Here is a 57,671-nt window from a genome sequence, read left to right as displayed (position 1 = left end):
ATTAATTTCCCTAATTTGTCTCACTTGTTGCTATCAAAACTTACTGTTATGCTGAGCAAAAGTTAAACACTTGTTTAAATGTAAATCACCAATCAACTGAGATCATTATGGATAACTTTCTCGAACAATACCCAATTAACACCCAAATAGTTGTAGCCTGGGGTGAAATGGATGCCCTACAACACGTTAATAATGTGGTTTACTTCCGCTACTTTGAAACAGCACGCATCGACTTTTTCAAGCAAATTAATTTGCTCGAACAGCTAAAAATCACCTCGGTTGGCCCAGTGATCAGCGAAAACCAAGCCCGCTATAAACGCCCAGTAACCTTTCCGGATACCTTAACCGTTGGGGTAAGTATTAGTGATATTAAAGATGACCGATTTATGATGCATTACACTGTTTATAGCCAAAGCCAACAGGCTGTTACGACAGTGGGTAGCTCGCAGGTAGTGATGTTTAACTTCAAAACAGGTCAAAAGGCAACCCTGACACCCGAGCTTATTGATGCCTTAAAAACTTATGAACAAGCTTAGGAGTCCAACATGTCACAGGTAATTCATTTAGCCGATGAAAGTCGCTTTGTTATTAACCTTGATGGCGCGCAAGCAGTGCTCGCCTATGAGCTTTATGATGATAGCTGTAACACCTATGTACCACCAGAACTACGCGGTAAGGGCTTAGCCGAGAAGTTAGTGCGCCACGGCTTACAGTGGGCTAAAGCTGCCGATTATAAAATTGAAGCAAGCTGCTGGTATGTAGAAAAGTTTTTAACTAAAGCCTAGCAGCTAGCATTTAAGTGCTCTTTTGAGTTAGTTACTCGCCAGTAAGCAAGGCAAGCTGAGCTTTGATTGCATCAGTTAAAGCTTGGCTTTTTTCATTGGCGTAATCGTAATGCACCATAGTGGTTTGCGCTTCGGCGGTTTTTTTGCCGTTTTGCCAGCAGCTTTGGGTCAGCTCAAAGCTGCTATTACCAATACGGCTGACCCAAGTTTTCACTTCTACATCACTAGCAAAGTATGTCGGTGCATTGAAGCCAATAGTGAATCCAGCCACAATCAAATTCCATTTAGATAAATCTTGTGCCGGGTTAAATATCTTAAAAATCGGCTCACGAGCGGCCTCAAACCACACAGGGATAACAGTATTATTGATGTGTCCTAGGGCATCGGTTTCACAAAACCTTGGTTGTAGAGTTAGATGAAATGCGGTTTCAGACATAGGTAAATATCCTTATTGTTATTATTTTCAATTTTTCTTGGCTCATTCTACTGATAAATGACATACAGAGAAGCCCTTAACCCTCAATCTATCATTCACTGATTGGTATAACTATTCCACTGCCATAAACCCCAACACATTGCAGCAAATAAAAACGGCATAAAAAAAGGGATGCTAAGCATCCCTTTCTATCAATATCTTCAAGCCAATATTAACGGCTATACATCTTGTCGATTTCACGTGCGTACTTGTTGTAAATCACTTTACGACGAAGCTTCATGGTAGGAGTGATTAAGCCCGCTTCCATCGAAAATGCATCAGGTAGCAAAGTAAACTTCTTAATCTTTTCAAAGCCAGCAAGCTCACTTTGTAGTGTTTTAAGGCGTTGTTCAAAATGCTCAACTACATGAGAGTGGCGCAGCAATTCAATTTGAGATTCATAACTTAAGCCTTTCTCTTTTGCCCACGCTTCTAAAGACTCGAATGCAGGTACAATCAGTGCCGTTACATAGTTACGTGCGTCAGCAACGATGGCGACTTGTTCGATGAATGGACAGCAGCCAACTTTACCTTCTACACGTTGCGGAGCAATATACTTACCGTTTGAGGTTTTCATTAGCTCTTTAATACGGTCGGTAATAAACAAATTACCATTTTCATCAATACGACCCGCATCACCTGTCTTTAACCAGCCATCTTCAAATGCTTCAGCAGTCTCCTGTGGGCGGTTGTAGTAACCACGCATAACGGTATCGCCACGAACTAAGATTTCGTTATCTTTACCAAGCTTAATTTCCACTTCAGGGATAGCTTGACCATTTGAGCCAGGCACGCGGTTAGCTAAGGTATTACATGTTGCGGTAGCTGTGGTTTCAGTCATGCCATAACCACAAAGCACTGGCACGTCGATGCTCTGGAAAAATGCACTTACATTTGGATCCAGTGCTGCACCGCCACATGGCATAAACTTCAGACGACCACCTAATACCTGCTTTAACTTACTGAATACGAGCTTATTTGCTAGTTTCCATTGTAAGCTCAAGCCGATAGAAGCTTTATGTCGACCTTGGCCAACTTCAGATTGTTTATGGCCAACAGACATGGCCCAAGTAAACATCTTCTGGCGCATCTCAGGTGCTTTAATCACTTTATCTTGTACGGCGCTGTACACTTTCTCTAAGAAGCGTGGCACCACACACAATGTATGCGGACGAACTTGAACAATCGCCTCTTTCACAGCCATTGGATTAGATAAGTAAACATTATGGCCACCACGTGATAATACGTAGAAGCTCCAACCACGCTCAAATACATGGCTTAATGGTAAGAAAGCTAACGACACGTCACCCGGTGTAAATGGTAAGAAGTTATCGTGCTGACGAACCATAGACGCAATATTGCGATAATCCAGCATCACACCTTTTGGATCGCCAGTGGTGCCCGAAGTATAAATTAGGGTAAGCAAATCATCTAAATCAAACGCCGCTAAACGCTTTTCAAGTTCAGCGTCAGCCGCTAGATCTGTTTCTTGTTCAAGCAAATCATCTAGATAGAAATGGTTTTGTGGATCTTGTAGCGCTACAGACTTATTGAACACCACAATTTTAGTTAAGCTCGCGCATTGACTCACTAAGTCGCACGCCATTGCGTAGTGCTCGGCATCGCCTACAAAAATAAGCTTAGCCGCCGCATCATCAACAATATAAGAGGCTTGTTCAATAGTACTAGTTGGGTAGATAGGTACTACAACGGCTTTGGCTTTTAACAAACCAATATCCGCACAGGTCCACTGTGGGCAGTTCTGCGACAAGATCACTGCACGATCTTGTGACTCAATGCCAAACTGAATCAACACGCGTGCAATTTTCGAGGTAATAACGTCGAATTGCGACCAGCTCACTTGGTGCCAAGGCGCTAAAGTTTCATATCCTTCGAGCGCAATAGCATCACCAAGTGCTTGGCTTTGTTGTTGTATTAATCGTATTACGTGGTATTGCTCGAGCGACATAAAATAGCTACCTTTTAGCTTACAAGTGTTCCGCTTTGGCGCAAGTTTACTCGAAGAATCTCTAAACACTAAGAGTTTTTGCTCTATTTTTGTTAACTGATACACAAAAAAGGGCCAACCTGAGAACTGGGTAGCCCGCAATTAACACGCAGGTAATTAAGCTAAGTATATTAATTAAAAAAGAATTTTTTAATTAACAACTGTACGCAATAATCACGATTATTTACGCAACAAGTCAGATTAATTTTTAATCATCTTACAGAGTTGCACGCTGATGAACGCAATTAAACTTATCGACTCAGTAGATCCCCGCGCCATAAACACCGCTTTGCTCCCCACAACGACAGCATCGACAAGCTCAAAAACAGCAGATCCCAACCGATAAGCCCCCAAACCTGCTGTGACTGTTCAACCGATGAGATACCAACAGAGCTCCAACCGGATAACAGACCGATGAAAAAGATCAGCCCAGAGATCTGCATTGAGTTACGACACATGGAGCCTAAACCTAAGGTCGCCGCACAACCAAATAACGTGGTTAATACCATGTGCAGCCATAGAGACAAGCTCATGCTCTGATCTAACAGGCTAACAATACTGGCAGTAATCATCATGCTAACGACTAAAATAGCCAATAAACGATATTGCGCCTGCATAAAAACATTAATCATACCTTGCTTGCCATCAAATCCCGGCAGTACAAATAAGCTCTCAACTGCACGCCAACGCTGAATACGGCTCCAGTGCAACATGCCACATAAAATACAGTTAAACTGTACTAAAAAAACTAACACCGGGATCTGTACAGCATAATAATGACCAATAACAGCTAGCAGTAATGTTGTTAACGGCATCAACAGTAGCAGCATACTAAATACAGGACCAATAAAGTAATTAGCCGGATGTAGGCTGTGTTCAATCCGGTTTAGCAGCGCCATTGAACGTGGTGATGGCAGCCAGACCCAGCCCATTTCTAAACCATTTAAGTAAACTGAGCGCGCTTTATTATTCCAAGTTAATCTCTGCAACTTGTTTTTCACTAACAGTAGCAGCATTAGATTTAATAACAGCAGCGCCCAACTCGCCCCTTGCGGCAGCTTTTGTGCCAGATATGGCAGCATCGGCAGTGAAATATACAAAAAGAAAGATAAATGAAAGGCGTTTTTTCTGGCTAAGCTAAAATATAGAAAACTCAAACCTAGTAATAAACTAATCAACGACTCGGTAATTTTATCGAACGCGTCATACGCAATATAAAAGCCACACGCTACACTCAGTATCAGCAATAGCAAAGCTGCTGCTTGTAACATCACATTTTGCCGATATTGCGGGACGATACTGGCCCATTCGGTAGCTGCTAGCCGATTCATTTGCCAGCTAATCGCAATACAAATTGAGCCTATCGCCATATTCATCAGCAAAACTAAAGTGTCGACTTTTTGCTGGGTATCACCAGGCTCAATAAAAGGTAAGCCCAACACCATAATCAAGCCAAGTAACGCTACGCCAAGAAAGCTAACGCAACCAAGATCGAATAACCACAGGCGTATACTGCCTTTTAACCAAGCACCTGAGAGGATATGCGCCCAGTTCATGAGTGCAACTCCATAAATAACTGCTCTAGATTAAGCGACTCAGCCTTGATCAAGCCGGCAAACTCTTGCTGAAAGTTATCCACCAGCACTTTACTTCCTTGACGGTTGAGAAGTTGCAACTCCTCTGGTAACTGCACTCCCTCTTCTATTGTCAGTAGTTTTACTTGTTCGCGCAGCGCGTCAATTTCTTTAAACAGCACTAACTTGCCTTGCTTGATTAACGCTAAATGGCTGGCGACACGCTCGAGATCTGAGGTGATATGAGAAGAAAACAACACGCAGGAACCTGACTCAAGGGCTAAATCAAACAGATCGGCCATAAATTTACGCCGAGCGATTGGATCTAAACTGGCGACTGGCTCATCGAGGATCAACAGCTTGGGGCGATATGACATCGCCATAATCAGTGCCAACGATTGTCGCTGGCCGACAGATAGGCGTTGCACTTGTTGTTTGGGATCTAAATCGAAACGTTGTAACCATTCAGTTTCTAATGCCATATCCCAATCAGGATAAAAGCTACGATGTAAATCAAGCGCCTTTGCTACGCTAAACCCCTCGTAACCAAAAGGTTGTTGTGGCACATAGCCAATTTGCATTTTAAGTGCTGAACTCAGCTCACTGACCGACGAGCCCAATACGCTAACTTCACCGTCCGTCGGCTCAATAATGCCTAATGCGCAGCGCATTAAAGTGGATTTACCCGCACCATTTTGACCCAGTAACCCCACGACCATGCCAGGATATAGCTGTAAACTTAAGCCATCGAGCGCCACTTGCTGGTCAAAGCGTTTACTAACCTGATTAAATATCAGTGTCGCTGCTTGATTCATCTCCATCGAAAATAGTCCTTTGCTGTTGCTAATTACATCATGAGATCCGGCTTACTGCTGCCAGCGTTCGCCTAATAAATGTTGCAACTCATCTAGATCCATACCTAATTGCTGAGCTTGCTTAATGAGTGCATCAACAGGCGCCAACAATAGCTGACTACTGTTATTGGTATCATTTGCTTGCCGTTGTGCCACGCGAGTAGGCTGGCCTCGGCGACGCTCCAGCCAACCTTGCTCAACTAACTGCTGCACCGCACGCGACACTGTCATTGGGTTTACAGCCAAGTGCTCTGCCATCTGCCGTACTGATGGCAAAACCTGCTCACTTTGTAACTGACCACCCACAATCAAACGTACGATCTGCTCGTTCAATTGTCGATAAATTGGTTCGCCACTGCTGGGGTTGACATTTAATAGTTCTAACATTAGCCTTTAGTCACTGTATTAATACATTGATACACCGATACAGTAACAAACTTAACATAGATACGCTAAATTGCAAAAAGGAATCAGTATCATGCTTCATGGAATGTACTCTCAACTACGCGCACAGATTTCACCTGTGCTTTGGCGCCATAAGCGTGCCAGCGCAGCCATATTGCTGGCGATGGGCATGATCCCCCTTGCAGTTCACGCCGACGAAACCAATAACGCCAGCGCACAGCAAGCCTGTTATGTCGACGGGCTTTCGGAGCAGATGCAATGCGGAGCTATCTCTGTACCAGAAAATTATGCTGAGCCAGATGGTAAACAGATCCAAATTCATTATGTGGTGATGCCTGCCACTAAGCCAAGTGACAGAAAAGAAGCGCTACTTGCGATCGCTGGTGGTCCGGGTCAATCTGCGATTGAAAATGCCCAAGGCTTCGATCGCATGCTCACAAAAGTACGCCAAACCGAAGATGTCATTCTTATCGATCAACGCGGCACCGGCCAATCTAATCAACTGCAATGTGTTGGTGATGCCTTTGACAGTGCGCTCGCTGTTGATGAAAGTCTTTTTGATACCCGAGCAGAAACCCAAAAATGTTTAGATGAACTTGATGCGGACGTTACACAATACGGCAGCCTAAATGCACTGAAAGATTTTGAAGCTGTACGCGCCCATTTAGGCTACCAAAAACTGCATTTATATGGCGTGTCTTATGGCACGCGTATGGCGCAACTTTATATGCGTCATTACCCAGATAGCCTAGTCACAGTCACTCTTGATGGTGTTGTACCTATGCAACAAAGTGTACTCGCCATAGGCAACGCTATAGCTCGTGCTTTTGAGTTATTAATTGAAGATTGCAGCAACAACCAACTGTGTCATAAGCAGTTTCCTGACTTAAAGGCCGATCTTGATAAAGTCGATGCAGAGCTGACCCAAGCACCGCAAATTAGCCTAGTGCCCGATCCATTAACCGGCGAAGCAACCAAGCTAACGATGACTCGTAGCAAATTTAAAGGTGCGCTGCGCATGGCCTTGTATTCACCGGCCACACGCTCTCTCATTCCTCACGCAATTCACCAAGCCGCTAACGGTAATTTCCAACCCATCACAGGTCTGTATGCCATGAGCATGGATAACGCCGGCATTGCCATGGGAATGCATGCCTCAGTGGTATGCGGTGAAGATTGGCAACGCCTCACACCTGAGCTACGTGAGCAAACCAATCAAAGCTACTTTGGTCATGAAATGCTAAAAACTTTTGCTCAATCCTGTGAGGTGTGGAACATGCCTGCTGTAGATGCCAGTTTTAGTGAGCCTATCGCTAGCGATATTCCCACCTTATTACTTTCAGGCGAACTAGATCCCGCTACACCACCTAGCTGGGGGGAAATTGCTATGGAAAAGCTCAGTAATGCCAAACACTTTATCGCGCCATACGCCACTCATGGTGTGGCTTATCAGTCTTGCGGAAACGACCTAATCGCACAGTTAATCGAGCAAGGTGCGGTCACTGAGTTAGATGGCGAGTGTTTAACTGAAGATATTCGTCGCAACTTTTACCTCAATGCCAGCACGGTTGAGGCGATTCCAAGTGATGACGCAGCAAAGTCAGACGAACAAACAGCCCTGAATCAGTAAGGAAACCACTATGATCCAAGTATCAAACTTATCAAAACGCATCGGAGATGTGCAGGCGCTGAATGACTTAAGCTTTTCAGCACAAAACGGCCAAATCACGGGTTTGCTTGGCCCAAATGGTGCAGGTAAAACCACCTGTTTACGCACTGTATTTGGCCTATTAAAACCTGATCAAGGTTTTGCAGAAATCGATGGTATCGATATCGCCAAGTCACCCGTTGCTGCTAAGCAGCAACTCGGGTTATTCCCGGATCCATTTGGCTTGTATGAACGCTTAACCCCGCGTGAATACATTAGTTATTTTGCCGAACTCAATGGTCTATCTCGCAAAGAGGCTAAGCTTGCCACCAACAATGTAATAGATAAATTGCACCTTGCTGATATTGCTGACCGTCACTGCAAAGGCTTTTCACAGGGACAACGGATGAAAACAGCACTCGCGCAAGCCATTGTGCACCAGCCAACCAATATCATTCTTGATGAGCCGACTCGCGGCTTGGATGTGATGAGCACTCGAGTGCTACGTGATATTTTGCGTGACTTGAAAAACCAAGGTCATTGTGTGCTGTTTTCAAGCCATGTGATGCAAGAAGTAGCAGCACTTTGCGACCAAGTGATTGTTATGGCTGCAGGCCAAGTTGTCGCCGTCGGCAGCCCAGACGCACTGTGTCAGCAGACAGGAAAGGACTCACTCGAAGATGCCTTTATTCAATTAATTGGTACCGACGAAGGCATAGCGGCCTAGTTAGGCTGACAAAAGGAATTCAATATGAGTAATAAAATAATTGCAATGATCCGCAAAGAGCTGATCGACGCCGCTCGTGACAAACGCTCGGTAATGGCAGGTCTTTACTATGCAGTGGGTACTCCGCTACTCATGTGCGCCATGTTCTTCTTGCTGATAGGGCAACTTACCAGCCCTGAAGATCTCAATATCAAAATTGATAACGCTAAAGGCGCGCCAGATCTGGTTAAGTTTCTGTCTAGCCGTGGTATTAAGCATGGTGAAGCGGAAGACACCAAAGAGATAAAACTCATTATCAGTGATGATTATGCCGCTAACATGGCAAAAGGACTGAGCGCAGAGGTGATATTAATCGCTGATGCGTCTAATGAGAAATTACAAAACTCAATTCGTCGTCTTGAGCGTAGCTTGCAAGAATACAGCGGTGAAATGGGCAGTTTACGTCTTATTGCTCGCGGCATTGATCCACGCATCATGCAGCCAATTAAAGTCAATGTAAAAGATGAAGCCACTCCCGACTCTAAAGCTGGAATGATTTTAGGTTTAGCTACCATGACTATGATTTATGCAGTGTTTATCTCGGGCATGAATCTAGCTATCGATACCAGCGCTGGCGAACGTGAGCGTAACTCCCTCGCACTGTTATTAAGTCACCCGGTATCAACTTGGGAAATTGTGATCGCCAAAATCACTGCGGTAACCATTTTCGCTATGGTCGGCTTAATCCTCACCTTGCTTATCTCTAAAGTGGCCTACAGCTTTGTACCTTGGCAAGAGCTAGGCTTTGCCGTAAGCGTGAATACCAGCTTTATTGTAATGATGCTACTAGTGGGTTTACCTGTAGCGCTGATGGCTGCCTGCTTACAACTATTCGTATCATTTATGGCTAAGAGCTTTAAAGAGGCGCAGTCGTACATCACTATCGTATTAATACTGCCTATGATGCTCGCTATGGCAGCCAGTTATAACATTGCGCCTGAAGCTATCCAATGGTTACCGATTTCAGGACAAATGCAGGCGTTGATAGAGTTTATTAAAGGGCGCGAGTTACCTCTTACTCAAATCGCAGTGTCATCAGCATTCACCTTAGCCATTGCCATAGGTCTTGCTATTGGCATGCAAAAATCACTTAAGAGCGAGAAAATCGTCTTTGGTTTGTAACTAGCAAAACCGGTTTAGCTTAACGACATAGCCATGCCGTTAAGCTAATCAAACCTAATACTAATTGGTATAAACACTTGAAGGATTGAGGAAAATTAATATGGAATTTATTGATAAGATTTTAACCAGTGATAACACAGGCTTTATGCTGCTATTAGGACTCGTTGTTGTAGTTCTGTGGTTTCTTCCGGCTATGCTTGCCTTAGTGTTTAACCGTAAACACTTCAAACTGATTTTACTCGCCTGTATCCCTGCTGGGTTTTCACTCATAGCTTGGGGTGGGGTCATGTTATGGGCGACAACAGGCAAGGTCGTCGATAAATATGCTAATCGCGCTACCCCGCATGGTTAGCCAATTAAACTAAGGAGCAAACTATGGATATTTCGATGATTGTACTTGTTGTGGCGATAGTCGCGATAGCTACTGCCGGAGAGGCGTTTAAGCACTATTTAAAATCACGCAAAATCACCAGCTCAGAGATCACCAACAATGAACTGGAATTACTGCGTAAACAGAACAAACACCTAGAACAACGGGTTCAGGTACTTGAGAAAATCGTTACCGATAATAGCTATGAATTAAAGTCGCAAATTAACGCGCTTTAAACCGACACGGAAAATGATACTCATAGTGCTAATCGGATGTTAGCAGCAGTCATGAGTATTAAATTTCTGTCGATAAGCTCTTGGTGACAAACTGGTTATTTGCACGAATAACTTTCTAAACGAACTCACATCTTCATAACCTACCAACTCAACAACTTGCTCAACGGCTAACTCTGTAGTCTCTAGCAAGCGCTTTGCTTCATCTATCCTGAGGCGCTGCAGATAACTCGCTGGCGTTTCATTAATCGCCTTTTTAAAGCGGCGTATCAGGGTGCGTTTGCCAATCGCGAATCTATCAGCGATATCATCTAGCTGGATCCGCGTTTGCAAATGGTGCTGCATCCAATCTTGAATGCGTTTAACCAATTCGTCCTGATGTTGTGGGTCTGCATCTAATGTGACAAAAGCCTGCTGCGAGGTGCGGTTAGGGTCAATCAATAAAATTTTGGCCATTTGCGTGGCAATTTGCTCGCCGACTAATTTGTGTACCAGTTGCAGTGCCAAACTCAAATTAGCACTGGTTGCTCCTGCGGTATAAAAGCCTGCGTCATTCATGACCAAGTGTTCACTACAGAGTTTTACCTGAGGGAAGCTACGCTTAAATAGTTCTGCCAACCACCAAACACAGGTGGCTTTTTTGTTATCCAGCAAGCCAGATGCCGCAAGCATTAGCGTCCCAGAACAATAGGCAGCTATCGGTTTATCTGTGCTAGCAAACTGGCGCAGGGTATCCAGATGAGGTTTAAAATCCTCCATATAGGCATTAAATTCTTGCCGATTAGTGATCGTTGCTGACGCCACAACCACTGCATCAGCATGGCTAAGATAATGCTCAGCTTCTACATGGGGGATCACTGGCAGCACTAAGTTATGATCACTATTAATTGGCTCACCATTGGGGGAGATAATCGCACACTCGAACAGCACTTCATCCGCATCTGGGTGAGTCACTTTCCAGTAGGTATTACAAAAGCTAAATACATCCATAAAGCTGATGATCCCACCTGCAACAGCATTATTTGCCGCTAACACGACTATCCGTTTCATGCTCACTCCCTATTTGACTCAACCCCAACTGCTATAACTGTCACTAACCACCTCAATTATGTCAATAATGACACTTAAAGCGAGGTTGTCCAGTTTTTATACTTATCAACATTGGCAGCATGAGTAATTTTGCAGACTATCGACATCGCTGAAAAAGGAGTAAAGCAATGAAAATAAACACTAATTCACAAGTAAACAAGAAGGTAACTGGAAGCTATCGACTATTGAGCCTAGGCTATTTAGCCTTGAGCTGGAGCCTGCTGATCTGGCTTAATTTCAACATTGAACCTAATTTATTTGCTCACTTTATCGTGATACCGAGTCTGGGACTGTTAAGCGGATACAGTGCGTATTTAATCGCTATTAAAAATAACAAAACCGCGAGCACTGGCTCGCGGCTTGAGTAATGATTAGCGAACTAGCACCAGATTTTGAGCACCTGACGCACAGTACGTTAGCTGACAGCTAGATTTTAAACTCCTGCACCAGCACCGATAAGCGTTGCGCCATAATCGCTAAGTTTTCACTCTCTTTAGAGCTAATATTTGTTCCCTCTGCTGTTTGTTCAGCAGCATTACTAATATTGACAATATTAGTATTAATCTCCTCTGAAACCGTGCTTTGCTCTTCAGCAGCTGTGGCAATTTGGGTGTTCATATCGGTAATGGTAGCAATTGCTTTGGCGATACTTTCTAACACCTCACCGGCACTGCGGGCATGATTAACGCTATCATCTACATATTGGCGGCTATCAGACATCGCATTGGCAGCCGATTTAGCCCCGCCCTGTAGCTTCTCAATCATACGCTGGATCTCTTCGGTGGACTCTTGGGTTCGGCTCGCCAGGGTTCTCACCTCATCAGCTACCACCGCAAAGCCTCGACCTTGCTCACCAGCCCGAGCCGCTTCAATAGCCGCGTTTAAAGCTAGCAAATTAGTTTGTTCTGCAATCCCTTTAATCACATCGAGAATTGAGCCAATCTGATGACTGTCATCCTCTAGATCTTTTACCACTTGCGACGCGCGCTCAATACCTACCGCTAAGCCTTCAATTGCTTGCACCGTATTGTTTACCACCTCCAATCCGGCTTGAGACTGGCTATCGGTTTGTACTGCTGCATCAGCAGCATCATTGGCGTTTTTAGCGACTTCAACCACAGTTGCGGTCATCTCATTCATGGCGGTAGCGACCATCTCTAACTCATTACGTTGGGTTTGTACCGAAATTGCCGCATCAGCAGTAATAGTCGCCATACCTTGTGATGACTCGGCCAATGAAGAGGAGGTTTCAGCCACACTGTGAAGACTGCTTTGAAATTTATCTAGCATTAAATTAAATGAACGAGAAAGCTGGCCCAACTCATCTTTAGTAGTGATATCAATTCTGCGGGTTAAGTCTGAATCAGCTTCAATCGTTACAATAGACTGCTTCATACTCTCAATTGAACTCAAAATGGCGCGCGACACAAAGAATAGAATCAAACCACCAACTGCAAACGCCAAAAAAGTGATCGCAAATAGCTGCACTCGCATAGAAGCCAGCGCATCAATCGCTTCAGTTTGGATCTGCGAACGCAGCGCCTCTTCTGCATTGGTTAAATCACGGAAAGTGCGTCGAGCCTCATTAGCAAACGGGCTTGCGCCCTTGCGGTATTCTGCCCATGCAAGTTGCAGCACCTCGGGAGTTCGTTCGACAGACTTAAGTGCCAACATACGTTGACGACCATCTTCAAGAAATGCCTCCGTTGCTTGCTGAGATAGATCCGCTAACTGACGGATGCTTTGTCGCTCACTCTGACTATTGATCGCATTAATAGCCTTATCTAATCCTTCAAAATGACCATAAATATCTTGAATACGGGTTTCGAGTAAGCCGTAATTTTTCGCGAAATCATCACCTAACATAATACTGCGCGATAGTCGTGACACGTAATTCATATCGCGGTTAATCGAAAGCAGATACTTTTGGCTACTTACCGCCGCCTGATCATACTCATCAAAGCGCTGCTCTACATCTTGGGTGCTATAAATCACATCCCCCAAGATCGCACTCGCCGCCAAACCAAATACCAGCATTACCGCCATTAGCTTTCGTTTAATACTTAACTGAGCTAGCCAATCCATGTTACCACTCCGAATACTCTATCAATGCATAAGCGCAATTTTGAGCCAGAATAAAACATAACTTGTTAATTTTTTGAGATGTAAATGCAAAAGCGATATAAAAGTTTGTGAATAAATATAAAAACCTGCAAAACCGCGAGTTTTCGATAATAAACACTGTAATTTACGGAAAAACTGGTGAGGTTTTTTATTTCCATTTAGATGTAAAAGACTGAAAAATAACCAGCAATTATTTAATTGTTTGCTCATAAGGTCAAAATAAGCGAGCAACGAAGCCTGTAACAACTGCCGTCAAATACTTAATAGCGTCCAAAACAGCTGTTAACAAAACGTGAACTCAGACAAAGCATCACAGGTATTATTGCCAATTTATTTTTGCCTCAATGACTGCAGCTGATTACGGGAATTTCGGCTACAAAAAAAGCGTGCCGAGGCACGCTTTTTTAATGCAGACTTCTATTGATTACTTAGCTTTTGGTCTAAATGGCTTGATGACTGACTCGTCACACTCTAGAAATGGACCATCCATTAGATCGATACAATATGGGATAGCAGGGAACACTGCATCTAAGCATTCACGGATCGATTTAGGTTTACCTGGCAAGTTTACAATAAGTGAATCACCACGTAGACCTGCTGTTTGGCGTGATAAAATAGCCGTTGGTACAAACTTTAATGACTCAGCACGCATTAACTCACCAAAACCAGGCATCATACGATCACATACGGCTTCTGTCGCTTCAGGGGTAACATCGCGCTTAGCTGGGCCTGTACCACCGGTGGTAACGATAAGGCTGCAGTTTTGCTCATCAGCCATCTTAATCAAAGTAGCTGAAATCACGTCCTGCTCATCAGGGATCACCTCATAAACAGGTTCCCACTCAGATGTCAGGTATTCGTTCAGCACATCGATAATTGCTTTACCAGAAATATCTTCGTAAACACCTGCGCTGGCTCTATCACTTACCGTTACAATGCCGATTTTTGCTTTAGTCATTTCTCTTCCTTCAATCTGATCTTTGATAAACCGCTTCATTGAGCGTCTACCGTCAACGTTAGAGGTCTCTATAGTTTGGCTTTAAAGTAGCATAAAGTTAACTATTTATATTTGATTATTGTGGCGCTAGCACTAAAAACTCAGTCGCTAGGGCTTTATGATTATTTGCTGAGCAACCCAGTCTAGTTGAACAAAATACCAGCTAAGCTGCCGACATTTACTGCAAACGCGATATAGCTCGCATTTTTTTTGATATATACGCCTTTAACAACACTTGTTTTCGACAAATTCTACCGTACTCTTGCGTCTTCTCTAATTGAGCTAAATTTACACCACCCTAGGGGACTATCATTGAACAGTAGATCAGGCTTTTGGCGCATCAGCTTAACGTTTATTAGCGTGCTTTTTAGCAGCGTTAGCGTTGCGGCCATAAATACGCAAAGCTTACCCACTAAAGCCAGCGAACAGCCTTATTTTAACAGTCTTGAGCAAGCCAAAGAGCGCAGTAAAGCATACGATGATGCAATTGCAGCTCTAGAAGCTCAACAAGATAACTGCGCTAGCGAGCAAGCTTGTGATGAGCTTGATAGCGCCATTACCGATCTTGAATATGGTAAGCACAATCATATCGCTAAAAATGGCTTACCAATGTTTGATATTTTAGGTGGGCCAGCGTTTACTCCCGAAAATGGATTAATGATGGCACTTGGCGGCCTATACTCGTTTAAAACCGAGCGCGAGCAAGCAGAGTTACAACGCTCAAGCGTGTCACTGTTTGGTATTGTTAACAAAGGTGACGGCGATGTGGGCTACAGCATTCGCTCAAAACAAAATCTATTTTTTGATAACGATGATATTCGTTACAACGGCCTATTTGTATTAGCTGACCAAAGTGAAAACTTTTGGGGAGTCGGTTACAACGCCGGTAAGCAACAAGCGGCATCTGACGACACGTTGTTAAACAAAACCTCTTTGAGCTATCACGCAAACTTAGACTTTAAGAGTGACTATGGTTTCTACTTTGGCCCAGCGCTGCGCTTAAACTACTTTAAGCCAGATCAAACTAGCCTGCCGCAAAGCGCCATTGATGACGAAAACTTCCAGCAATACAAAGATAAACCTTTGTCTATTGGCTTAGGCTTTTCAGTCAGTTATGACAGTCGTGATGTCGCGGTTAATGCTTGGGAAGGTCAATTCCTTAATTTAGAGTACATCAACTACAACCCAAATTTTGGCAGCGATAACCGCTATCAAAAGGCACTTATCGACCATAGATATTACTTACCGCTAGCATTAGGCAAGGTATTAGCTTTTTACAATGCCTATCAATGGAGCGATGGCGATGTGCCCTACTACGATCTACCGACCTTAGGTGGTCAAACATCGCTACGTGGCCTTTATCAAGGCCGTTATCGCGACAGTGAGGCGATTGAGCACACACTTGAGTATCGCCACACCTTTTTACGCCATAACGGTGAATTATCAGCTCACGGTATGACGCTATGGGCTGGGGTCGGCTCTATTGCCGGCACAGATACCCACCTTTATGAAAAACTTTTATATAGCTACGGCGTTGGTTACCGCTATGAGTTACAACCAAGAATGAACGTACGTGTTGATCTTGGCTTTAGTGACGGCGACAGCGGCTTTTACCTTACTTTCACCGAAGCCTTTTAATTAAATTTTGAGAAAAAACCAAATGAACAAGCACCTTGTGATTGTAATGCTACTTGCTTCTATCAGCCTAAACGCATGGGCAGACGACAGTAGCGACACCACTGATATTGAGCGCAAACAACCTGCGCACTGGAGTCACCTGCCAATTTGGGGCGATAAAGCGCGCGAGTTAGGTTATGAGCTACCTATTCCTGTCGGCTTTAATCTTTACTACAACAAGCAATCTGTCGCGTACGATGCCAAAGATAACTTTAATCTAGGTCTAACCGGCAGCGGTTGGCTACACAATATCAATGCTAACGTCGTTATCCCTGCTGATGATGTGATCATCACAGGTGAAGATGAGAGTATTCAATTAAGAGCTGATGCTTGGGTATTACCGTTTTTAAATATTTACGGTTTGGCGGGTTACACCAAAGGCCATAAAGATATTTTGGCAGATCTAAGTAATGCTGAAGGCTTGGGCCCTAATGGTATCAACATGGTGCTACCAATCCCTATCGAATACACAGCATACAATTTAGGTGTTGGTGCCGTATTGGCTGGCCAAGCAGAAGTCATTCCGGGTATGCACCCATTTATTTTCACTGGTGTGGCTGCATTCACTAACTCATGGACCACCACCACTGACAGCACGATTCAAACCTATATTGGCTCAATCCGTATGGGACAAAGATACGATGTTGGCGGCGATAAGCTGGCGTTTTTGTTAGGTTATAACTACCAAATGATTAACCAAAAAATTAGCGGTAGTTACGATTTTAATGTACCACTATTCAATAAACCTGGCGGCCTAGCCATTGACTATGATGTGCACTTAGTTAGCTCTGAAAGCCACAATATGTCGGTAAGTATGGTGTATGACTTCGGCCCTAAAAATGAGTGGAATATCTTTGTTGAATACGGTTTCTTAAATTGGGATCAGGTATTGCTTTCAGTTGGTCGCCGCTTCTAATACTAATTGATATAAATTATTGGCTATTGCGCTCATATTAATGAGCGCTTTTTCACTATAGCCTTCTCGCTAACCAGTATTTTTGCTTCCAATAACTATTATGCAAACTCGAGATCATCACCCCTTGGCTCGTTGAGGCATGCAAGAACTGCCCGTCAGCGATATAAATGCCCACATGGCGGCTACTCCAGCCCGTTTTAAAGAATACTAAATCCCCCGGGCGTAACTGACCTTTACTTACGCTCTTGCCAATATTTTTCTGCTGGTCGGTGGTTCTTGGTAACTGTCGGCTAAATTGATTTTTAAAGGTCAACTGCACAAAAGCAGAACAATCGATACCAGACTTACTATTGCCTCCTAAGCGATAAGGTACTCCCTTCCACTCTCGATGCATTTGTAATAGCTGGCTTTTTGTTTGTGTCGCATTGGATAAAGAATGCCGACTTACACCTGTGTTCGACTCAGGAGGGGCACTTGAACAAGCGGTTAATAACACACTCAAAAACACTACAATTAAAAACTTCATCTGTATTCCAATATAAAAATTATCAACTAGCGTTCCGAATAAGTTAAAAGTAGCTTAATTAATAAAATAAATAACAAAACTCACTATCAAACTTAGATATTTAAACTATACCTAAGTATACGCGCTAGTTAATGAAAGGATTTGCCCATGGAGAAATTTTTATTTGGTTATCATCACCACAATGAGCTTGCTCTTACTAAGCTCGAGGACGAAGAATCTACAGCAGTAGAAGAACACGCCAGCACCGAAGAGTTAGAGGAAGAAAACAGCAGTTTCATCCTTGGCTATAATTGATAAATCCGCCGCTGCTAATGTGATTATTAGCGCGGCGTTGAGCCTAATATTAATTCCATATAAATAATCTTCACGGATTAATATCCAATAAAATCGCAATCAGCTTAATTAATTCCAGTTATCTAAATCTCGCCGTGACATTCAACAAAAATCATCTTACCAAGCATTGATAAATAATTAAGCCTTATTGCTCAATCGAATACTTATTCACCAAAACAAATAAATAAACCCTAATTAATCATTAAACAGAAATACAAATTCAACTCAAGCAGTTCAACCTAAGTTCTTTTTAAACCGTAACGACGCCACAATGAGACCAATAACTGTGAAAATAGCCAACCAAGTCACATCATAAGTCATATCAATAATTTCTACATCGCGTAATACCACACCACGAATAAGCCGCATAAAATGAGTTGCTGGTAGGGCTTCAGCAATGTATTGCGCCGCTAATGGCATACCTTCGTATGGGAACATAAAGCCAGATAACAAAATTGATGGCAATAAAACAAAAACTGTCATTTGCATCGACTGTAGCTGACTTTTGGCTATGGTAGAGATCACCAACCCTAAGGTTAAACTTGCCATAATAAACAGCAAAGTTGCAGCTGCTAACTGCAACAAGCTGCCATTTATAGGCACATTGAATACGCTATAACCCAAGCCTAAAATAATGGCTACCTGAACGATACCGATTAGCATATAAGGAATAATCTTCCCCAACATCAGCTCAATAGAGCGAATTGGCGTGGTAATTAGCATCTCTAAATTGCCACGCTCTCGTTCACGCACAATCGCTGCCGAGGTGAACATAATCATGGTCATGGTGAGTATGACCCCCACCAGCCCAGGCACAATATTCACTGCAGTGCGTTGCTCCGGATTATAAAACAGCGCCACCTCAAAAGTCGGTGTCATCCGATTGGCTGGTAAACCTAAGAGTTCAGTTAGTGGCATAGCTCTAAGCCCCTTAATTGCCGCAGCAATCATGGTATCGGAACCATCAACAATCCACTGTGCCACCGGACGGCTAGTTTCTTCATCACTAGATGCTGGCGTACCTAAGCCAACGGTTTTATGCCGAACTAAGCGCTGACTAACATCTTGAGGGATCACCAATACCGCGCGCACCTCTCCGCGAGCAATCGCAGCTTGAGCCGCCTCCACATCATAAAACTGTTCAGTAAACTCAACCACTTGAGTGGCTCTTACCGTTTGAATGAGCACTCTGCTCAACGCTGTCTGACTTTGATCGACCACGCCTACAGGGATATCACGAATGTTAGTGTTAATGGCAAAGCCAAACAGCATCAGCTGGATAAGCGGGATCATAATCACCATGCCAAACGTCATTCGATCTCGTTTTAGCTGTGTGAGTTCTTTAGTAACAATCGCTTGTAGCCGGTAAAGTGTTTTCATTGCCGCCCCTTGCCAGTGCAAGTCACAAATACATCTTCAAGGCTTGGACGCACTAAAGTTAAAGCCGATTTATCTAACGCCGTTTGCTGAACAAGAAAGGCGAGTGGATCATCACAGCTATCTTGTACTAGCACTCGTAATCTTGAACCAAGCTGCGCAGCAGAGATGACTTCAGGGAGTGCTATAAGCTGCTGTTTAAGTTGCCGTAGTTGACTCGACTCAATCTCGACCACTTGCGCCCCCATATTTTGCATAAGTTCATCGGGAGAACCATCAGCGCGCTTCACGCCAGCTTCAAGAATTGCCAGCTTATGACAGCGTTCAGCTTCGTCCATATAATGGGTCGACACTAAAATAGTGGTGCCTTGTTCGCACAGGTCGAACAGCTTCTCCCAAAAATTACGCCGGTTCTCAGGATCAACTGCCGAAGTGGGTTCGTCCAAAAACAGTAACTCTGGTTTATGCATAGTGGCCGCCGCTAAACCCAAACGCTGCTTTTGTCCGCCACTCATGCTGCCAGCAAGCTGATGCGCTTTTTGATCTAAGCCATATGTCTCTAGTAACTCATCTATCCGCGACTGTTGTTCGCTGCGAGATAAACCATAGATTTTGGCGATAAACTTGAGGTTTTCTTTTACGGTAAGGTCATCGTACAAGGAGAATTTTTGCGTCATGTAACCGATTTTAAGGCGTAATTTCTCAGCGTCTCGGGGCAAAGTAAGCCCTAAGATCTCTATCTCGCCCGATGTTGGCAGCAGTAAGCCCGTCAGCATACGAATCGCTGTGGTTTTACCGCAACCATTAGGCCCAAGAAAGCCATAAATTTGACCTTTACCGACTTCAAAGTCGAGATTCTCAATCGCCTTTAAGCTACCAAAATGCCGACATAAACCTTTAGTTTTGATGACCGATTGTTGATGCTGATTTGATGACTGGTTCATGGCATTTCAACCTGAGCAGGCACACCACTTGGCAATTGCGCTGCACTATCGGGTAATTGCACTTCAGCTAAATACATCAGGCGGGCACGCTCTTCTTGGTTGAGCGCATAATAAGGTGAAAATGCGGGTTCATTAGCAATCCAACTAACTTTACCCTCGATAGGTTGATCTACGCCATCCACATGCACAAGCAAAGCATCCCCGACGCTCACTTTGACACGATAAGGCTCAGGCACATAAACTCTAGCAAACGGTGCTTTACCGGCTAACACCACAGCTAACGGACTACCTTGTGTAACCCTTTCGCCTAAGTTCCACGGTAAGTTATCTAATATACCGTCACGGGTAGCGCGAATGGTTAAATCCGCTAATTTTTTCTGCTCACCAGCAAGTACCGCTTCGGTTGCATCTAAATTAGCCAGCGCAAATCGGATATCCTCTTCTCGCGAGCCCGCAACTAATTCGCGTAACTGCTCTTGCGCACTATCTAAGTTGGCCACACCAGAGTCTCGCGTCGCTAAAGCACGATCTAAATCCGCTTTGCTGGCCAAGTTATCTTTCGCCATACTAGCAATACGGCGATAGTTTGCCTCACTTTCTTGCAAGGTGGCTTTAGCCCCTGATACTTTGGCTCTTGCGGCGGCAATCTCCTCTTCTCGCGCACCTTTTAGTAGCTTTTCATAATTGGCGGTCGCCTGAGCCACATCAGCTAACGCTTTAGCCACATTAGCTTTTTGCAGCGTATCATCAAGCTGAACTAACACAGTACCTTGAGTTACCTGACTTCCTTGCGCAACTGGCAAAGAAACCACGACCTCATTGGTGGTTGCCGTCAAGGCGATTCGCTGCCGCTCAAGGCTACCTAATGCCATAGATGTTGAGCCGCTATCGCATGCTGTTAATAAAAATAATACAGACACAATCATCAATATGCGCACAATTTCCATCCTTAGGTATCTTGCTTAAACCGTTGATTATTTAATCACAACCGCTCTTTTTATACACTAAAGTATTGATTTTATCGCTATTAGATGGCGTTTTTTTGAAATTTTTTGAAATTACTTGAATCGACTTTATTACCCGAACAATTACCGTATTTTTATAAGTCAGCATCAATCGCTTCTCAATAAATAACCTCTAATGACTTTGGTAAGAAAAGGAGTTTCTATGTCAATTAAGGCCTACCCGCGTGCTCAACGCATTGTATGCTCTTTATTCCTAATAAGCTTTCTCAGCGCTTGCAGTAGTGACGACAATGACAATGCAGAGATTGAACAACCCGTAACCCAGCCAGTAACCACACCTAGTGAATCTGGTGTGTTTCTCGACAGCCCTGTAATCGGCATAGGTTATAAAACAGAAACCCTATCAGGGGTGACAGATGCCGAAGGGCGTTACAACTATGTCGATGGCGAAACTGTCACTTTCTTCATTGGCGATCTTGAGTTCCCAGCAACAACGGCCTCTGGCGTAGTCACGCCACTCGAAATAGCCAACACAGAAGATATTACTGACGATAAGGTCGTCAATATGGCTAGGTTGCTGCAAACCTTAGATCAAGATGGCGACCCCGATAACGGTATAACAATCACACAAACTGCTATTGATACAGCCGAACCGGTAGACTTCAGCCTCTCTACCGCTGATTTTGCTGCCGCCGATGCGGTAAAAAACACAATCGCAAACGGTGGTCAAGATAACGTAACTTCTGAACTTATTAGTGAGGAGTCTGCGCTTGCTCACCTTGCAGAGCAACTCGATGAAAATGCGATCCAACTCGGCATTGTCGGCAGCTGGTCAATCACTAATAGTGAAACTGATCTGCTCAGTATCACCTTCTTTAACAACGGAACTTATGTGTTATTTGAAGTCGAAGATGCTAGCTCTACAGAAGATGCCGGCATGGAGTGGGGAACTTATGAGCGTGATAGCGAAACGAATCGCGTTTATGCCACCCAAGACTTTGATGGCAATGGCGATATCGGTCTTAATGACTTTGACAAAACAGCTGGCAACCCACAACTCTTTGCGACGATTGTCGATGGCCAGCTAAATCTCAATGTTGATGAAGACGCAGACGGCACAATTGATGAAACACTCATCTTTGCTCCATTAGCAAACACTGTAGAACTTGGGCCTTGGTTAGTAAGGGATATTGACGGCGAGCCAGATGAAAACGACCTGCTTATGTTTGTATTCTATGAAGATGGAACATATGTCCATGCAGAAGTGGATTTTAGTGACCAAGATGAGAAGTCTGGCATGGAATGGGGCAAATACAGCATTGACCCTGATAACAATAAAGTCTCTGTAGATATCACCTTTGATGCAAACGGTGATACAGGGCTGACAGATTTCACGCTTGATCCAACATTAGGACTCTTCTTATCAGTTAGTAATGACGTGTTAAGCCTAGGTGTTGATGAGAATGGTGATAACCAAGTCGATCAAACTCTGTTTTTCAGCCGACCTTAAACAAGTTAGCTTAAATAAACCAACAAGGCGGCTAGACCGCCTTGTTGTTTATTAAGACTATTTTAGCTCGAGCGCTTGGCTGATTTCACTCCAAGGCACCCACTTAAAATTCTGATTTTGATCCGGCATGCGATTGCGGCCATCTTGCACCACCATCATACCTTGCGCCCAACGCCCACTGCCAACGGCTTGCGTCGTAACATCTAAGCCATCGGTTTCCGCACTACCATCAAAACCTTTAGCTGCATTCACACCGATACGAAAACGCCCTACATACTCATATGGCGCTTGGCTTTGGTATAGCAAATAGCTATCGTTGCCTTGGCTAGATACAACTAAATAGTCTGCACTAGCCGTTTGATATAGGGCTATTCCCTCAATATCAGCCACCAATGGCCCACCAGCTTGAATAATCATCTCAGCGTTAATTTGCAGACGGTTGCTTGGGGTGTCGCTAGCGAGATCAAATAGCCAAATACCACTATTTTCTTCACCTAGAAATAACCGCTGTTGTTTGTCGTCAGCCACACAACCTTCAGGTTGGCTAGGTACAGTGAGGCGGCGAACTTCTGTTGCCGTTAATTGACCGTCTTGCCAGCGAAGCGCCATTTGACTGATCTCTCCGGCCTTATTATTAACAAAAGCATACAGCTCATCAGCCTGTGGTTGATACAAGCATAGCCCATAGATGTCGGTTAACGGCGTGGCTTGCTCAGCTAATTGAATGAGTTCACCCTCGTTGTTTAACTCAAACAAGCTTAAACTGTCACGGTCTCTATTGCTTGCCACTGCAATATCTCTAAGCTTACCACCTAAGTTAACACCTTGGCGGATATCAACATTATTCACTCGGCCCACAGCCAAGGCTTGAACTTGTTGACCCTGCATATTAAAGCTCAATAATCCCCAACGCTTATTCGTGCCAAGTATGCGACTTTTTTCTGGTGCCGTTGGATGGATCCAAATGGCCGGATCATCCATGGTATCACCAGCTCTGTCTGCAATACTGCTTTCAACCGCTGTAGGTACTTCTTTAATTACGTCTTTACTCGGCGTCCCTGCTGGGTGCGAACCATACAACTGCGCTTGATCAAACTGACCTAGGTAAAAGTAGCCATCCTCATCTGAGTACGCCAGCGCTTGATTATCTGCGATATACAGGCTCTCTAAGGCTAAGTTTTGAGTAAACGGTGAGTTTAACCGCTGGCCTTGAGCATCAAACATTTGACCTGACTCATCCAGCATCACAGGTTGGTCTGCAACCATTGCCAGTCCTGTGAGCGAATTGTCGGGCAAGCTGACAACGAGTGCAGATTCATCAGGGCTATGAGGCGCTGCGGCATAGCGCCACAAGCCTTGACCATTATCGATAACATAGAGCTGCTCATTGCTGTCAACACGGCATTTTAGCGCGCCCATTGCTACTGACATGCTGCGCACTAACTGTGGTTGCCATTGCTCATTACTGGTTAATAACCATTGCTCAGCACGGCCTGCTTCATCGCCAATCCATGCATAGAGGTTGCCATCTGCAAGGCGCGGTTGTAAGCAAAGCCACTCAACTTGAAAGCTGCGCTTTGGTAACAAAGCTAATCGCTGCATATTATTGATATCAAGCTTAATACCTTGCACTTGGTCGACCTGAGTATCGTAAGTTAGGGCAATATTGTTATGTACGGCTAAATACTCAAATTGCCCCGGCACCACGGTTTTAAGCCCAGCGTTATCGGTAAGTAATAGTCCTTGCTGCTCGCTGGCGTATAACCAGTGGCTTTGCCATTTTGCCACTTCACTGCCACCAACTGGGCTAGGTTGCATAACCTCTGCGGTTTGCGCTTGGACTGCAATTAGCGCCGAACTTAACAGGGTCAATCCGAGTGCCGACTGAGTGAGAACATGTTTAAAAGTCATTAGCTGGTTCCTTAAAAGTTAATGTACTGGATACCCAGCTGGAAAGTACGACCGTATTCTTCATACTGCGCGTTATAACGGTTTTGCCCGGTATAGGCATAGAAAGGTTCATCGCTGAGATTTATCGCTTTGAAATAGACAGTTAAATCTTCAGTGATAAAGCCTTTGGCTACAAAATCATATTGAGTATGCGCATCTTGATAGATATCAAATGCCGCATCATCAAGCTCAGCCACTTCTAGTAAGTATTCTGATTTGTAAGCGGCAGAAAAACGAAAGCTAACATAGGCGTTTTCATAGCCAAATGATGCATTGGCAGATACTTCAGATTGGCTAGGTAGTGGGATATCACGAGTTTGAGTGCCATCATCTTGCCAGTTAATCTCAGCCGTTGAATCACTTAAAGTAAGGTTGGTGGTAAAAATCAGGCCACGCCAGCCCTCGGGCATAAAGCCAAACTCTTGCACATAGGCCAACTCCATCCCCAAAATATTGGCGTCGTCGCCGTTGACGAAGGTGTCAGCTTTATCGAAGTCTTGGTATTTGCCGTAGCCACCTAAATCTGCTTCATAAATAAAGTGACTAATGTCTTTGTAGAAACCACTTACAGAGACCACGCCTAAACCGCCCATATAGTGTTCAACACTAATATCCCAGTTCATGGATTCCAGCGCCTTTAGATCTGGATTACCAAACGCAGCTTCAAGTTCATCGTCGCTTTGCTCAATTAAATAGCCTGGTGCAAGTTGACCAAATGTCGGCCTAACAATCGTGTTATTCCATGATGCTCTGACTACGGTTTTATCACCCCATTTATAGTTTAGGTGCAAACCAGGCAACCAATGTTGGTAGTCTCTGTCGTAAGTCGTAGCAAAGAAATCATCTTGGCTTGCATCAAAGCCTGTGCCTTTGGAATACGTGTCAGTGTGCTCAAAGCGCACACCGGCCAATATGCGTAGATTATCGATATCGATATGACCCATTAAATAGGCCGCGGCAATATCTTCATCGATATCAAAGTCGTTAATCTGCGACTCAATATCATCTATTGCGGCATCGCTGTCTAAGCGATGAACCAGATCCCACACAGCATCAGCATTAATTGATGGCCCAAAACGGCCTATATTATAGTTAGGTTCATTGCCTGCAAATGCAGCCATACTGAGTTGCTGTTCAGTAAAGCCCAGCTCATCAAAATCTTTGTAAATCCATACGTCTTCGCGGTTAGTTTTTTCACGACTACTGTATTTAGCGCCAAACTTAACTTCTAGCGGACGCTCACCAAGTAACATAGTTTTACTTGCATCAAATTTGCCTGACATCATATTGTCGACGGTACTGGAATCTGCAATTTCAATCTTAGCCAGTTGGTACTCATCAGCGCTATAAAACCTATCGTCGGCAATAATTTTTGGCACTTGAGAGTCTTGATAACCCACTTCATCAAAGCCAGCTTCAAAATCAGCTTTGCCGATATACATAGGCTTGTCAGCTTGAGCGCGACTCCAACTTGCTTGGTAATTTAAAATCCACTTATCAAAACGTGATTCACCACCAAAGACTAATGAGATAATCGACTGATCTTCCTCTCTAGACTTGAGTGAGCGTGTCGCTTCTGCGGCACTTAGCTGATCAGCTAAGGTCGCCTCATCCCACTTAATCTCATTAGAATTTCGAGTTTCGCTATCAACAAAGCTGCTATAGAGAGTGCGTAAGTACAGGTCATTATTATCGTTGGGACGAAAATCAAAATTGGCACCGATCCCGATCCGCTCTCGATTAATGTCGTAATCTCTTTGCTCAACTTCCTCCAAGCGTGCTGGCTCATCAAAGCTCCACTTGCCGCCAGTTTCGACATTATCGGAACCAAAGTCCCTGTCGTACCAACTCGCAGCAAGTGCCACACCGAAATTATCTTGGTAAATGTCGCTAAAGCTAGCCGCCAGCTTTGGGTTACTGCTTTCTGTCATCGCATCATAACTGCCCTCAGCACTGACGTTGATATACCTTTCATCACGGTCAAATGCCGACAAGCTTTTGACTTCTATCGCACCGCCAAGCGAGTCGGCATCCATATCAGGAGTTAAGGTTTTCGTCACTTCAACCGATTGTAATAAGTCAGCAGGCACAACATCTAAGGCAACAGCACGACGGTCACTATCTGGCGAGGGTAAACGAGTGCCATTCATCGATACAGAGTTATAGTCTGGCGCCATGCCGCGAACACGTACAAAGCGGCCTTCACCTTGATCACGTTCAATCGATACCCCGGGCACTCTTTGTAGCGCCTCACTAATATTGGTGTCAGGAAAGTTGCCCAGTGCATCGGCACTTAATACACTGACTAAATTGTCAGCAGCGCGTTGGCGGTTTAACGATTTACTTAAAGCACCACGCTGACCAATCACTTGAATATGTTCAACGCCATCGCCACTCAACTCAATTTCGGTTTGAGTCAAACTGATCTCACCGACTTGGATCTGTTGTTTATAGGTTTGGCCGCCAAGATACTGTGCCACTAAGGTGTAGCGGCCTTCAGGAACTTCTTGAAAGAAAAAGCGACCGTCTCGATTAGATTCTTGCTTTAAGTTCAACTCTTCGATGCTAATCATGGCCCCCTCTAACGGGATCTGCGTTGTGACATCTTTAATTGAGCCTTCCACTCTGCCTGCCCATGAGGTGTTAGGTATGCACAAGCTTGACGCAAAGAGCGCTAAGTAAAGCGGTGAAAGCGAGCCGAGCTGCTTCATGGTGTTGGTTCCTATTCTGCTAAAGGTGATTTGCAGGCAAAGCTAGAATAGCTAGATGACATTTACATGACGGGAAAATCTAACTGCAATTAAATTCAATAACTTACGATAGTTTATCCGTGTTACTGAGCCAATTTGCCTGCTCATTCGCAACGGTTTAAGCCTTAGAGAAAACAGATAAAACCGAGCAAGAAAAACACGCAAGCAATTGTTTTATTTGGATTTAAATCCGTATGATTGCAGGTTAGCCAGTGCAGTCATTACCGTTCCCCCCTGCACTATGCATACATTAACCACAAATCCACTGAGCTAATTTGACTGTTTCTGCATCATAAAACCGTCATCAAAAAGCGCTAGCGTGTTCATTTTATTGCAACAATATTGCTATCAGCACGCGTGAAACTTGGCGCGAAGAGGACTCAATGGCTAACGGAAAAATCTATCGAGCAGCATGCACTATCGCCATCACTTTTAGTCTTTTACTCAGTTTTAGCCTGATGCAGGCGCAGCTCAAACCCAGCAGTAACATAGATCTATTTGATGTCGCCACAGAAGGTGCACTGCTCATTCTGGGGCTAAGTTGGTTAACTATGGTGCTGCAAGCAAGACCTGACGGCAATGTCACTCGACTGCTGATTATCGGCTTACTCGGCTACAGCTTAGGCTGCTATATGGACTTGTTAGATGAGTTTTTTATCAATAGTAGTTTGCCAACTTGGTTTAGCTGGCTAGAAAAACTGCCAACGCCAATAGGCTTACTGACGCTAACCTTAGGGTTATGGTTATGGCGTGAAGAGCAGAAAACAGTCAACGAGCAACTGCGTACACGAGAACAATTTTTCCGACAGCATCAATTAGTTGATCGGGTAACCAAAATCTATGATTGCCGTGCTATTCGCCACCAATTAGACATGCATATTAAACGTGATAAACAACTTGGACTGGTTATGTTTGATATAGATAACTTTAGCGACATCAACCAGCAACAAGGCTTTAAGGAAGGCGATATCTTACTGACTAATATTGCCCAGCTCTTGTCTAGCCAACTGCGTTCACAAGATCTAGTGTGTCGCTACGCTGGTGACAGCTTTATCGTGTTACTCCCCAACGCTTCCAACACTTTTACCCAAGCGATGGCCAAGGAACTCAAACAAGCCATTAATCAACTAAACTGCCAAGCCAGTTGTGCCGAGGTGCACTATCAGCTTCAAACTGAACAGCAAACCATTGAAGCAAATAAATTAATTAGCCAGCTAAATAACAAGATGAAGCAAATCAAACTGGCTCGGCCAATTGCAAAGGCTGGCTAAGCATGCAAGGCATCGCTTATGCTCAAGATAAATGCATCAACAGTTCACTACTGGTCGCCAGCTTAATCAGCTTATTTGAATATCGGCAACTCAATATTCATCAGCTGCTTAGCGGTACAGGGATTTTTGAGCAAGATCTTCGTCACTTAAACCACAAAATAAGCCCGCTGCAACTCGGCAAACTTATCGACAACGCACTAAATTTATGGCCCGGAAACGATCTGGCTTTTTTGTTAGGCCAGCAATGGCTACCAAGCCAAAGCGGTAACCTGACTAACGGCCTATTGTGTAGTGCCAACTTAACTGAGATGCAAGCGTTGTGGCAGCAATATCACTGGCAAAGTCAGCCTTGGTTACAAGGCTGGCGCTGGCAAACAACACAACAGCAGCACTTAATACTGCAACTGGACATTGCAACCGCTAAGCAGCAACAGTTCTTTATTGAGCTAACGCTTTCCAGTTTTGTTGCCAGCTATAAACGCCTAGCCAATCAAACTTGGCAAGGTCATTTCAGCTTGCCCTATGCTAAACCTAAACATATCGACCAATATCATAAATACTTAGGCGACAAACTGAGTTTTACCCAACCTCTATGCGTGATCAGCTATGATTTAGCGTTAAATAATGTGCCATTTCAAATGGCTGATAAACAGGGTTTTAAACTGGCAGAGTTACAAGCGCAGCAACAACTAAAGCAAGCCGAATTTACCATAGGGTTACCCGCAATGATCCGCCGCTTGCTAACCAAAGGGCAGCATCACTCTTTACCGGATATCGCCCACGCACTCGGCCTAAGCCCTGCTACATTAAAACGCCGCTTAAAGCCCTTTAGTGTGAGTTTTCAGCAACTGCAAGATCAAGCGAATCTACACAATGCCATCTATTTATTGGCGGTAACGGGTGAAACTAATCTGCAGGTTGCTCAGCAACTTAAATTTGCCGACAGTAATAACTTCAGACGCTCTTTTAAACGCTGGACTGGACAATTACCGAGTCAATTTAGGTACTGGCTGAATCAAACATAAAAAATCGGCGACACATCTGCATGTGTCGCCGACTTTAAACGTTATACAGACTAATATCAGCTTAAAACTAGTTGCTGCGCTCAGAAGTATAGATATTCCACATCATGGCAGTGCCTGATTCCTGCCATGTAGCCACGGCGATTAGCCGATGCTCACGCCCTGATACAGCTTGAGGAATATGGTTTTGCTTGTAATAAACTTCCTCTTTAATCGCCTCTGCAGGGAAGCCTTGCTCAACCGCGAGTTGGGTAATGTACTCCACCCGGCGTTTAGCCAGCGCATGGTTATAGTCCTCACTGCCCTCTACACTAGTATCACCGACTAAGTAGAGTGACGGCGACTGCTTTTGCGCTAAGCGACCGATAATGCCGCGCCATTTATCTGCTTGCTGAGCATCTAAGGTGTCTCTGTCGAAACCAAACATAATCACTCTAAAGTCTTCTTTCACCGTGATATTTGGGCTTGGGCAGCCGTCGTTATCAATAATTGCCCCTTTACTCGTTGCCGCGCATTTATCACGGGCATTAATTACCCCGTCTGTATCACTATCAAGCAAATCACGAGTTTGTGGCGCAACAGCAAAAGGCGCTGCGGTTTCTGCGCAGCCTTGTAGTAGCAGTGCAGTTATAAAAAGCAACTGAGTCAGAAAAATACGCATGTTATTTCTCCTCCGTCCAAGCTTCTGGGGTATCAACACGGAATGACTCCATCAGGTAGCCAGTAGCATTGATTAACCGATAAGCAGCAATCTTATAATTGTAATGAGCTGTGATGTAATGCTTACGCGCTAAAAACACCTCAACTTTTGCATCTAGCACATCAAGCAATGAGCGACGTCCCAGCTCAAACTGCTTGTTATAGCCTTGCTCAGCCTTAACCGCTTGATCGACATTTTCACGGTAAAAACCACGTTGTTGACCGATAAATTCATATGCATTCCAAGCTAAACGCGTCCCCTCTTCAACTTGCTTTTGGGTATTGTTACGAATGGCTAAAGATTGTTGATAACGCCAAGAGGCCGCCTCTGTGCGATCTGTTGTTGAGCCACCATTAAATAGATCGTAGCTCAACATCAACATGGCACGAGCATCTTCATCAGGCCCTTCGATACCACCTATGTTGTCATTTTTATTAGCTTGCAACTCAAGCGACAGGGTTGGCCAAAAGTCACTTTTTTCACGCTCGTGCTGAGCATTTGCAGCTTGGGTATCTAAAATTGCTGCATCAATTTCGGGGTGGTTATCTAATGCCAGTCGAATCGCATCAGGTAGGCTAGTTGGCACGTAATTAAAGTCAGGCTGGGGATCATGTAAGTCTTTCGGCAGTTGGCCGACTAAATCATAATAGCGCGCCTGTTTATCCATTTGGTTATTACGCGCCGAGAGGTAACCCGACTGACTGGTCGCGAGACGGGCTCGCACTTGTGCTACATCAGACTCACTACTCAGGCCTTTGTCTTTACGTGACTCGATATTTTTCAGCACTTCTTGGTGCTCTTTTATATTACGTTCTGATAGCTCTACAATTTTATTAGCCATTGATAGCTCAAGATAAACTTGGCTGACTTCGAGACTAAGGTTTTCAGCATCTGACAGTAACCCTAATCGCTCAGCTTCTTTTTCAAAGTCGAGACGATCAATTTCAGATGTGGTTCTAAAGCCGTCAAAAATCAATTGCGACACACGCACGCCAATTTCACTGCGCTCAAGCTCTGTATCCACACGTCGACCGCTGTTATAGCGCACATTCTCATAGCCTATGCCACCGTAAAGCTTAACTTGTGGTAGATAATCTCCCACGGCCGCTCTTTTATAACGAACCGCAGCTTCAAAGCTGGCGTATTTTTGTAAAATACTCGGGTGATGATTAATCGCCTCAGCCACAGACTCTTCAAGCGTAAGAGCTTGGCTTGGCGCTGATAATATTAGTATGGGTATAAGTAGCAATCGTCGCATCGTATCCTTACCTTATGGTTCGCGAAGTGCATTCGCTTTTGCGCGTAATAGAGGCTTTAGCCAATAATTTAAAACCGTTTTTTCACCGGTTAAGATATCTGTACTGGCTTGCATTCCCGAAATAATCGGCCAGCCATTAAGTACGTTTTGCTCAGTTTTTATATGAGCTTCAAAATAGGTGGTGCCATCATCTAATTGCTGAGCATCCGAGCTCACATAAATAACTTCACCTTCTAGTCCACCGTAAATGACAAAATCATATGCAGTAAATTTAACTGTTGCTTTCAATCCAGTGTGCACAAATGCAATATCTTTAGGGGCGATACGGGTCTCAACGATTAGTGATCCATCTTGCGGAACCACTTCCATTATCGACTCGCCGGGTTCTACCACTGCTCCTATTGAGCGTAATAATATATTGGTTATATTGCCATTTATTGGCGATACAATTTTTGTACGCGCTAACCGGTCAGCTAACGTTTTCATACTTTCAGTCAGTGCATTTAGCTCGTTAATCACTTCATTACGCTCTGCTTCAGCGCGGCCCAAAAAGTCTAGTGCCACAGTCAAGTACTCTGCTTCTGCTTGGCTCTGTGCCGCTTGAAGTTGACGCCCATTGGCCTTTGACGCCGACAACTCGCCTTTCAAGCGGATCTCATCCCGCTCAAGTTTTAATAGCTCTAACTCAGCAACTGCACCATCGCGCACAGCTGCACGGGTCATGATGATCTCTTGCTTAACCAACTCTAGGCCACTGAGTTGCGCCTGTGTGGTTATCCTCGCCTCTTCAATGGCTTGTATTTTTTGCTCTATTACCTGCGCAGACTGTTCTAGCTGTGAAGATAACTGCGATATACGCGATCTAAAAATGGCTTTTGAACGACTGCTCACCGCAACATCAGCGGCACTAATAGCAACCACATCAATCAACACTTTATCTCGCCAATACGCTGCAGCATCATCAACCACAACCGAGGCTATTTCTGCATCTAGGCGGGCTTTTTGTCTTTGCAATGCCGCAGACTGAATACTGGCTTCATCAAAAGCTGAGGCAAAGCGCAGTTCATCTAAAATCAGTAGCGGTTGCCCAGCCTTAACTGTCTCTCCCTCTTTGACTAACACTTGCTTTAAAATACCGCCATCTAGACTTTCAATTTGCTGTACAGCTTGAGTCGGCACCACTCTGCCCTCGCCAACTACCACCTCTTCAAGTTTGGCAAAAGACGCCCAAATAATGGTGACAACTATCAATGCCGCCACCAGCAAGATCACTTGATTTGCCCGTTTGGCGCCCTCTAGATGTTTAATGTGCAAACGCCCGCTCATTTGGCATCCCCTTTTTGGCGAACATTGACCGCTTTAATGCGGCTTTTACCACGCTGAGTCATCTCGGCAGGTGTTTGCTCCATGGTGATACGGCCTTTATCTACAACTAAAATCCTATCGCAAAGACTAAGAAGTTTTGGGTTGTGTGAGGCAATCACCATTGAGGTTTCAACTTGTGATAAACAGGCAATAATTTGATTTTCGGAGCGCTCATCCATTGCACTGGTTGGTTCATCGAGTAGCAATAATTTAGGTTGACGCAATAACACTCGAGCTAAGGCAATGGCTTGGCGCTGACCACCTGATAACTGGCGGCCAAACTCCCCCACTTGGCTGTCGAGACCGCTGCCTAAACGATCCATAAGTTTGTCGATACCAGAGCTAATAATGGTATTGGCGAGCAAGTTTTCATCGACTCCTTTTAAACCGAATAGCAAGTTATCTAACACTGTGCCGTACACCAAAGTAGGTTGCTGCGACATCCAGCCAACATGTTCTCGAATATCGCTCACCGACCATTGGCGAGCCTCTAACCTGTTGTAAAACAGCTGGCCACTGCTGAGTTGATATTGACCAGCAAGAATTGATAACAAGCTCGATTTACCTGCACCTGCCGGCCCCAACAAACCTATTTTTTCGCCAGGTTTTATCTCTAAATCAATTTCGGTAAAGGCTGGTAGCGGCTGATCTGGATAGGAAAAACTGGCATCACGCAGCGACACCGAACCATTAAAACCAACAGCCGTACTAGGCTGACTTGCGAAGTATTGTTCTTGCGGAAGCTCAAGAATAGAACTCACCGCAGTCATGGCTGATTGAGTTTGCTTAAACTTAAGTAGCAACATTGAAATTTGATTAATCGCGTTACCAGCTCGACCACTTAGCATCACAATAGCAATCAAGCCTCCCATGCTTAAATTACCGGCATGGATCTGATAAACACCTGTGATGATCAGCCCTATGGTGACCAATTGCTGACTATTCATCACGCTATGGCTTAAGGTGTTTGAAGCTATACGTGATTCGTTCTGCCAGTCAGCTAAACTGCTCACGGTATCATCCCAAATGCGCTGCGCCTTAGCTTCACCATTGTTTTGCTTGGTCTCCACCAGCAAATTTAGCGTTTCAATTAAGTGAGCTTGGCGCTGAGTAGCAAGCTGCGAAGTCTGCTCTATCGTTGCCATCAGCTTTTTCTGCATCACAAAACTAATGACCAACAGCAATAACATGCAGGCTAAAGGTACTAAAACCATGTAACCGCCAAGCCATGCAATCAAGGCTAAAAACAGTAAGGTAAAGGGTAGATCTACAGCCGTAACTAACGTGGCTGAAGTAATAAAATCGCGAATGCTATCAAATTCTTGTAGTTGTTTAGCAAAAGCACCTGCAGAAGCTGGACGATTTTCTAGGCGCATCCCCAATACTTTAGCAAACAAGATATTCGACATCTTTATATCGACTTGCTTACCCGCCACATCAGCTAAGCGAGTACGAGCTTGCTTGAGTAGCCAGTCAAAAACAATCGCTAAACTGGCTCCCGTCGCTAACACCCAAAGCGTGTCAATAGCTTGGTTGGGGACGACACGGTCGTATACATTCATGGTAAACAGTGGCGTAACCAGAGCCAAAATATTAATTGCCAACGAGCCTAGTAAAAAACTGCCGTAAAACGGTTTTACCTCATCAAAAGCGCTTAACAACCAGTGACGCTTAACACTGAAGTGATGCTCTTCGCTGCGGGCATCAGTAAGCAATTTTCGCTTAACATGCCAACTATCTTGATGATAGTTAGCCTTAAACTCTGCTGAGCTAATAACAGTTTGCTGACCATCACCGCTCAATAACAGCCACTCACCTGCCGCGCTTTTATCGAGTAAAGCCGGCGTATCTTGCTTGGAAAAAACGATAGCTGGCAACGCCATTTTAGTCAGAGGTAACTTTTGCTCTACCGCCTCAATACCTACGTTATTACAGGCCTGCACCAATTCACTACTGCTAAGGCCGCTAGGTTTAATGAGCAAGCGACTAAATAGCATTTGCTCTGAGCACTCGAGCCCTAAACGCTGGCAAAGAGCAGTAATAACGTTAGCTAACAAATCAGTTTTGTTATCTATCATGGCTGCTGACTCAATAGCGCCATATCCTCTTCAAGACGAGATATAGCATCGTTAGGCAGGCTGCCGTATTCATATTCTGAATGCTGATTAAGCCCTAACGGCTGTGGCTCGCTATTTTGCTCAAAACTCTGCTTAATCGCATTGGCTAATACGGCTTCTCTAAGGTTTTCTTTATGTTCAAGCATCTGCTCCATTCGCATTTCATCTTGCAAACTCAAGGCTCTCATTTCTGCAAAAGACATGATTGCTGGCGCGGAAACATCAACCGTCACGGTAATGACTTCGACATCACCTTCTGCAGTATCTGTTCCCAATACAGCAGTCGGATCAAGGGTTAAATCAAACGAGTCACCATCTTGAGCACCGATGATTTTTAAGGAACCAACATCGATAAAATCAACCACCCATTTATCACCATTTTGGCTACCGGCTGACAACGTCATCCCATCTGGTACCCCGTGAATAGTGAGTAAGCCTGACTCGTTCAATGCAGGGTTTTGTAGGCTTATGCCTAAATTTAAGGCCACGTTATTTACATCATTCGCCATAACGTCACCAACCTGAGTCCATACAGGTGCATCCACTTCTGGCGTAATCTCAACTTCAAAGTTAAGCACTTCAGCTGTGCTAGTATCGGTCTCGATACTACCGAGCACTACCGCTGTGTCGAGGGAACTCAATTCTAACTGCACGTCTAAGGTGCCAAATGCCAAGTCCCCTGGGAAAATCTGTAACTGTGTCACAGGGCTTAAGGCTGTCACTACTGCAAAATAGTTGTTATTGGCCGCGTCGTATTGCAGCGATACCAAATTATTGCCTACTTTTATACTTTCAAGTCCAACGAGCGCCGAGGCATCTGCTGAGCTAATAATGACTTTAACTGAAATCAGCTCAGTGCCATCAAACTCATTAATTTTGGCATTGAGGTCGATGTTAATAACTTCATCCTCAAGACTTGTGTATTGACTCTCTGGGGCTGTTATCACCTCTATGCCGTCGGCAACGGGTAACACACCAACAACTATGTCTGCGCTTGAAGTAACAAAGTCGCTAGTCCCTAGTTCCTGAGTAATAGCTTGGACTGACAGCGGAATATCGCCACTGAAATCTAACGGCGGCTGCAGTACTAGCCCTGCAAGCTGAGCAGGAGTGACTGCCCAAGAAAACGTTGGCGAACCATTAAAGCTGCCACCATCTTTACCTTCATTAGGTAGCTGCACTAAATTAGCACCATCTTGAAAATACAACACAGCACCACTTGGTACGCCATGAATCGTAAGATAAATCACCTCAGACCCATCTTGGTCAATCAAGCCAAGATTACTCATATCCAAGCCTGATAGCGCAATCAAACCATCCTCTTGGCCAGTAAAGATCTGCGTGTCACCGGGTAAGTTTGCTGCATCAGTTACTGGAGTAACCTCTATGGTAAAGGTATTTTCAAATGCTAATTGGTCTGTCACATCAATGCCGTTGATGCTTGCGGTATCAAGGGTTGTAGCTGATAACTTGAGCCTAAAATCACCGCTTAAATGTTCTGTCGGCACAAACTCTAACAGGCCTAGGGACAAGTTCAACGCAGCCATGGTGGTGCCGGTAAACTCCCATGTGTCGGTTGTACCAGCCTTTAATGACCAAAGCCCAGTGATGTCATTTATTGCACCGCCATCAAGCAAGGTTATGGTGATAGGATTATTGCTGTCACCAAACAGTATCTGCTCTGAACCACCCGTTGTTGGGCTTGCATCAGGGTCATCAAATACCAAGCTAATGCCCAACGGAATAGGCGCATCTTCTTGCATCACCCTGTTGGCGACTATCAATTCAACGCCGTCGGCAACTGGCGTAATTTCGACTTCTAGGCTTTGACTGTCATCAATTTTGGTGTCACCACTTAGGGTGTCGGTGGCGATAATTCGAATAGGGATATGTAATTCACCTGCGTAATCTTCACTGATATTGTGCAGCTTTAAATTGCCTAGCGAAGCAGAAGTAAACACAAACTCGATAATATTCTCGCCACTGGCATCATAAACAGCGGTAACATCACTACCGGTAAAGTAGCCACCCTCAGGTAAATCTGACGCCAACACCCTAAAGCTAATCAGATCGTTGTTATCACCACTCAGCACCTGATTTAAATGACCAGAAAAATCGATAGTCGTATCTTCAATAGCATCTGCAGGATTAATCTGTAATTGACCTACTGCCGTTGCCTGACTGGAACCTGCACCTTGGGTAAACTGCACCTCAAAGCTAGTGCTGATGATTTCGGCATCATCACGGTCTAGCACTCTCGCTTCTAGCGTTATTTGCTCTATGCCTGTAGCAAACTCACTAATAATTGTGGCTCCGGCAAGCAGATCTAACGCGTACTCCTGCACGGTATCACTCGTCATGCCATCTACCGGAATGATCCAACGGCCATCGCCGTCATCAATCGCCCCGTTTGGATGATATACATACCAACCGTCACCACTTGGCACGGTAATAACGACATAATCTAATACTTCTGAGCCATCTATATCACCATCAAAAAACAAGCCTTGGCCCGTTAAATCAATGGCATTACCATCGGTGCTAACGAGCACCCCTTGCTCGCTTTGCAAGTGGGTAGTTAAGTCAACTACAGCGTCAACCACTACCGTTATTTCAGTAGCAACGTATTCACTCACAACAGTGCCAGTCTCTGAGGTATCGGTAATCTGATAACTAACCGCAAAAGAAAAACTGCCGTCAGCATCTTGTGGAGGGACTGCGGCTAAACGTCCCGACTGCAGCAACGCCTCTAAGGTTGGGCTTGTGCTGTCGAGCAAAGTCGTCACATCTAAGCCACCGACTGGAATAATTACCTTTGAACCATCTAAAGTTAAAATAAAACCATCTGCGCCTTGGAAAGGAATTATCAACCCGGTGACGGTTTCACTACCATCAGTGTCAGCATTTAGATTAGGCGTAAAGTCGAGGGGAATAGCTTGATCTTCGTAACCATAACTAAGAGTGGCTAAAGAAGCTGCATTGACATCGATAACAGGAGCGATATCAATATTAAGCGTTAATTGGTAATCAGCTGAGTCACCATCAAGCTCAGTGCTCTGCACAAATATGCTCAAACTGATTTGGCCACTAAAGTCTGCCACTGGTTGTAAACTTAAGCTGGCAAGTAGTGAGGCTGACACGCCATATACTGGCTGATTATTAATAAAATCAACTACTGGAAGATTAACCGCATTACCTGCTGAATCAACAAAAATAACACCTTCAGGTAAACCGGTTACGCGCAAGTCTAACGACTCTGACCCGTCGTCATCTGAACTCACAATGGTAAAATCTAATGCGATATTGTCATCTTCATTAAATGCCACCACATTTGAAATAACCCCTGTCGCGTTATCTATCGCCCATATATTAGGGTCGGCATTAATCACTGGCTGATCATTCGCAACCCCGGTCAAGGTCACTGTCACCGTACTTGCATCGCTATACCTTGGGTTAGGATGAATAACCCCATCGGCCGGATCCACTCCATCTTGCGATGTCTCTGTGGCAAAACTTCTAACTGATATAGAGAACTGGCCTAAATTGGCAGAGCTTACGTCATCAGCAGGCATAAGCTTGGCGACGCCACTATCAACCTCTGAAGCTAACACAGTCCAAACACTGCCATTAAAGCTAGCTGAAGGCGCGTCTATCGACCAACCATCGGGTAAGGTAAATTCAAAACTCAAAAATTCTGAGCCAGATGTATCTGTTAGTGTGCCAGAAACAACCGCATTAAGTAGGATCGGGGCATCCTCATCACTACGTATGTTTTGGGTTGTCAGGGTTGGCTTATCCGCAATTGGCACAACATCAATGGTAACCGTCTCTACGCTACTTAATGCGCTATCTCGGTTATCACTTTCCGTGGTTTTTGCTTGCACATTGAAACTAAATTCGCCAGCTAAGTTTTCACCCACTGTAGCAAGCAGGTTATCTAACTGCATTTGGCTAATGCTCATACCATCGGTAACTGTCACGCCAAGCACAGTCAACGTTAACCCTGCACTGATATCAGTAATCACGTAAGTAACGGTTTCTGAGCCCTGCGGATCTACGTTCGTTTCATCCTTAGAACTGGCATGGATATTAATATTGAAAGCATCTGCATCTTCGTTAACTGAGTAACTAAACTCACTGTCTGGATCCCAAGTTGGCGTATCAGCCACGGATTCAACTGTAATAGGTACAGTCGTTGTAATCGGCGGCTTGCCAGTGATATTGACCGTTATAACAAATGCTGCACTAGCCGTAGCATCAGAGCCATCTTCAATTGGTTGATAACTTAAGTCGCCATTGGGAATAGCCACCCGCGTCAGCAGGTCTTCAGTCAACAATCCATTTAAAATAGATAAGATATAGTTGCCATCAGCATCCTTAGGAACTTCTACGCCATCGAGCAATAAAATCCCGCCCTGTAGTGCCGCAGCATCAAACACCATACTGATAACAAATTCACTTTCGTCGATATCACCCGGTCTAGCTTCAACACCAAAAACAGTATTGGTGTCTTCAATAAATTGTGTGTTAAAGACCTCGACAGAACCCTCAGCGTCTTTAGCTATTATGGTTAAGGTGTCGGTGGCAATATCACCATCGGCATCGGTAATTTGCAGCAACACATCTTCACTAAATTGCTGTTCATTGTAAGCAAATTCAAAAGTAGTTACCGTTGCGAGACCATTCTCATCAACCACCAGCTCACCGTACTTAACAACACTTGGGTTTGCGTCAGTAAATAACTCGATTGTTGCCCCAACAGCATAGACAACCCCTTTATAAGTGACTTGGGTAACTTTAGCGCCATCCGCACCTTGCTGTGCGGCCGAGAACATTTGCACGCTGTACACATCGCCGCTACTTTCAAAGAACGCTAATGTTTTGGCAGTGTCTTCAGGAATATCATCTTTAACAGTAACTGTGATAGTTTGCGCTGCAGACTTATCGTTATCAGCATCTATCGCATTGACTTCAAATACTAAGTCTAATGAGTTTTCGCCATTGGCATTAGCGTGATCGAGCGCTTTAAACTGCTTAAATTCAACTTTGCCATTAGCATTGAAACGGATCTGAAATACCTTATCGCCGCCAGTTTCAGTTGTTGCTATATACCAGCCGTCGCTATTTGCCGTTGTATTAAGAATGACTTTATCGCCACCGCTAAAGACGCTGCCAAAACTGAAGCCGTCCGTTAGTGTGATCGCGATTATTTTGTCACTTCCAGAAGATGTTGAAAGCACTTCACTGGTGGAGATCGGATTGGCGGTGGTCAGGTTACCTTCGTTGATATTAAGCTGCAGAGCATTAGGCAAGATGGCATTCTGGCCATCGTAAATAGCAACTGAAACCTGTGCCGATGACACGGTATTATCGCTATCACGAATATTGACCATCACATTAAGAGTGTCTAAGACATCTGCAGCCCCTAAGTGGTCAATGGCGCTAACTAAGTTAAAATCGAGCTCAACTGTGCCACTGGTCTCTGCACCGATATCAATATTGGTTGGTAACCTCATGGTAAAGACCAATACACCGTCTGCTGTTACAGCATCAAGCGAGGCGCCGCCATCTTTCACTACCCAATAAAGCGCAGAACCATTTTGAGTTAAGGTTATGCCTGCAGCATTTTTGACTTCTGCCCCATCTGTAACACCAAAACTGATATCCACAATAGGATCTTTACTGGCAGTGACATTAAAAGAACCCGTTGCAGTATTATCAAAGGCAGAAATACTTGGCAGCTCACTAACGCTTAAATTGATATCGTTTATCGTCGCTGCATCAGCATCTTGCACAGTAACCGTTAACGTTGCTGTCGATGAGTCGCCATCGAAGTCGGTCACTAACAGTGAAAAGTCGATATCTTCGCTAAACGTTTGATCAAATGCTTTAAACAAAGTGAAACTATAAGCTTGGTTAATGCTGTCGCTAGTGGCGCTCCATGTTTCACTTAGCTCAATAACAAACACAGGTGAATTAACATCGCCGGTATGCCCCGTTAGCGTCAAACCATCAGCACTGATTTGATACTGAATAAGCTCACCAGCTGCGGTCAATTTAGGTTGTAGTCCTAAAGCGGCAAAACCAACGGAAGCAACAGCATCACTGCCCACCAGCACATCAAAACTACCATTTTTAACAATGGCACTGCCTATTAGATTGTTTTCATCGAAAGTAAGCTGGCTAATGTTGACTAATGTTGGCGAGTTACCATCGCTGACTTGCCAAGTTAGATTGCCTTGGTTGATATCGGTACCGTCTAAATCGGTGGCGGTAACTTGAGTGATAATCTCAATCAGATCATTAGATAAATGATCCAAAGGAGCTGATTGATTAAAAACGGCATCCACGCTTAAGTCATCACCAGTATTGCTAGCTGATAACGTAATGCTAAATACTACCGTAGCTGCTGCATTATCCGTTTTCGCAGTTAAGGTTTTACCGTTATTCGACAATTCGAATTTAAGCGCGGCTCCGCTGCTTGTTAAGCCAAGATTGGCTAACTGGAACGGCGTTAATGCGGTAAATCGAATAGAGTCTGCAATTAACGTATCTGAACCAGCCGTAACCGTGAAGGTCTTCAAGGTGCTTTGCACTGCAGCATCAATATCAGCTTCAGTATTTGTTCCTATTACATCAGCCATACTGCCAGCGACGCCATCTGCAACAGTGAAGGTCGCATTGGCATTAGCGCTGCTGCCATCCACATCAACCACGGTATAGACCAGCTCAACCTCTTGTAATACCGAGTTATCAAGGTTGTCTGCTACGCTAAAACTCCAACTACCGTTAGACTGAATAGTGATCACTCCTTGAGGAGTGTTGATTACCGCTGCAGCACCGGGGGTAACAGGATAGTCAGTACCATTATAATTAACCGATGTTAGCGTTAGCGGCCCTTCAATGGTGTAATCATTACCCAGTAGTGAGCCCACAGCCACTGTATCTTCGACCACAAACGCATGATCATCAAAAGCAAAAGCTCTTGAGTCGCGAATGTTCAGCACTGCATAGGTAATGATCTCTTCTGAAGTCCCGTCAGCATCGTGTTGTACCCCACTCAGGCGGATATAACTGAGCACATTCTTATTATTGAGCTCATCCATAGGTTGAAACAGGGTCACATTTAAACTTGATGCCGATAAACTTGCTGTCATCACGACTTTACCGTCACCATCACGGGTAAGAACAAATGACTGGCCATCCGCAGCAACATTAATGCTGAGCGCTTGTCCTTCAGATGTGAGCAACAATAAACGGCTTTGTTCAGCAGTGATGCTAACGTCGGCATCAAAAATATCAATCGGCACTTCTACACTGGTACTTGAACTTACGTTGAGCACCACTTCATATAACGAGGCGATATCAGGAACCAACATGGTTGGCATAGCATCTGTTGCACTATTGCCAGCTTGATCGGTAGCGGTAACGTCTAGACTCCAAGAGGCTCGACGATTTAAACCAGCTACATCAATGTTATCAAATAGCCAACTACCATCTGCAGCAACAACTGTACTAAAGCTTATGCTATTAACGCCATCAGAGAGGTTTAGCACTACTGTCTGGCCAACCTCAACTCCGGTTGTCGTCCCGCTCAGGGATTTTTGAACCCCGTAGATAAACAATGCAGCATCGAACCCATCCGCACCAGTATCAATATCTATGCTAATTTGCGTATCTAAGATTGCAGTATTATTTGCAACGGCGGGGTTACCAGCCAGATCAGAACTACTTGCTTGCAACGACAACTGACCATCAGCAAACACTGATAAGTCGACATTTTCTACCTGCCATGTACCGTTAACAACCACACTGTTGAAGGTTATGGTTTTGCCATTGACATCAGTTACCGTGATCACCACAGGGCGACCGTTTTCAATATTAGTCACTGTGCCAGCTAAAGTTGCATCTTTTGATTCTGCAGTATTAATCAGGCCGTTATCATCAACAATTTCAACCGTAATACTTGCTAGGCTGTCTTTATCGGCACTGGTTGTCGCATCAACCACATTGCCAGCCACATCACTTACGTTAGCAGAGAAACTTAACGCGCCATCGCTAAGATTCGACAGATCTGCATTATCAATTTGCCAGCCAGAGCCCACGACCATGGTAGTGAAAGTTAAGGTTTTACCATTAATATCGGTGACCGTTACCGTAACCGTTTGCCCGGCCTCAATATCTGTAACCGTGCCCGATAGATCAACCATTGCCATCTCAGCAGCGTTAATCACCGCATCAGTTCCGGTATCCACATCAATGGTAATCGAGGCAAGAATATCCACCGCGATAGAATCGCTAGCCGTTGCGAGGTTACCTGCGGCATCGGAAACCGACACCATCGCGGTTAAACTGCCATCGGCAAAACCGGTTAGATCTAAACCTGATAGTTGCCATGTCCCAGCGGTGACTACGGTTGTAAAGCTAAGCTCATTCCCTAAACCGTCACTGAGGAGCACCGTTACCGTCTGACCGTCTTCAATATTACTGACCGTGCCACGCACCGTAACAGCTTGCTGCTCTTGGCTATTAATCACCTGATCATTATCAACAATCTCAATCGTGACCGAGGCCAAGGTGTCTTTCAGCACGGTATTTGTACTGGTGCCAATATTGCCCTCAAAGTCTGAAGTTATCGCTCTTAGGGTTAATTCCCCCTCCGCCAGTGACGACAAGTCCAGTCCATCTAACAACCAAGTTCCATTGCGAGTAATACTATTAAACACTAAGGTTTTGCCGTTAATGTCGGTTACAAATACTTCGACTGGACGACCGTCTTCAACGTTATAAACAAAGCCCCCAAGGACTGATTGACCGACCTCGGTTTGATTAAGTACGCCATCGTTATCAATGGCGCTAATGGTTATCGCTGCTTGGCTTTCTTTGTAGGCATTATCGGTGGCACTTGCTGTATTACCAGCAAGATCAGTTGCGCTAGCACTAAAAGTAAGTGGACCATCAGCAAGGCTAGATAAGTCTTTATCTTGCAGTTGCCACTGACCATTAATCACAATCGCCATAAACTGCAACTGCTGACCCGCATTATCAGTGACAGTAATTGATACTCTCTGACCGTCTTCAATGTCTGTTACTTCACCTGACATATCGACGCGCAGCATCTCACGTGCGTTAATAACGGTGTCACTGCCGGTATCGACATCAATGGTAATCGAGGCAAGAATATCCACCGCGATAGAATCTGCAGCCGTTGCGAGATTACCTGCGGCATCTGCAACCGATACCGTTGCAGTTAAACTGCCATCGGCAAAGCCTGTTAGATCTAAACCTGAGAGTTGCCATGCCCCAGCAATGACCACGGTTGTATAGCTACGCTCATTTCCCAAACCGTCACTGAGGATCACGGTTACTACCTGACCGTCCTCTATATTACTAACCGTGCCACGCACCCTAACAGCTTGCTGCTCTTCACTATTAATAACACCGTTATCATCAACAATTTCAACCGTAATACTGGCTAGGCTGTCTTTATCGGCATTGGTTGTCGCATCAACCACATTACCAGCCACATCACTTACGCTAGCAGAGAAACTTAACGCGCCATCGCTAAGACTCGACAGATCTGCATCATCAATCTGCCAACCAGAGCCTACGACCATGGTAGTGAAAGTTAAGGTTTTACCATTTATATCAGTGACGATTACCGTAACCGTTTGCCCGGCCTCAATGTCTGTAACCGTACCCGATAGGTCAACCATTGCCATCTCGGCAGCGTTAATCACCGCATCAGTTCCGGTATCCACATCAATGGTTATCGAGGCAAGAATATCCACAATGATAGAATCGGTAGCCGTTGCGAGGTTACCAGCGGCATCGGAAACCGATACTGTTGCGGTTAAACTGCCATCGGCAAAACCGGTTAGATCTAAACCTGATAGTTGCCACGCCCCTGCGGTGACTACGGTTGTAAAGCTACGCTCATTCCCTAAACCGTCACTGAAGAGCACTGTTACCGTCTGACCATCTTCAATATTACTGACTGTGCCACGCACCGTAACAGCTTGCTGTTCTTGGCTATTAATCACCTGATCATTATCGACAATCTCAATCGTGACCGAGGCCAAGGTGTCTTTCAGCACGGTATTTGTACTGGTGCCAATATTGCCCTCAAAGTCAGAAGTTATCGCTCTAAGAGTTAATTCCCCCTCCGCCAGTGACGACAAGTCAACTCCGTCGAGTAACCAAGTACCATTGCGAGTAATACTATTAAACACTAAGGTTTTGCCATTAATGTCGGTAACAAACACTTCAACGGGACGACCGTCTTCGACGTTATAAACAAAGCCCCCAAGGACGGATTGACCGACCTCGGTTTGATTAAGTACGCCATCGTTATCAATGGCGCTAATGGTTATCGCGGCTTGGCTTTCTTTGTAGGCATTATCGGTGGCACTTGCTGCATTGCCTGCAAGATCAGTTGCGCTAGCGCTAAAAGTCAGTGGGCCATCAGCAAGGCTAGATAGGTCTTTATCTTGCAGTTGCCAGCTGCCATTAGTAACAATTGCATTGAACTGTAATTGCTGACCCGCATTATCCGTTACGACGATGGTCACCACTTGTCCATCTTCAATATCAGTGACGTAACCAGACATATCGACGCGCAGCATTTCTCGTGCATTGAGCACAGTATCATTGCCGGTATCAACATCAATGGTGATAGAAGCTAAGATATCCACCGCGATAGAATCGGTAGCCGTTGCGAGGTTACCTGCGGCATCGGAAACCGATACTGTCGCGGTTAAACTACCATCAGCAAAGCCTGTTAGATCTAAACCTGAGAGTTGCCATGCCCCAGCCGTGACCACGGTTGTAAAGCTACGCTCATTCCCAAAACTATCAGTTAAAACAACGGTAATAGTTTGACCGTCTTCAATATTACTGACCGTGCCACGCACCGTAACAGCTTGCTGTTCTTGGCTATTAATCACCTGATCATTATCGACAATCTCGATAGTGACTGAGGCCAAGGTGTCTTTCAGCACGGTATTTGTACTGGTGCCAATATTGCCCTCAAAGTCAGAAGTTATCGCTCTTAGGGTTAATTCCCCCTCCGCCAGCGACGACAAGTCAACTCCATCGAGCAACCAAGTACCATTGCGAGTAATACTATTAAACACTATGGTTTTGCCGTTAATGTCGGTAACAAACACTTCAACGGGGCGACCGTCTTCAACATTACGCACAACCCCTGCTAGTACTGATTGCCCTGCCTCAACTTGATTGAGTACACCATCGTTATCGATTGCGGCTATGGTAATTGCAGCTTGGCTCTCTTTATAAGCTTCAGCGAAACCGTTTGCGGGGTTACCCGCCACATCAATACTATGAGCAGTAAATTGCAACGGACCTTCAGCTAAGCTAGAAAGATCTTTATTTTCAAGCTGCCACAAGCCATTCAATACACTTGTAGTAAAGGTGAGTTGCAGCCCATTTATATCTGTTACCGTAATCGTAACGGCTTGCCCATCTTCGATATTCTTGGCGACACCTTCCATATCGACCCGCTTAATCTCTCGAGCATTAAGCACAGTGTCATTACCTGTATCAACCTCAATAGATATCTCAGCGAGTGTGTCTTTTATGCTGGTATCAGTGTCATTGGTTACTTCACCAGGATAAGTTGAAGCGGTAATAACAGCTTGAAGTTCCCCTTCTGCAAATGACTGCAAATCAACAGCATCTAGCTGCCACTGTTGATTAAAAGCTGTCACGCTAAAACGTTGAGACAAGCCAAGACTATCAGTAATAGTTAGCTCTAGAATTTGGCCGTCGGCAGCGTTAATAGCGCGACCAGATAAAATGACTTTAGGCACTTCAAACTGATTGAGGTAACCATCGATATCAATAAATTCAACAGTTAAGCTGATAGGAATAAATGTGTCTTGCTGATTAGCGGTAAACTGGTTATTAGCTTGGGATGTGAGTTGATCTCCTTGGGTGGTAAAACCTGATTCAGCAATAACACTGTCGTTATCAGATCGAACAACTTGATAAATTAAGTTCAAGCCCTCTTGTTGTTCACTCGCAGAGTCACTTTGATTGCGACTTTCCCTCTGTTCTTGCTCTTGCTCTTGCTCTTGCTCTTGCGGCTCAGCATTATTTTCTATCGTGCTTAACTGAATAACATTCTGAGGAATAAGAATTTTTACGCCATCAATAAAACTATATCCATTACCGCTATCATCGACTTCGATAGCTTTTGATGTCAGTTTGTGAACAGGAACATCCATTAGCATCTGGTGTGGCAGAATCATAATCCACTGTCCATCTGCCATTACCGCCCAAAATGCAGCGTCAAGCTCTACGTAATAAATAACCTCAGCATTTGGAGTCGGCATCTGAAAATATCCTTTTAACCTCAGCAACTACAATAATTACCAACAGTTCAGTAACTAACCAGCAACCTACACAGTATTGACTAAAGCTTAGTCTATTTACAAGTGCTGCAGTCTAGAGAAAAAGAGCATCATTTTTTGCCACCGCTAGGGATCACATTGACGAATACGATTTACAAGGCTGTATTTGGAAGGTACGACTTTTTAGAGAGTAAAACTTTGGCAGGAAGTATCTGAAAATATGGTAAAAAGCTAATTCATTGCGCTAGTTCTTCCTTAAACTAGACGCTAATTATTCAAACATATACCGCTAAGCGCGGAAACAAAAAACAATTTAAAGTCTCAAGGCTATAGTTTTTATTGTTCCAAAACACCTTATACAGCTTGGCCAGCTGCAACTCCAGAGCTCCACGCCCATTGGAAATTAAACCCACCTAACCAACCACTTACGTCCATCACTTCGCCAACGAAATACAAACCAGGAACAGCTTTAGCTTCCATGGTTTTAGATGAGAGCTCATTAGTATCAACGCCGCCTAGCGTCACTTCGGCAGTACGATAGCCCTCGGTGCCGTTCATCACTAAGCTCCAAGACTCAAGATCGACAGCCAATTGCTCTAACTCAGCATGAACTAACTGGTTAAGTGCCTTGTTAAGTAACACCTCAGCAAATAGCACTTCAACTAAACGTTTAGGTAACCATTGCGACAGCGCATTGCGCAGGCTTTGTTTTGGACTCGCCTCAAGCGCTTGCTGTAACTTGGCACGCACATCCTCACCCGGTAACAAGTTAATGCTAATGGCTTCGCCAGGGTTCCAGTAATTTGAGATCTGCAAAATAGCAGGCCCTGAAAGACCACGATGGGTAAATAGCAATGCCTCACTAAATTGAGTGCCATCTTTAGCGGTGATAGTACTTGGCACCGCAATGCCTGATAGGGTTTCAAAGCGTTGCTTTTGATCGCTGTGCCAAGTGAATGGCACGAGTCCAGCATGGGTTGGCAGCACCTTTAAACCAAACTGCTGAGCAATATGGTAGCCGTAAGGCGATGCCCCCAGCTTTGGCATAGACAAGCCACCGGTGGCAATCACTAAAGACTCACAAGAGTAGTGTTCTTTGTCGGTTATCAGTTCAAACAAGCCATCTGCATTTTTACTGATCTCACTGATTTCAGTGCGTAATCTTATCTGTGCGCCAGCCCACTCACTTTCAGTAAGCAGCATAGTCACAATCTCTTTCGCTGAGTCATTGCAAAATAGCTGACCATGATCGCGCTCGTGATACTCAATGCCATGACGCTCGACCAATTCGATAAAATCAGTTGAGCGGTAACGTGCTAAAGCTGACTTAACAAAGTGGCTGTTGCCGCAAATAAAGTTACTCGACTCCACTTTCTGATTGGTGAAGTTACAGCGGCCGCCGCCACTGATTAGAATTTTTCGCCCCGCTTGCTTAGCATTATCTAGCACTAACACATCACGGCCTCGGTAACCCGCTGTCGCTGCACACATTAGTCCAGCAGCACCTGCACCTATAATAATGACGTCATGATGTTTCACTCGATAACTCCTAAAAACGTAACTAGCCTCAAATATAGAGGAAGTTTTGAGCACAAAAGGGGCGCTATTTTAGCACTGTTATTTGTACATGGAAGTATTTATACCACTCTCAACACCTATGCCATGGATGGCATGAAGTAGTATCTGTACATGGAAGTACTACCCCCAACAGCTGGTAGGCGCAAAACAAAAAACCGAAGCTAGGCTTCGGTTTTAATCAACTGTATTAGTTATTCAGTTTAATAGCTGAATACTATTCTGCCGACGAAGTCTCAGACTTCTGCTCGCGGCTTAACAACTCTTTGGCGGCATCCACAGGAGATTTGCCTTTATACAAGACTTGATAAACCTGCTCAGTGATAGGCATCTCAACACCTAAACGCTTAGCTAGCGTGTAGACCTCTTTAGTATTGCGATAACCTTCAACTACTTGGCCAATTTCATCTTGTGCTGTTTCAACATCACAACCTTTACCAAGTGCTAGACCAAAGCGGCGGTTACGTGACTGATTGTCGGTACAAGTGAGCACCAAATCACCTAAGCCAGCCATGCCCATAAAGGTCGAACCTTGAGCGCCAAGCGCTTCGCCTAATCGAGTTAACTCAACTAAACCACGGGTAATCAGTGCTGTTCTGGCGTTGGCGCCAAATCCAATACCATCAGAAAGACCTGCACCAATAGCAATAACGTTCTTAACCGCACCACCCAGTTGCAGACCGATAAAGTCATCGTTGGCATAAACGCGCAAACGCTTAGGGCTATGCAGTAGTTCAACTAAGTCTTTAGTGAACTGTGGATCGGTACCAGCTATCGAAATTGCCGTAGGCATTCCTGCAGCAAGTTCTTTAGCGAAAGTAGGCCCTGAGAGCACAGCTAACGGAAACTCATCGCCTAACACTTCACGCGCAACATCTTGAATTAAACGGCCGGTTTCAGGCTCTAAGCCTTTCGTTGCCCATACAATTCGAGAGTCTTTGCGTAATAGTGGTTTTGCTTGAGTCAGAACTAAACCAAAAACATGGCTAGGCACCACCACTAGCACATTGTTAGATGCGGCTAATGCTGTTGCTAAATCTGCTTCTGGAATAAGTAAGTCTGGTAACGGAATACCCGGTAAAAATGCTTCGTTAGACTTATCATTTTTCAGGTTTTCAATGTGCTCGGGTTCGTGTCCCCAAAGCATGGTTCTGTGACCATTACTCGCTAAAGAAATGGCAAGGGCGGTCCCGTAAGAGCCCGCCCCCAGTACCGTAATGTCGGCAGTGTTTTTCATGCGATTAAGCGTTAGCTTCTTCTGCTGGTGCTTCAGCTGCAGCAGCTTGACGCTGTTGAACATACTGAGCAAATAGTGCGTCAAAGTTTACTGGAGCTAGGTTTAACTGTGGGAAAGTACCACGGCTTACTAGGCTACCAATTGCTTCACGAGCGTATGGGAAAAGAACGTTAGGGCAGTATGCACCTAAAGAGTGAGCTAGCTGCTGTTCAGTTAGACCAGCGATAGCGAAGATACCCGCTTGCTGAACTTCACATAGGAATGCAGTTTCTTCACCATTCTTAGCTGTTACTGTTAGAGACAGAACAACTTCGTATACGTCGTCAGATAGTTTGTTGCTGCGAGTATCTAGATCAAGCTTAACTTCTGGGTTCCACTCTTTTTGGAAAACAGCTGGGCTGTTTGGTGTTTCAAAAGAGATATCTTTTGTGTAAACACGTTGAATGTTGAATTGTGGACCTTGTTGTTCGTTGTTTGCTACTTCAGCCATACTATCCTACCTTTAAAAAATGTTAATGAGGCTACATAAAAGAGCCAGTCTCAGGGCTTGGCAAACTTGGGGATCCCAATTTGCGTTCCCGGTTTTTGATTTATTTAGTCAACAGACGCTTTTAGGAGGGAGCTTGTTGTCCCTCAGTTCAATGCCGGCAACCACATAAGTTAAGCGTTAACACTCTAATCAATTACTCAACAAAAAATCAATGGCTCGGCTAACACTTCTATCTTTTACTTTTTGAAACAGGCAAGTTATTTGACTGCCATTCACCCATACCACCTTTCAAGTTATTCACGTTTTCAAAACCATGATTAACCATCAGCTGAGCAGCTTGAGATGAAGTCATTCCAGCGTTGCATACCATTATAATGGGACTCGCTTTTGCGTTTTCAAGGTTACCAAGCTGATTATTTTTGATATCTGCTAATGGTAAGTTGATTGCGCCTACGATATGACCCTTTTTAAACTCTTCTTTGCCGCGTACATCAACGACTTTAGCGTCTTGTTTATTAATCATCAAAGTCGCTTCTTGGTGATTAACATTTTTGACTTTAGACACGCTAGATTTAAATACAACAACAATTAATCCAACAAACAAACCAACCCAAGCAATACTTAGCATCGGGTTAGCTTTAAAAAATTCCATATATTCTTGCATCGTTCACTGCCTACTTTTCTGGGCCAAATATAATGAGGGCACTGAGTATACCATCGCTTGGTGCAGAATACAGAATGTTAGTCACGCAAAGGGAGCTCAAGCGATACTAATATGACTTCAATAGCCATATTCGATAAGCCTAATCTTAGTAAATGTCTTTATGCACAAGGCTAATTGGTAGTAATATTTAACCAATTCCGATTTCAAGCTTATTTTTTAAAACTTAAAGGTACTACCATGACGACACGCAAACGCCCGTTGGCATTGCTGATCCTCGATGGCTGGGGTTACCGTGAAAACACGCAGAAAAATGCCGTTTTTCATGCTAATACACCGGTTTTAGATCAGCTAAATGCAAAATATCCACACAGTTTAATCTCAGGTTCTGGCTTAGATGTTGGCCTACCAGATGGTCAAATGGGTAACTCTGAAGTTGGACATATCAACATCGGCTCAGGCCGTATTGTCTACCAAGAGTTAACCAGAATTGGCAAATCGATTGCCGACGGTGAATTTGACAATAACCCTGCACTAACAGCAGCAATTGATGCGGCAATAAAAGCTGATGGTGCGGTACATATTATGGGGCTACTATCTCCTGGTGGAGTTCATAGTCACCAAGACCACATTGAAGCCATGTGCAAACTAGCCGTAAATCGTGGCGCGAAAAAAGTTTACCTGCATGCTTTCCTTGATGGTCGCGATACACCACCACGTAGCGCTAAATCTGGCCTAGCGCACTTTGAAGAGCTGTTTAACAACTTAGGTACAGGCCAAATTGCATCGTTAATTGGCCGTTATTATGCAATGGATCGTGATAACCGCTGGGATCGCGTTTCACAAGCTTACGAGTTAATCACTGAAGGCAAAGGTTTACATCAAGCTGCAAACGCTGTTGAAGCGATTGAAGCGGCCTATGCCCGTGATGAAAATGACGAGTTTGTCGCTAGCACAGTGATCCCAGATGCTGAGGGGAATATTGCTAAGTTAGCTGATAACGATGCCCTGATCTTTATGAACTTCCGTGCAGATCGCGCCCGTCAGATCACTCGCAGCTTTGTTGAGCCTGATTTTGCTGGCTTTGAGCGTAACGTGACACCTAAAATAAACTTCGTCATGCTGACTGAGTACGCGGCTGATATCAAAGCTCCTATCGCTTATCCTTCAAGCGATTTAGTTAACACCTTAGGTGAAACTCTACAAAACCGAGATCTCACTCAGCTACGTATTTCAGAAACAGAAAAGTATGCGCATGTAACCTTCTTCTTCAATGGTGGTAAAGAAGAGCCATTTAAAGGTGAAGACCGTATTCTAATCCAGTCGCCAAAAGTCGCTACCTACGACTTACAACCGGAAATGAGCTCAACAGAACTCACCGATAAGTTAGTCGCAGCGATTGAATCAACCGATTACGATGTGATTATTTGTAACTATCCAAACGGCGATATGGTTGGTCACACAGGTAACTTTGAAGCAGCAGTAAAAGCCTGTGAAGCTGTTGACACTTGTATTGGCCGCGTTGTTGAAGCGTTAGAAAAAGTGGGTGGTGAATGTTTAATTACTGCCGATCATGGTAACGCTGAGCAAATGACTGATGAAACAACTGGGCAAGCGCATACAGCCCATACCAGTGAATTAGTGCCACTCATCTATGTTGGACGTGACGCAGAGATCGAAACCGGCGGACGTTTGAGTGATTTAGCGCCGACTATGTTAACCTTGATGGGACAAGACGTACCTGCAGAGATGACAGGCCGTTCGATAATAAAACTCAAAGAGTAATAGTTAACAAGTGAACATTCGATTTTTTATCAAAGCCAGCATTATTGCTGGCTTTCTATCGCTTCCTTTAATGGTCAGTGCGACCGATCTCGAACGCCGCCAGTCTGAGCTGAAATCAATTCAGGCTCAAATCAATAAGCAGCAATCTGAGGTAAAAAACACCAATAAGCAAAGGGAAAGGTTAGTCTCGCTGTTAAAAGAGGATGAAAAAGCAATTGCCCAAGCGGCAACGAAAGTCAATCGCACTAAACAAGACTTAAGCCAAACGGATAAAAAACTTGCCGAGCTTAACAATAAGCAGCAACAACTGAATCAGCTAAAGTCAGCCCAACAGAAATCACTGTCTAATCAACTCGAAAGTGCCTACTTAGCTGGTAATCACGACTACAGTAAAATGTTGTTAAATCAACAATCTCCAGCCAGCATTGAACGACTGCTTGCATACTATCAATACTTAAATAAAGCGCGCATTGATTCTATTGAGCAATTACAGACCACTCTAAAAGAACTCGAAGAGATCCAAACTGAACAGCAACAGCAACAGAATCGACTCAATAAACTGGTCATTGAGCAACAGCAACAAGCTAAGAAGTTGAACCAAGAGCAGGTACAACGACAAAACACACTAACTCAACTACAACGAACTTTGAATAGTAGTGGCGCCGTATTAGAGCAGCTACAAATCGAAGAGGCTAGCCTTAAACAGGTAATCAAACAAGCGCTAGCCGCTGCAAAAAACAACCCCTCTTTTGATGGCTTATCTAGCCGCCATAAGCTCAATTGGCCAACCAAAGGTCGGATAAAATCAGCCTTTGGTAGTAAACGTTCCGGTCAAGTGAAGTGGAAAGGAGTGATGATCTCAGCTGCGGAAGGACAAAATGTCAAAGCCATTGCTGGCGGAAAAGTCATTTATGCCGATTGGTTGCGGGGTTTTGGTATGGTTTTGGTTGTCGATCATGGCAAAGGATACATGAGCCTTTATGGTCATGCGCAAGCGCTACTTAAAAATGCGGGTGATAGTGTTAGCAAGGGCGAATCCATCGCTTTAGTTGGCCGTTCAGGTGGACAGACTCAGCCTGGCCTATACTTTGAAGTAAGGCACAAGGGGCAAGCTGTCGATCCTGCAAGATATTGCAAACGTTAGACCAAATAACCCCTTATAGACGAAGGGGTTATCATGTCACAAACATTACGTTATTTTTGCTGCATTTTTATTGGCTTAGCACTTGGGCTTTCGCTAACCTTAGTCGGACAGGAACATACTCAGCAATATAAACCTCGTATCAATTACCCGATGCTGCTCGATGTTATCGACACCATAGAAACCTACTATGTTGATAATGTATCTGAAGAGGAATTGATCGAGGCGGCGATAGAAGGCATTTTTCTCAAACTCGACCCCTACTCGAGTTTTCTCGACAAACAGAGCTTCGCTGACGTTCAAGATTCAAATAATGGCGAGTACTTTGGCTTTGGAGTAGAAATCGCTACCGATAATGATCAGATAACCATAGTAACTCCCTTTGCAGGCTCTCCCGCCGCAAAAGCAGGCATCAAACCCGGCGACCGTGTAATTAAGCTCAATGAGCAACTTGTTACAGCTGATAAACTAGAAAAGTTACTCAAGCAAATTAAACAGCACAGCTTTGACAAGTTGCCTATCAAACTTGAAATATTAAGAGCAAATAGCCAAGAGATTTACACAGTCACCTTATCGCCTAGCATTATTGCTATTAATTCTGTTGAGGCTGAAATTCTAGATAACCAAATAGGTTATATTCGCTTATCCAGCTTTCAAGAAAACACCACCCCAAAACTGGTTAAACAGTTATCTGCATGGCAAAACACTAATCTTAGCGGAATAATTTTAGATCTCAGGAATAACCCTGGTGGCCTGCTAGATCAAGCAATAACCATTGCCGACCTATTTCTCGATAAAGGCCGAATTGTGTCAACGGAAGGGCGTTTTTTTGATGCCAACTCAGACTATTACGCCTCACCACAGACAATGGCCACCAATATCCCTATTACAGTTCTAATCAACAAAGGCTCTGCGTCAGCATCAGAAGTTTTAGCGGCCGCCTTACAAGAAAATGGCCGAGCAACCGTAATTGGCCAAACAAGCTTCGGTAAAGGTACCATTCAAAGCCTTATCCCCACTCTCATGGACGGTAATGCCATAAAGCTCACCATAGCCAAATATACCACTCCAAATGGCAAGGATATTCACTCAAAAGGTATTGAGCCTGATATAAAAATCACTTTAGATACTGTATCAGAAGGTGAAAATATGCCTATAATCGCAACAAATTCACTCCGTGAGTCTGTAGCTCAAGATAAATTGGTCAGCTCGGCAATTGCATGGATCAAGGAAGAAAACTAACTACCTGTGCGCTATCTTTTATTATTAATATTATTCGTGTTACCAAGCACTAGTGCCTTCGCCAGCAAAATTGCCATCATTATTGACGATATCGGATATCGTCAATCGGATAAGGCTGTACTGACATTGCCCGCCAATATCACTTTATCGATATTGCCCCACACTCCTTTAGGCAAAACTCTCGCCTCTCAAGCTTATCAACAGGGCAATGAGATTTTAGTGCATCTGCCAATGCAGGCGCTAAACGGTAAAGCGATTGGCCAAGGTGGCCTGACTAACACCATGAGTGAATCAGAATTTAAAACACAAGTAAGCAAAGCTATCGCAAGTGTACCTCATGCAAGTGGTGCGAATAACCATATGGGCAGTTTGCTCACTCAACTAAAGCAACCTATGCGCTGGGTAATGGAAGCGTTGCAACAGCAAGACATCTATTTCATAGACAGTCGCACAACAAAGTTTACCCAAGCAGGCGCAGTTGCACAGTCTGTAGGTATTCCCTTGCTTAACAGAGAAATATTTCTAGATAATGATAAATCGTGGGCTGGTTTAGAGCGGCAATTTCAACAAGCGATCAAGCTTGCCAAAAGTAAAAAGCAAATCGTAGTGATCGCCCACCCTTATCCTGAAACTATCGCGTTTTTAACTAATAATTTGTCAAGACTGGATGATGAGAAAATTCAGTTAGTACATGCTTCAGAGCTACTGCCACAACCTACGGCTGCGACAGTCGCTAGCAAATTTCAACTATTGCAGGATAGGAATTGAAAGGTCCGGTAATAAAGCCTTAAGCTCAGGCTTATTCGCTACGATCATCTCTAAAGTGTAGCCATCTAACACGGCTAAATATGCATTCACAGCCTCGCCCAATACGCCTTTAAGCTTACAAGCAGGGGTGAACAAGCAATAGGGTTTAGTACAATCAATAGGTGCTAAAGAGTTTTCAAGTGAGCGTACCACCTGACCAATATTTATTTCAGATGCAGACTTAGCTAACTTAAAACCGCCGCTCTTGCCACGCACTGTTTGTAAATAACCCAATTTACCCAAATGATGAACCACTTTCGAAATATGGTTAGCAGACAGATCAAACACTTCAGTTATCTCAGAGATACGAAACAGTGATTCTCTTTCAGAGTTTAACGCTAAGTACATCAGCGTTCTTAAACCATAATCTGTATAACGAGTTAATTGCATTAATCGACAATCCGTAAAATAAATATTAGATGAAGCTTTAGAGTATGCTTCTATCAGTTTGTAGCAGCTTCCAATGTACTGATAAGCCATAGCGCTTCGCTATCATTTGAGCCACATACATCATCGGTTGCGGCAAAGAGACCGCACACAGCTGGTCTTTCCGCTTTACCAAATAGCTTACACAAGTTTTGCTCATTGAGCTGAATACAACGTACCCCAGCAGGTTTACCATCTGGCATACCAGGAATAGGAGTAGTAATAGAAGGTGCAATGCAGCAAGCACCACAACCTAAACGGCAATCCATCTTATAAACCTTTTTACATTCGAGCCGTATTATAGCTCTATAAAGCAACAGAGAGTTGTGCGAAGTCACATACTATACAGCAAGTGACACAGGATATTGTAGAAGCGTGATCAGTGTATACAATTTACTAACCGCAGATAGCTACATAAAAACTCAATCAAGAAGAGCTTATCGCAGTATGAGTAAATTACAGATACGAAAAAGCCCTGCTATTGCTAGCAGGGCTTATCGTAATGTTGGCGGAGCGGACGGGACTCGAACCCGCGACCCCCGGCGTGACAGGCCGGTATTCTAACCAACTGAACTACCGCTCCTTTAGCAAGCTGCTTACGCATTATGCTAAATTCTTTTTAAGTCGCTAACTTGTCAGGGCTAGGAGACTCGATTTTCAATGAAAATCTTAATTTAAAGCCTGGAAATGACCTACTCTCACATGGGGAGACCCCACACTACCATCGGCGATACTGCGTTTCACTTCTGAGTTCGGAATGGATTCAGGTGGTGCCACAGCTCTATGGTTTCCAGACAAATTC

Annotated in this window: 43 protein-coding genes, 1 tRNA gene and 1 rRNA gene (1 of these 45 running past the window's edge); 17 read left to right on the top strand and 28 right to left on the bottom strand. The window is 44.3% G+C overall.

The genetic code is table 11. The features are described from left to right. Positions 1-2 carry a 2-nt sliver of a DUF4344 domain-containing metallopeptidase gene (locus L884_RS0106220; RefSeq protein WP_028766678.1) on the bottom strand. Its footprint begins 745 nt before the window's first position, so only 2 of the gene's 747 nt are visible here; the start codon is cut by the window's left edge — 2 of its three bases fall inside, at positions 1-2; its stop codon lies off the left edge, out of view. Positions 3-107: 105 nt separating this feature from the next. Here L884_RS0106220 and L884_RS0106215 point away from each other — a divergent pair, with 105 nt between their 5' ends. After that, positions 108-536 carry an acyl-CoA thioesterase gene (locus L884_RS0106215; protein ID WP_028766677.1) on the top strand — a complete coding sequence of 143 codons (429 nt, stop codon included), beginning with the start codon at positions 108-110 and terminating at the stop codon, positions 534-536. Between the two features lie 9 nt (positions 537-545). After that, on the top strand, positions 546-785 hold the full coding sequence (locus tag L884_RS0106210; RefSeq protein WP_028766676.1) for a GNAT family N-acetyltransferase: 240 nt from the start codon (positions 546-548) through the stop codon (positions 783-785). 31 nt (positions 786-816) lie between these two features. Here the strand turns inward: L884_RS0106210 and L884_RS0106205 are convergent, their stop codons facing one another. The 5 genes from L884_RS0106205 to L884_RS0106185 all read right to left on the bottom strand — a co-directional run bounded on the left by L884_RS0106205 (position 817) and on the right by L884_RS0106185 (position 6,083). Further along, the gene (locus L884_RS0106205; protein ID WP_028766675.1) at positions 817-1,221 is read right to left on the bottom strand and encodes an acyl-CoA thioesterase; all 405 of its coding nucleotides are present in this window, start codon (positions 1,219-1,221) and stop codon (positions 817-819) included. Positions 1,222-1,432: 211 nt separating this feature from the next. After that, positions 1,433-3,229, bottom strand: coding sequence for an AMP-dependent synthetase/ligase (locus L884_RS0106200; protein WP_028766674.1), 1,797 nt, complete (start codon positions 3,227-3,229; stop codon positions 1,433-1,435). 290 nt (positions 3,230-3,519) lie between these two features. Then, entirely contained in the window at positions 3,520-4,824 is a 1,305-nt protein-coding gene (locus L884_RS0106195; RefSeq protein WP_028766673.1) for a hypothetical protein, read from the bottom strand. Then, on the bottom strand, positions 4,821-5,657 hold the full coding sequence (locus L884_RS0106190; RefSeq protein ID WP_028766672.1) for an ABC transporter ATP-binding protein: 837 nt from the start codon (positions 5,655-5,657) through the stop codon (positions 4,821-4,823). The genes L884_RS0106195 and L884_RS0106190 overlap by 4 nt, the downstream gene beginning before the upstream one ends. A 51-nt stretch (positions 5,658-5,708) precedes the next feature. Then, positions 5,709-6,083, bottom strand: a complete 375-nt coding sequence (locus L884_RS0106185; protein WP_028766671.1) for a GntR family transcriptional regulator — start codon at positions 6,081-6,083, stop codon at positions 5,709-5,711. A 91-nt stretch (positions 6,084-6,174) separates the two neighbouring features. Here L884_RS0106185 and L884_RS21825 point away from each other — a divergent pair, with 91 nt between their 5' ends. The 5 genes from L884_RS21825 (at position 6,175) to L884_RS0106160 (ending at position 10,243) form a co-directional block, all read left to right on the top strand. Then, positions 6,175-7,731, top strand: a complete 1,557-nt coding sequence (locus L884_RS21825) for an alpha/beta hydrolase (protein ID WP_037410503.1) — start codon at positions 6,175-6,177, stop codon at positions 7,729-7,731. 10 nt (positions 7,732-7,741) lie between these two features. Beyond that, the gene (locus L884_RS0106175; protein WP_028766670.1) at positions 7,742-8,476 is read left to right on the top strand and encodes an ABC transporter ATP-binding protein; all 735 of its coding nucleotides are present in this window, start codon (positions 7,742-7,744) and stop codon (positions 8,474-8,476) included. Between the two features lie 24 nt (positions 8,477-8,500). Then, entirely contained in the window at positions 8,501-9,637 is a 1,137-nt protein-coding gene (locus L884_RS0106170) for an ABC transporter permease (RefSeq protein WP_028766669.1), read from the top strand. Positions 9,638-9,737: 100 nt separating this feature from the next. Further along, positions 9,738-9,989, top strand: coding sequence for a superinfection immunity protein (locus tag L884_RS0106165; RefSeq protein ID WP_028766668.1), 252 nt, complete (start codon positions 9,738-9,740; stop codon positions 9,987-9,989). A 23-nt stretch (positions 9,990-10,012) separates the two neighbouring features. Next, complete coding sequence (locus L884_RS0106160; RefSeq protein WP_028766667.1) at positions 10,013-10,243, top strand: hypothetical protein; 231 nt, start codon at positions 10,013-10,015, stop codon at positions 10,241-10,243. 39 nt (positions 10,244-10,282) lie between these two features. On the opposite strand, the gene L884_RS0106155 is transcribed toward L884_RS0106160, so the two are convergent. From L884_RS0106155 to mog, 3 genes are all read right to left on the bottom strand, one after another. Further along, on the bottom strand, positions 10,283-11,290 hold the full coding sequence (locus L884_RS0106155) for a GlxA family transcriptional regulator (RefSeq protein ID WP_028766666.1): 1,008 nt from the start codon (positions 11,288-11,290) through the stop codon (positions 10,283-10,285). Between the two features lie 465 nt (positions 11,291-11,755). Beyond that, positions 11,756-13,414 carry a methyl-accepting chemotaxis protein gene (locus tag L884_RS0106145; protein WP_028766664.1) on the bottom strand — a complete coding sequence of 553 codons (1,659 nt, stop codon included), beginning with the start codon at positions 13,412-13,414 and terminating at the stop codon, positions 11,756-11,758. 463 nt (positions 13,415-13,877) lie between these two features. Then, a complete protein-coding gene (gene mog / locus L884_RS0106140; RefSeq protein ID WP_028766663.1) occupies positions 13,878-14,411 on the bottom strand; it encodes a molybdopterin adenylyltransferase in 534 nt (177 codons plus the stop codon). A 351-nt stretch (positions 14,412-14,762) separates the two neighbouring features. Between mog and L884_RS0106135 the strand changes: the two genes are divergently transcribed. Continuing rightward, on the top strand, positions 14,763-16,088 hold the full coding sequence (locus tag L884_RS0106135) for a BamA/TamA family outer membrane protein (RefSeq protein WP_342665499.1): 1,326 nt from the start codon (positions 14,763-14,765) through the stop codon (positions 16,086-16,088). A gap of 22 nt (positions 16,089-16,110) precedes the next feature. After that, complete coding sequence (locus L884_RS0106130) at positions 16,111-17,043, top strand: hypothetical protein (protein ID WP_028766661.1); 933 nt, start codon at positions 16,111-16,113, stop codon at positions 17,041-17,043. 55 nt (positions 17,044-17,098) lie between these two features. On the opposite strand, the gene L884_RS0106125 is transcribed toward L884_RS0106130, so the two are convergent. Then, positions 17,099-17,569 carry an NlpC/P60 family protein gene (locus L884_RS0106125; protein ID WP_028766660.1) on the bottom strand — a complete coding sequence of 157 codons (471 nt, stop codon included), beginning with the start codon at positions 17,567-17,569 and terminating at the stop codon, positions 17,099-17,101. Positions 17,570-17,716: 147 nt separating this feature from the next. Between L884_RS0106125 and L884_RS23010 the strand changes: the two genes are divergently transcribed. Further along, the gene (locus L884_RS23010) at positions 17,717-17,863 is read left to right on the top strand and encodes a hypothetical protein (RefSeq protein ID WP_156925662.1); all 147 of its coding nucleotides are present in this window, start codon (positions 17,717-17,719) and stop codon (positions 17,861-17,863) included. Positions 17,864-18,136: 273 nt separating this feature from the next. On the opposite strand, the gene L884_RS0106115 is transcribed toward L884_RS23010, so the two are convergent. From L884_RS0106115 to L884_RS0106105, 3 genes are read right to left on the bottom strand one after another with little or no spacing between them, the layout of a single operon-like run. Beyond that, the gene (locus tag L884_RS0106115) at positions 18,137-19,282 is read right to left on the bottom strand and encodes an ABC transporter permease (protein WP_028766659.1); all 1,146 of its coding nucleotides are present in this window, start codon (positions 19,280-19,282) and stop codon (positions 18,137-18,139) included. Then, entirely contained in the window at positions 19,279-20,223 is a 945-nt protein-coding gene (locus L884_RS0106110; RefSeq protein ID WP_037410502.1) for an ABC transporter ATP-binding protein, read from the bottom strand. The genes L884_RS0106115 and L884_RS0106110 overlap by 4 nt, the downstream gene beginning before the upstream one ends. Continuing rightward, a complete protein-coding gene (locus L884_RS0106105) occupies positions 20,220-21,170 on the bottom strand; it encodes an HlyD family secretion protein (protein WP_028766657.1) in 951 nt (316 codons plus the stop codon). The genes L884_RS0106110 and L884_RS0106105 overlap by 4 nt, the downstream gene beginning before the upstream one ends. A gap of 220 nt (positions 21,171-21,390) precedes the next feature. Between L884_RS0106105 and L884_RS0106100 the strand changes: the two genes are divergently transcribed. Next, entirely contained in the window at positions 21,391-22,698 is a 1,308-nt protein-coding gene (locus L884_RS0106100) for a hypothetical protein (RefSeq protein ID WP_028766656.1), read from the top strand. 57 nt (positions 22,699-22,755) lie between these two features. Here L884_RS0106100 and L884_RS0106095 read toward each other — a convergent pair whose 3' ends face one another. Both L884_RS0106095 and L884_RS0106090 read right to left on the bottom strand, forming a co-directional pair. Beyond that, positions 22,756-24,609, bottom strand: coding sequence for a phytase (locus tag L884_RS0106095; protein ID WP_028766655.1), 1,854 nt, complete (start codon positions 24,607-24,609; stop codon positions 22,756-22,758). Between the two features lie 11 nt (positions 24,610-24,620). Then, positions 24,621-27,359 carry a TonB-dependent receptor gene (locus L884_RS0106090; protein ID WP_028766654.1) on the bottom strand — a complete coding sequence of 913 codons (2,739 nt, stop codon included), beginning with the start codon at positions 27,357-27,359 and terminating at the stop codon, positions 24,621-24,623. A gap of 422 nt (positions 27,360-27,781) precedes the next feature. Between L884_RS0106090 and L884_RS21820 the strand changes: the two genes are divergently transcribed. Both L884_RS21820 and L884_RS0106080 read left to right on the top strand, forming a co-directional pair. Then, the gene (locus L884_RS21820; RefSeq protein WP_051435557.1) at positions 27,782-28,669 is read left to right on the top strand and encodes a GGDEF domain-containing protein; all 888 of its coding nucleotides are present in this window, start codon (positions 27,782-27,784) and stop codon (positions 28,667-28,669) included. Between the two features lie 2 nt (positions 28,670-28,671). After that, positions 28,672-29,694 (top strand): helix-turn-helix transcriptional regulator, encoded by a 1,023-nt coding sequence (locus L884_RS0106080; RefSeq protein ID WP_028766653.1) that lies wholly within the window; start codon positions 28,672-28,674, stop codon positions 29,692-29,694. A 67-nt stretch (positions 29,695-29,761) separates the two neighbouring features. On the opposite strand, the gene L884_RS0106075 is transcribed toward L884_RS0106080, so the two are convergent. The 9 genes from L884_RS0106075 to L884_RS0106035 all read right to left on the bottom strand — a co-directional run bounded on the left by L884_RS0106075 (position 29,762) and on the right by L884_RS0106035 (position 51,471). Then, positions 29,762-30,352 carry an OmpA family protein gene (locus L884_RS0106075; RefSeq protein ID WP_028766652.1) on the bottom strand — a complete coding sequence of 197 codons (591 nt, stop codon included), beginning with the start codon at positions 30,350-30,352 and terminating at the stop codon, positions 29,762-29,764. Between the two features lies 1 nt (position 30,353). Continuing rightward, positions 30,354-31,649: a TolC family outer membrane protein gene (locus tag L884_RS0106070; RefSeq protein WP_028766651.1), complete on the bottom strand. Its 1,296-nt coding sequence runs from the start codon at positions 31,647-31,649 to the stop codon at positions 30,354-30,356. 12 nt (positions 31,650-31,661) lie between these two features. Continuing rightward, entirely contained in the window at positions 31,662-32,975 is a 1,314-nt protein-coding gene (locus tag L884_RS0106065) for an HlyD family type I secretion periplasmic adaptor subunit (protein WP_028766650.1), read from the bottom strand. After that, the gene (locus tag L884_RS0106060) at positions 32,972-35,092 is read right to left on the bottom strand and encodes a type I secretion system permease/ATPase (RefSeq protein ID WP_028766649.1); all 2,121 of its coding nucleotides are present in this window, start codon (positions 35,090-35,092) and stop codon (positions 32,972-32,974) included. Before L884_RS0106060 ends, L884_RS0106065 begins: the two co-directional genes overlap by 4 nt. Then, positions 35,089-47,487: a T1SS-143 repeat domain-containing protein gene (locus L884_RS21815; RefSeq protein ID WP_156925661.1), complete on the bottom strand. Its 12,399-nt coding sequence runs from the start codon at positions 47,485-47,487 to the stop codon at positions 35,089-35,091. The genes L884_RS0106060 and L884_RS21815 overlap by 4 nt, the downstream gene beginning before the upstream one ends. A gap of 372 nt (positions 47,488-47,859) precedes the next feature. Further along, entirely contained in the window at positions 47,860-49,044 is a 1,185-nt protein-coding gene (locus tag L884_RS0106050) for a BaiN/RdsA family NAD(P)/FAD-dependent oxidoreductase (RefSeq protein WP_028766648.1), read from the bottom strand. A 253-nt stretch (positions 49,045-49,297) separates the two neighbouring features. Then, positions 49,298-50,317 (bottom strand): NAD(P)H-dependent glycerol-3-phosphate dehydrogenase, encoded by a 1,020-nt coding sequence (gpsA, locus tag L884_RS0106045; protein ID WP_028766647.1) that lies wholly within the window; start codon positions 50,315-50,317, stop codon positions 49,298-49,300. 4 nt (positions 50,318-50,321) lie between these two features. Then, positions 50,322-50,807 (bottom strand): protein-export chaperone SecB, encoded by a 486-nt coding sequence (secB, locus tag L884_RS0106040; RefSeq protein ID WP_012157402.1) that lies wholly within the window; start codon positions 50,805-50,807, stop codon positions 50,322-50,324. A gap of 229 nt (positions 50,808-51,036) precedes the next feature. Next, positions 51,037-51,471: a rhodanese-like domain-containing protein gene (locus L884_RS0106035; protein WP_028766646.1), complete on the bottom strand. Its 435-nt coding sequence runs from the start codon at positions 51,469-51,471 to the stop codon at positions 51,037-51,039. A 237-nt stretch (positions 51,472-51,708) separates the two neighbouring features. On the opposite strand from L884_RS0106035, the gene gpmM reads away from it, so the two are divergent. The 4 genes from gpmM to L884_RS0106015 are packed head-to-tail and all read left to right on the top strand — an operon-like array spanning position 51,709 to position 56,404. Continuing rightward, a complete protein-coding gene (gpmM, locus tag L884_RS0106030; protein WP_028766645.1) occupies positions 51,709-53,253 on the top strand; it encodes a 2,3-bisphosphoglycerate-independent phosphoglycerate mutase in 1,545 nt (514 codons plus the stop codon). Positions 53,254-53,263: 10 nt separating this feature from the next. Continuing rightward, a complete protein-coding gene (locus L884_RS0106025) occupies positions 53,264-54,397 on the top strand; it encodes a murein hydrolase activator EnvC family protein (protein ID WP_028766644.1) in 1,134 nt (377 codons plus the stop codon). A 33-nt stretch (positions 54,398-54,430) separates the two neighbouring features. Beyond that, positions 54,431-55,636, top strand: a complete 1,206-nt coding sequence (locus tag L884_RS0106020; protein ID WP_028766643.1) for a S41 family peptidase — start codon at positions 54,431-54,433, stop codon at positions 55,634-55,636. 6 nt (positions 55,637-55,642) lie between these two features. Next, a complete protein-coding gene (locus L884_RS0106015; protein WP_028766642.1) occupies positions 55,643-56,404 on the top strand; it encodes a divergent polysaccharide deacetylase family protein in 762 nt (253 codons plus the stop codon). Here L884_RS0106015 and L884_RS0106010 read toward each other — a convergent pair. From L884_RS0106010 to rrf, 4 genes are all read right to left on the bottom strand, one after another. Next, positions 56,384-56,833 (bottom strand): Rrf2 family transcriptional regulator, encoded by a 450-nt coding sequence (locus tag L884_RS0106010; RefSeq protein WP_028766641.1) that lies wholly within the window; start codon positions 56,831-56,833, stop codon positions 56,384-56,386. The two genes, L884_RS0106015 and L884_RS0106010, sit on opposite strands and share 21 nt — an antisense overlap. A 53-nt stretch (positions 56,834-56,886) precedes the next feature. Then, the gene (locus L884_RS0106005; protein WP_028766640.1) at positions 56,887-57,138 is read right to left on the bottom strand and encodes a YkgJ family cysteine cluster protein; all 252 of its coding nucleotides are present in this window, start codon (positions 57,136-57,138) and stop codon (positions 56,887-56,889) included. 237 nt (positions 57,139-57,375) lie between these two features. Beyond that, positions 57,376-57,452, bottom strand: a tRNA-Asp gene (locus L884_RS0106000). Between the two features lie 96 nt (positions 57,453-57,548). Beyond that, a 5S ribosomal RNA gene (gene rrf, locus L884_RS0105995) occupies positions 57,549-57,664 on the bottom strand. Between the last annotated feature and the right edge of the window lie 7 nt (positions 57,665-57,671).

The sequence above is a fragment of the Shewanella fidelis ATCC BAA-318 genome, from assembly GCF_000518605.1.
Taxonomy (GTDB): domain Bacteria; phylum Pseudomonadota; class Gammaproteobacteria; order Enterobacterales; family Shewanellaceae; genus Shewanella; species Shewanella fidelis.
This window is presented reverse-complemented; position numbering and strand designations above follow the sequence as displayed.

Coding starts and splice junctions, on each gene's coding strand:
- L884_RS0106215 (WP_028766677.1), top strand. CDS start 108: ATGGATAACTTTCTCGAACAATACCCAATTAACACCCAAATAGTTGTA.
- L884_RS0106210 (WP_028766676.1), top strand. CDS start 546: ATGTCACAGGTAATTCATTTAGCCGATGAAAGTCGCTTTGTTATTAAC.
- L884_RS0106205 (WP_028766675.1), bottom strand. CDS start 1,221: ATGTCTGAAACCGCATTTCATCTAACTCTACAACCAAGGTTTTGTGAA.
- L884_RS0106200 (WP_028766674.1), bottom strand. CDS start 3,229: ATGTCGCTCGAGCAATACCACGTAATACGATTAATACAACAACAAAGC.
- L884_RS0106195 (WP_028766673.1), bottom strand. CDS start 4,824: ATGAACTGGGCGCATATCCTCTCAGGTGCTTGGTTAAAAGGCAGTATA.
- L884_RS0106190 (WP_028766672.1), bottom strand. CDS start 5,657: ATGAATCAAGCAGCGACACTGATATTTAATCAGGTTAGTAAACGCTTT.
- L884_RS0106185 (WP_028766671.1), bottom strand. CDS start 6,083: ATGTTAGAACTATTAAATGTCAACCCCAGCAGTGGCGAACCAATTTAT.
- L884_RS21825 (WP_037410503.1), top strand. CDS start 6,175: ATGCTTCATGGAATGTACTCTCAACTACGCGCACAGATTTCACCTGTG.
- L884_RS0106175 (WP_028766670.1), top strand. CDS start 7,742: ATGATCCAAGTATCAAACTTATCAAAACGCATCGGAGATGTGCAGGCG.
- L884_RS0106170 (WP_028766669.1), top strand. CDS start 8,501: ATGAGTAATAAAATAATTGCAATGATCCGCAAAGAGCTGATCGACGCC.
- L884_RS0106165 (WP_028766668.1), top strand. CDS start 9,738: ATGGAATTTATTGATAAGATTTTAACCAGTGATAACACAGGCTTTATG.
- L884_RS0106160 (WP_028766667.1), top strand. CDS start 10,013: ATGGATATTTCGATGATTGTACTTGTTGTGGCGATAGTCGCGATAGCT.
- L884_RS0106155 (WP_028766666.1), bottom strand. CDS start 11,290: ATGAAACGGATAGTCGTGTTAGCGGCAAATAATGCTGTTGCAGGTGGG.
- L884_RS0106145 (WP_028766664.1), bottom strand. CDS start 13,414: ATGGATTGGCTAGCTCAGTTAAGTATTAAACGAAAGCTAATGGCGGTA.
- mog (WP_028766663.1), bottom strand. CDS start 14,411: ATGACTAAAGCAAAAATCGGCATTGTAACGGTAAGTGATAGAGCCAGC.
- L884_RS0106130 (WP_028766661.1), top strand. CDS start 16,111: ATGAACAAGCACCTTGTGATTGTAATGCTACTTGCTTCTATCAGCCTA.
- L884_RS0106125 (WP_028766660.1), bottom strand. CDS start 17,569: ATGAAGTTTTTAATTGTAGTGTTTTTGAGTGTGTTATTAACCGCTTGT.
- L884_RS23010 (WP_156925662.1), top strand. CDS start 17,717: ATGGAGAAATTTTTATTTGGTTATCATCACCACAATGAGCTTGCTCTT.
- L884_RS0106115 (WP_028766659.1), bottom strand. CDS start 19,282: ATGAAAACACTTTACCGGCTACAAGCGATTGTTACTAAAGAACTCACA.
- L884_RS0106110 (WP_037410502.1), bottom strand. CDS start 20,223: ATGAACCAGTCATCAAATCAGCATCAACAATCGGTCATCAAAACTAAA.
- L884_RS0106105 (WP_028766657.1), bottom strand. CDS start 21,170: ATGGAAATTGTGCGCATATTGATGATTGTGTCTGTATTATTTTTATTA.
- L884_RS0106100 (WP_028766656.1), top strand. CDS start 21,391: ATGTCAATTAAGGCCTACCCGCGTGCTCAACGCATTGTATGCTCTTTA.
- L884_RS0106095 (WP_028766655.1), bottom strand. CDS start 24,609: ATGACTTTTAAACATGTTCTCACTCAGTCGGCACTCGGATTGACCCTG.
- L884_RS0106090 (WP_028766654.1), bottom strand. CDS start 27,359: ATGAAGCAGCTCGGCTCGCTTTCACCGCTTTACTTAGCGCTCTTTGCG.
- L884_RS21820 (WP_051435557.1), top strand. CDS start 27,782: ATGGCTAACGGAAAAATCTATCGAGCAGCATGCACTATCGCCATCACT.
- L884_RS0106080 (WP_028766653.1), top strand. CDS start 28,672: ATGCAAGGCATCGCTTATGCTCAAGATAAATGCATCAACAGTTCACTA.
- L884_RS0106075 (WP_028766652.1), bottom strand. CDS start 30,352: ATGCGTATTTTTCTGACTCAGTTGCTTTTTATAACTGCACTGCTACTA.
- L884_RS0106070 (WP_028766651.1), bottom strand. CDS start 31,649: ATGCGACGATTGCTACTTATACCCATACTAATATTATCAGCGCCAAGC.
- L884_RS0106065 (WP_028766650.1), bottom strand. CDS start 32,975: ATGAGCGGGCGTTTGCACATTAAACATCTAGAGGGCGCCAAACGGGCA.
- L884_RS0106060 (WP_028766649.1), bottom strand. CDS start 35,092: ATGATAGATAACAAAACTGATTTGTTAGCTAACGTTATTACTGCTCTT.
- L884_RS21815 (WP_156925661.1), bottom strand. CDS start 47,487: ATGCCGACTCCAAATGCTGAGGTTATTTATTACGTAGAGCTTGACGCT.
- gpsA (WP_028766647.1), bottom strand. CDS start 50,317: ATGAAAAACACTGCCGACATTACGGTACTGGGGGCGGGCTCTTACGGG.
- secB (WP_012157402.1), bottom strand. CDS start 50,807: ATGGCTGAAGTAGCAAACAACGAACAACAAGGTCCACAATTCAACATT.
- L884_RS0106035 (WP_028766646.1), bottom strand. CDS start 51,471: ATGCAAGAATATATGGAATTTTTTAAAGCTAACCCGATGCTAAGTATT.
- gpmM (WP_028766645.1), top strand. CDS start 51,709: ATGACGACACGCAAACGCCCGTTGGCATTGCTGATCCTCGATGGCTGG.
- L884_RS0106020 (WP_028766643.1), top strand. CDS start 54,431: ATGTCACAAACATTACGTTATTTTTGCTGCATTTTTATTGGCTTAGCA.
- L884_RS0106010 (WP_028766641.1), bottom strand. CDS start 56,833: ATGCAATTAACTCGTTATACAGATTATGGTTTAAGAACGCTGATGTAC.
- L884_RS0106005 (WP_028766640.1), bottom strand. CDS start 57,138: ATGGATTGCCGTTTAGGTTGTGGTGCTTGCTGCATTGCACCTTCTATT.